50 protein-coding genes, 2 tRNA genes, 1 rRNA gene and 3 pseudogenes are annotated in these 43,582 nt (G+C 53.3%); 34 read left to right on the top strand and 22 right to left on the bottom strand.

From position 1 onward, the window contains the following. A pseudogene (locus APY94_RS12985) lies at positions 1–727 on the top strand (putative PEP-binding protein); the annotation flags it as partial. Between the two features lie 42 nt (positions 728–769). On the opposite strand, the gene APY94_RS09650 reads toward APY94_RS12985, so the two are convergent. Then, positions 770–2,818 (bottom strand): AAA family ATPase, encoded by a 2,049-nt coding sequence (locus APY94_RS09650; protein ID WP_058939430.1) that lies wholly within the window; start codon positions 2,816–2,818, stop codon positions 770–772. A 123-nt stretch (positions 2,819–2,941) separates the two neighbouring features. Here APY94_RS09650 and APY94_RS09645 point away from each other — a divergent pair, with 123 nt between their 5' ends. The 3 genes and pseudogenes from APY94_RS09645 (at position 2,942) to APY94_RS09635 (ending at position 7,069) form a co-directional block, all read left to right on the top strand. Then, positions 2,942–4,345, top strand: a complete 1,404-nt coding sequence (locus tag APY94_RS09645; protein WP_058939429.1) for an MATE family efflux transporter — start codon at positions 2,942–2,944, stop codon at positions 4,343–4,345. A 415-nt stretch (positions 4,346–4,760) separates the two neighbouring features. Further along, the gene (locus tag APY94_RS09640) at positions 4,761–5,552 is read left to right on the top strand and encodes a DUF2334 domain-containing protein (protein ID WP_245610454.1); all 792 of its coding nucleotides are present in this window, start codon (positions 4,761–4,763) and stop codon (positions 5,550–5,552) included. Positions 5,553–5,591: 39 nt separating this feature from the next. After that, a pseudogene (locus APY94_RS09635) lies at positions 5,592–7,069 on the top strand (MATE family efflux transporter). A 24-nt stretch (positions 7,070–7,093) separates the two neighbouring features. Here APY94_RS09635 and APY94_RS09630 read toward each other — a convergent pair. Further along, the gene (locus tag APY94_RS09630) at positions 7,094–8,407 is read right to left on the bottom strand and encodes an RNA-guided endonuclease InsQ/TnpB family protein (RefSeq protein ID WP_281176033.1); all 1,314 of its coding nucleotides are present in this window, start codon (positions 8,405–8,407) and stop codon (positions 7,094–7,096) included. 95 nt (positions 8,408–8,502) lie between these two features. On the opposite strand from APY94_RS09630, the gene upp reads away from it, so the two are divergent. Next, positions 8,503–9,171: a uracil phosphoribosyltransferase gene (gene upp, locus APY94_RS09625; RefSeq protein WP_058939426.1), complete on the top strand. Its 669-nt coding sequence runs from the start codon at positions 8,503–8,505 to the stop codon at positions 9,169–9,171. A 118-nt stretch (positions 9,172–9,289) separates the two neighbouring features. Here the strand turns inward: upp and APY94_RS09620 are convergent. The 3 genes from APY94_RS09620 to rrf form a co-directional block, all read right to left on the bottom strand. Then, positions 9,290–9,367, bottom strand: a tRNA-Lys gene (locus tag APY94_RS09620). Between the two features lie 355 nt (positions 9,368–9,722). Then, positions 9,723–9,800: transfer RNA gene (locus tag APY94_RS09615), tRNA-Asp, on the bottom strand. 8 nt (positions 9,801–9,808) lie between these two features. Then, a 5S ribosomal RNA gene (gene rrf / locus APY94_RS09610) occupies positions 9,809–9,930 on the bottom strand. 239 nt (positions 9,931–10,169) lie between these two features. Here rrf and scpB point away from each other — a divergent pair. From scpB to APY94_RS09590, 4 genes are all read left to right on the top strand, one after another. Beyond that, a complete protein-coding gene (gene scpB, locus APY94_RS09605; protein ID WP_058939425.1) occupies positions 10,170–10,817 on the top strand; it encodes an SMC-Scp complex subunit ScpB in 648 nt (215 codons plus the stop codon). A gap of 134 nt (positions 10,818–10,951) precedes the next feature. Beyond that, entirely contained in the window at positions 10,952–12,025 is a 1,074-nt protein-coding gene (locus tag APY94_RS09600) for an OB-fold nucleic acid binding domain-containing protein (RefSeq protein WP_058939424.1), read from the top strand. 1 nt (position 12,026) lies between these two features. After that, positions 12,027–12,404: a replication factor A complex, RPA14 subunit gene (locus tag APY94_RS09595; protein WP_014012656.1), complete on the top strand. Its 378-nt coding sequence runs from the start codon at positions 12,027–12,029 to the stop codon at positions 12,402–12,404. After that, positions 12,401–13,210: an OB-fold nucleic acid binding domain-containing protein gene (locus APY94_RS09590; protein WP_058939423.1), complete on the top strand. Its 810-nt coding sequence runs from the start codon at positions 12,401–12,403 to the stop codon at positions 13,208–13,210. Before APY94_RS09595 ends, APY94_RS09590 begins: the two co-directional genes overlap by 4 nt. Before the next feature lie 112 nt (positions 13,211–13,322). Here APY94_RS09590 and APY94_RS13955 read toward each other — a convergent pair whose 3' ends face one another. The 7 genes from APY94_RS13955 to APY94_RS09570 all read right to left on the bottom strand — a co-directional run bounded on the left by APY94_RS13955 (position 13,323) and on the right by APY94_RS09570 (position 17,230). Beyond that, positions 13,323–13,490: a hypothetical protein gene (locus APY94_RS13955; protein ID WP_342667089.1), complete on the bottom strand. Its 168-nt coding sequence runs from the start codon at positions 13,488–13,490 to the stop codon at positions 13,323–13,325. Beyond that, positions 13,490–13,654 (bottom strand): zinc ribbon domain-containing protein, encoded by a 165-nt coding sequence (locus APY94_RS13950; RefSeq protein ID WP_342667088.1) that lies wholly within the window; start codon positions 13,652–13,654, stop codon positions 13,490–13,492. Before APY94_RS13950 ends, APY94_RS13955 begins: the two co-directional genes overlap by 1 nt. After that, a complete protein-coding gene (locus tag APY94_RS09585; RefSeq protein WP_342667087.1) occupies positions 13,633–14,583 on the bottom strand; it encodes an RNA-guided endonuclease InsQ/TnpB family protein in 951 nt (316 codons plus the stop codon). Before APY94_RS09585 ends, APY94_RS13950 begins: the two co-directional genes overlap by 22 nt. Next, on the bottom strand, positions 14,580–14,735 hold the full coding sequence (locus APY94_RS13405) for a hypothetical protein (protein ID WP_169791812.1): 156 nt from the start codon (positions 14,733–14,735) through the stop codon (positions 14,580–14,582). The genes APY94_RS09585 and APY94_RS13405 overlap by 4 nt, the downstream gene beginning before the upstream one ends. A gap of 139 nt (positions 14,736–14,874) precedes the next feature. Then, entirely contained in the window at positions 14,875–15,255 is a 381-nt protein-coding gene (locus APY94_RS09580; RefSeq protein ID WP_058939422.1) for a hypothetical protein, read from the bottom strand. Positions 15,256–15,287: 32 nt separating this feature from the next. Beyond that, complete coding sequence (locus APY94_RS09575) at positions 15,288–16,118, bottom strand: geranylgeranylglycerol-phosphate geranylgeranyltransferase (protein ID WP_058939421.1); 831 nt, start codon at positions 16,116–16,118, stop codon at positions 15,288–15,290. A gap of 44 nt (positions 16,119–16,162) precedes the next feature. Further along, complete coding sequence (locus tag APY94_RS09570; RefSeq protein WP_058939420.1) at positions 16,163–17,230, bottom strand: Clp1/GlmU family protein; 1,068 nt, start codon at positions 17,228–17,230, stop codon at positions 16,163–16,165. 255 nt (positions 17,231–17,485) lie between these two features. On the opposite strand from APY94_RS09570, the gene APY94_RS09565 reads away from it, so the two are divergent. Beyond that, positions 17,486–17,950 carry an Lrp/AsnC family transcriptional regulator gene (locus APY94_RS09565; protein WP_058939419.1) on the top strand — a complete coding sequence of 155 codons (465 nt, stop codon included), beginning with the start codon at positions 17,486–17,488 and terminating at the stop codon, positions 17,948–17,950. Here APY94_RS09565 and engB read toward each other — a convergent pair. Next, entirely contained in the window at positions 17,897–18,526 is a 630-nt protein-coding gene (gene engB, locus APY94_RS09560; RefSeq protein ID WP_058939418.1) for a GTP-binding protein EngB, read from the bottom strand. The two genes, APY94_RS09565 and engB, sit on opposite strands and share 54 nt — an antisense overlap. A 92-nt stretch (positions 18,527–18,618) precedes the next feature. Between engB and APY94_RS09555 the strand changes: the two genes are divergently transcribed. Beyond that, positions 18,619–19,275 (top strand): hypothetical protein, encoded by a 657-nt coding sequence (locus APY94_RS09555; RefSeq protein ID WP_058939417.1) that lies wholly within the window; start codon positions 18,619–18,621, stop codon positions 19,273–19,275. Here the strand turns inward: APY94_RS09555 and APY94_RS09550 are convergent. Next, positions 19,272–19,442 (bottom strand): preprotein translocase subunit Sec61beta, encoded by a 171-nt coding sequence (locus APY94_RS09550; RefSeq protein ID WP_058939416.1) that lies wholly within the window; start codon positions 19,440–19,442, stop codon positions 19,272–19,274. The genes APY94_RS09555 and APY94_RS09550 overlap by 4 nt on opposite strands. Positions 19,443–19,718: 276 nt before the next feature. Here APY94_RS09550 and APY94_RS09545 point away from each other — a divergent pair, with 276 nt between their 5' ends. The 14 genes from APY94_RS09545 to APY94_RS09475 all read left to right on the top strand — a co-directional run bounded on the left by APY94_RS09545 (position 19,719) and on the right by APY94_RS09475 (position 29,776). Beyond that, the gene (locus tag APY94_RS09545) at positions 19,719–20,033 is read left to right on the top strand and encodes a hypothetical protein (RefSeq protein ID WP_058939415.1); all 315 of its coding nucleotides are present in this window, start codon (positions 19,719–19,721) and stop codon (positions 20,031–20,033) included. A 107-nt stretch (positions 20,034–20,140) separates the two neighbouring features. Continuing rightward, on the top strand, positions 20,141–20,518 hold the full coding sequence (locus APY94_RS09540) for a 30S ribosomal protein S6e (RefSeq protein WP_058939414.1): 378 nt from the start codon (positions 20,141–20,143) through the stop codon (positions 20,516–20,518). Between the two features lie 231 nt (positions 20,519–20,749). Then, complete coding sequence (locus tag APY94_RS09535) at positions 20,750–21,043, top strand: hypothetical protein (protein WP_058939413.1); 294 nt, start codon at positions 20,750–20,752, stop codon at positions 21,041–21,043. Then, positions 21,015–21,740, top strand: coding sequence for a hypothetical protein (locus APY94_RS09530; RefSeq protein WP_157065521.1), 726 nt, complete (start codon positions 21,015–21,017; stop codon positions 21,738–21,740). The genes APY94_RS09535 and APY94_RS09530 overlap by 29 nt, the downstream gene beginning before the upstream one ends. A 17-nt stretch (positions 21,741–21,757) precedes the next feature. Further along, entirely contained in the window at positions 21,758–22,210 is a 453-nt protein-coding gene (locus tag APY94_RS09525) for a hypothetical protein (RefSeq protein WP_157065520.1), read from the top strand. Between the two features lie 149 nt (positions 22,211–22,359). After that, entirely contained in the window at positions 22,360–23,592 is a 1,233-nt protein-coding gene (eif2g, locus tag APY94_RS09520) for a translation initiation factor IF-2 subunit gamma (RefSeq protein WP_058939410.1), read from the top strand. A gap of 35 nt (positions 23,593–23,627) precedes the next feature. After that, on the top strand, positions 23,628–24,044 hold the full coding sequence (locus APY94_RS09515; protein WP_058939409.1) for a PIN domain-containing protein: 417 nt from the start codon (positions 23,628–23,630) through the stop codon (positions 24,042–24,044). A 43-nt stretch (positions 24,045–24,087) separates the two neighbouring features. After that, positions 24,088–24,858 carry a hypothetical protein gene (locus APY94_RS09510; RefSeq protein ID WP_058939408.1) on the top strand — a complete coding sequence of 257 codons (771 nt, stop codon included), beginning with the start codon at positions 24,088–24,090 and terminating at the stop codon, positions 24,856–24,858. Positions 24,859–24,879: 21 nt separating this feature from the next. Next, positions 24,880–25,527, top strand: coding sequence for a DUF434 domain-containing protein (locus APY94_RS09505; protein WP_058939407.1), 648 nt, complete (start codon positions 24,880–24,882; stop codon positions 25,525–25,527). Between the two features lie 148 nt (positions 25,528–25,675). After that, on the top strand, positions 25,676–26,359 hold the full coding sequence (locus APY94_RS13705; protein ID WP_245610453.1) for a hypothetical protein: 684 nt from the start codon (positions 25,676–25,678) through the stop codon (positions 26,357–26,359). 164 nt (positions 26,360–26,523) lie between these two features. Continuing rightward, positions 26,524–26,793: a hypothetical protein gene (locus APY94_RS13700; protein WP_058939404.1), complete on the top strand. Its 270-nt coding sequence runs from the start codon at positions 26,524–26,526 to the stop codon at positions 26,791–26,793. A gap of 62 nt (positions 26,794–26,855) precedes the next feature. Further along, positions 26,856–27,971: a hypothetical protein gene (locus tag APY94_RS09485; RefSeq protein WP_058939403.1), complete on the top strand. Its 1,116-nt coding sequence runs from the start codon at positions 26,856–26,858 to the stop codon at positions 27,969–27,971. Between the two features lie 60 nt (positions 27,972–28,031). Further along, the gene (locus APY94_RS09480; protein WP_058939402.1) at positions 28,032–28,673 is read left to right on the top strand and encodes a DUF432 domain-containing protein; all 642 of its coding nucleotides are present in this window, start codon (positions 28,032–28,034) and stop codon (positions 28,671–28,673) included. After that, positions 28,673–29,776, top strand: a complete 1,104-nt coding sequence (locus APY94_RS09475) for a mechanosensitive ion channel family protein (RefSeq protein WP_058939401.1) — start codon at positions 28,673–28,675, stop codon at positions 29,774–29,776. Before APY94_RS09480 ends, APY94_RS09475 begins: the two co-directional genes overlap by 1 nt. On the opposite strand, the gene APY94_RS09470 is transcribed toward APY94_RS09475, so the two are convergent. The 6 genes and pseudogenes from APY94_RS09470 to APY94_RS13690 all read right to left on the bottom strand — a co-directional run bounded on the left by APY94_RS09470 (position 29,773) and on the right by APY94_RS13690 (position 36,013). Continuing rightward, a complete protein-coding gene (locus tag APY94_RS09470) occupies positions 29,773–31,101 on the bottom strand; it encodes an RsmB/NOP family class I SAM-dependent RNA methyltransferase (RefSeq protein ID WP_058939400.1) in 1,329 nt (442 codons plus the stop codon). The genes APY94_RS09475 and APY94_RS09470 overlap by 4 nt on opposite strands. Positions 31,102–31,125: 24 nt before the next feature. Beyond that, positions 31,126–32,064, bottom strand: coding sequence for a hypothetical protein (locus tag APY94_RS09465; RefSeq protein ID WP_058939399.1), 939 nt, complete (start codon positions 32,062–32,064; stop codon positions 31,126–31,128). Between the two features lie 61 nt (positions 32,065–32,125). Then, positions 32,126–32,736: pseudogene (locus APY94_RS09460) on the bottom strand (METTL5 family protein). A gap of 52 nt (positions 32,737–32,788) precedes the next feature. Then, complete coding sequence (locus tag APY94_RS09455) at positions 32,789–34,108, bottom strand: RNA-guided endonuclease InsQ/TnpB family protein (protein WP_058939398.1); 1,320 nt, start codon at positions 34,106–34,108, stop codon at positions 32,789–32,791. Between the two features lie 121 nt (positions 34,109–34,229). Then, complete coding sequence (locus tag APY94_RS13695) at positions 34,230–35,078, bottom strand: hypothetical protein (RefSeq protein WP_245610452.1); 849 nt, start codon at positions 35,076–35,078, stop codon at positions 34,230–34,232. 26 nt (positions 35,079–35,104) lie between these two features. Next, the gene (locus tag APY94_RS13690) at positions 35,105–36,013 is read right to left on the bottom strand and encodes a hypothetical protein (protein ID WP_245610451.1); all 909 of its coding nucleotides are present in this window, start codon (positions 36,011–36,013) and stop codon (positions 35,105–35,107) included. Between the two features lie 291 nt (positions 36,014–36,304). Between APY94_RS13690 and APY94_RS09445 the strand changes: the two genes are divergently transcribed. Genes APY94_RS09445 through APY94_RS09435 form a run of 3 tightly spaced genes read left to right on the top strand, consistent with a single transcriptional unit; the run spans position 36,305 to position 38,203 of the window. After that, complete coding sequence (locus tag APY94_RS09445) at positions 36,305–37,654, top strand: ATPase domain-containing protein (protein WP_058939397.1); 1,350 nt, start codon at positions 36,305–36,307, stop codon at positions 37,652–37,654. Then, entirely contained in the window at positions 37,647–37,961 is a 315-nt protein-coding gene (locus APY94_RS09440) for a NitrOD5 domain-containing protein (RefSeq protein ID WP_083500645.1), read from the top strand. Before APY94_RS09445 ends, APY94_RS09440 begins: the two co-directional genes overlap by 8 nt. Then, complete coding sequence (locus APY94_RS09435) at positions 37,946–38,203, top strand: hypothetical protein (RefSeq protein WP_058939395.1); 258 nt, start codon at positions 37,946–37,948, stop codon at positions 38,201–38,203. The genes APY94_RS09440 and APY94_RS09435 overlap by 16 nt, the downstream gene beginning before the upstream one ends. Before the next feature lie 4 nt (positions 38,204–38,207). On the opposite strand, the gene dph2 is transcribed toward APY94_RS09435, so the two are convergent. Beyond that, a complete protein-coding gene (dph2, locus tag APY94_RS09430) occupies positions 38,208–39,230 on the bottom strand; it encodes a diphthamide biosynthesis enzyme Dph2 (protein WP_058939394.1) in 1,023 nt (340 codons plus the stop codon). Positions 39,231–39,328: 98 nt separating this feature from the next. Here dph2 and APY94_RS09425 point away from each other — a divergent pair, with 98 nt between their 5' ends. The 6 genes from APY94_RS09425 to APY94_RS09400 all read left to right on the top strand — a co-directional run bounded on the left by APY94_RS09425 (position 39,329) and on the right by APY94_RS09400 (position 43,343). Next, complete coding sequence (locus APY94_RS09425; protein WP_157065519.1) at positions 39,329–40,162, top strand: hypothetical protein; 834 nt, start codon at positions 39,329–39,331, stop codon at positions 40,160–40,162. A 5-nt stretch (positions 40,163–40,167) separates the two neighbouring features. Beyond that, positions 40,168–40,506, top strand: coding sequence for a heavy metal-binding domain-containing protein (locus tag APY94_RS09420; protein WP_058939392.1), 339 nt, complete (start codon positions 40,168–40,170; stop codon positions 40,504–40,506). A gap of 2 nt (positions 40,507–40,508) precedes the next feature. After that, positions 40,509–41,213, top strand: a complete 705-nt coding sequence (locus APY94_RS09415) for a YhfC family intramembrane metalloprotease (RefSeq protein WP_058939391.1) — start codon at positions 40,509–40,511, stop codon at positions 41,211–41,213. 5 nt (positions 41,214–41,218) lie between these two features. After that, entirely contained in the window at positions 41,219–41,581 is a 363-nt protein-coding gene (locus APY94_RS09410; protein WP_058939390.1) for a PadR family transcriptional regulator, read from the top strand. Positions 41,582–41,732: 151 nt separating this feature from the next. Further along, entirely contained in the window at positions 41,733–42,473 is a 741-nt protein-coding gene (locus APY94_RS09405; RefSeq protein WP_058939389.1) for an SdpI family protein, read from the top strand. Positions 42,474–42,548: 75 nt separating this feature from the next. Continuing rightward, positions 42,549–43,343, top strand: a complete 795-nt coding sequence (locus tag APY94_RS09400; protein WP_058939388.1) for a methyltransferase domain-containing protein — start codon at positions 42,549–42,551, stop codon at positions 43,341–43,343. On the opposite strand, the gene APY94_RS13400 is transcribed toward APY94_RS09400, so the two are convergent. Continuing rightward, positions 43,327–43,582 (bottom strand): hypothetical protein (locus tag APY94_RS13400; RefSeq protein WP_058939387.1); only part of this gene is annotated, 256 nt, incomplete at its 5' end. The genes APY94_RS09400 and APY94_RS13400 overlap by 17 nt on opposite strands.

The following is a 43,582-nucleotide window of genomic DNA, read 5'->3' as shown; positions in this document are numbered from 1 at the left end:
TCGTCGAGGGCATAAGGACCGTCGTTGAGGCCTTCTACCCGAGGCGCGTCTGGTACAGGACCCTCGACGCCCCGACCAACGAGTTCCGCGAGCTTCCGGGCGGAGAGGAGGAGCCGGACGAGAGGAACCCGATGCTCGGATGGCGCGGAATCAGGCGCGGTCTCGACCAGCCGGAGCTCCTCAGGGCCGAGTTCAAGGCCATCAAGAGGCTCGTCGACGAGGGCTACGACAACATCGGCGTCATGCTCCCGCTCGTCAGCCACCCGGAGCAGGTCAGGAAGGCCAAGGAGATCGCCCTTGAGGTCGGCCTCGTTCCGCACAAGGACGTCGAGTGGGGCGTCATGATCGAGACCCCTGCCAGCGCCTCATCATCGAGGACCTCATCAAGGAGGGCCTTGACTTCGTCAGCTTCGGTACCAACGACCTCACCCAGTACACCCTCGCCATCGACAGGGACAACGAGCGCGTCTTCAAGCTCTACGACGAGAAGCACCCGGCCGTTCTCAAGCTCATCGAGAACGTCATCAAGACCTGCAAGAAGTACGGCGTCGAGACCAGCATCTGCGGCCAGGCCGGCAGCGACCCGAGGATGGTCAAGCTCCTCGTCAGGCTCGGCATCGACAGCGTCAGCGCCAACCCAGATGCAGTCGAGCTTGTCAGGAAGACCGTCGCCAGGGAAGAGGCCAGGCTCAGGCTCGAGGCCGCCAGGAAGGCCCTCCGCGAGTGAAGCCTTCTTCCCTTTTCTCTTCGTTTCTACCATAAAGAGATACTAAAGAGAAGCAATAAACCTCCTAATGAATTCCTGAAGATCATCAAGTTTCTCTTGTGCCTCTTCTGGGGAAATTGTCTTGGCAATTTTCCACGCACGTTCTGCTTTTCCACCAGAGACCTTAATAGGGAACAATGCACCTAAATAATCGGTCCAGTCACGGTAACCCTTTGAATAGAACACCACCCCTGGATGGGCCGTGTAAAATTCTTTTAAAGTCGTGATAACAGTATCTTCATCACATACAATGCGGTAGGGTATTTTCAAGTTTCCAAACAAGCTAACGAACTGTAAGATCTCTGTTTTTCCATTACAAAGTACTAACTCAAGATTGTAGTCCTCCAATGGATACCCAAGTTTAGGAATAATTTCCAAAAGACTCAAATACTCTGAAACCCCTTCTGTTAAAATGACTCCACTTGCAAATAGGGTTCTGGTATGTTGATCTCCACGTAGAATCTTCGTTTCTTTCATATCAAGATGTTGCTTAACATCCACACCCCTTGTATGCCTATCAGTTCTATAAAAACGATAAACTTTTCCTGGTGCATCTGGTCTAAGTGCATCTCCCACAAGATAGGGGGAATGAGTTATCATTAGAACCTGATTACCTGTCGAAACTGCCTTAAGCCTTTGAGCAAGATTTCTCTGATAGACAGGATGCAAATGTAACGCGGGCTCATCAAGTAGAATGACCTTTTCTCGATTTCCGTGGATCACTGTGAGAAGATTTAAGATTTCAAAAATTCCTGATGCTGCCCTCAGGATACTATATTGTCTCATGTTTTCCACGATTATAATCTCTGGTGCACTATCTGGCGTCTTCACAACATCAAAGGATATCTTCGAATCCGATTGAAACACTTGTTCAAACTGCTCTTTTATGCTTTGATATTTTTGTCGTACTCCAAGATCAGGAGAGTTTTTAAGATAGAAGAGATAGCTAGCTAACTCAGATCCATTTCCATTATACTTCTCAACGAACTCCACAGAGTTTGGTTGGGGGTAGCTCCTAACTTCCGAGAATTTGATTATGGCATTATAGAAAAGCCTTAGTATTAGCCAGTGAAATCTCAGCATTTGACGAGAAAAATCTAAATCTGCCTGTTTAAATACCTTAGCAGCCAATGCTTTTTTGGGTTCTCTGATATCTTCTTTTTGGAATGTGGGCATTATAAGACCCTCTGACTTAGCAAGAAACAAGAGGAATATTTCAAAGGGTACTACACATGAGGTATCAAAAAGGCATTTAAGTATATACGGAACCCCTGTGTTTCGGACAAAGTCAGTATACTGAGTTTCAATAGCCTTTTCAATACTGGGAACTCCCCGAGACTCAATGTGAAGAGATTTGTCACAGGACACCCTCAGATCATCAGGATGTACTGCAAACAGAACCTCCACTGGTCCCTGTAAGAGATAATCTTTAAGGATCTTATGATGTTTACTAGCCTCCTTAGTTATGTTTACCCTGGAGAGAAAAACATTAACAGAATCAGGATTAATGGTATATGATGTAAAAAAGCTTATTTCGGGGAGGGCATCATATTCCCCAGAATATTGCCAAACAAAGACGCCAGAACTCAAAAATTCGGGGAGAGTGTTGATAAAGTGCTTAATACTCTTAACGAATAGCTCATTAACTCTCTGATTTAAAATTAGCTTATCATAGTGTCTTTCTGGACCATTATATTCTGGCAGAACATCATTGAGTTTAAAGGTGCTCTGAGCTATCCCCCTGTCCAACTCACTAAGGTACCTGTCAAAATAGCACTCAAAAAATTCCCGTATAGCCTTTTTCTCACCATCATCAAATTCCACCCAAATCTTAATTTCTGCCTGCTCATTGGTTGGATCATGTAGATACTCCCGAATATCTTTAGCTTTTAACTTGTTGTCAATGATATCCATCAGAAATTGAATTACTCGAAAAAGGTTAGTTTTCCCTGCATTATTTGGGCCGACTATGACATTGAAATTCTTATCAAGTTCAAGTTCAAACTCATCATATGAGAACAGATTTTTAATGTAAATCCCGGTAATCCTCATTTACGAGACCACCCAAAGTACTACTTAGCCTAGGAATTTAAGCCTTTTGGTTTTGAGAAGCAAAATAGCTGGCTCTTTTATCCACCATAAGCCTTTTATACACACGTTTCGATAGCCATCTCAATGAGGCGTGAAGTGGAGGCAATGCGAGAGCAGATTATCAGCGGACCCATAGCCAAGACTCTCATCGTGCTAGCCTATCCTCTAATCGTAAACCAGCTCGTTCAGGTTCTGTACAACCTCACCGACACATACTGGCTGGGCAAGCTTGGAAGGGAGGAGCTTGCCGCCCCGGGAACGGCGTGGCCGCTGGTATGGTTTTTCATGGCCATAGGAATGGGGTTTGCAACCGCCGGCTTCGCCTTCGTCAGCCAGTACGTCGGGGCCAGAGAGTACGACAAGGCCAACCGCGCGGCGGGAGCACTCTACTCCCTCATGATGCTCTTCGCGATTGGAGTTGGGATATTCGGCGTCATCTCCGCCCCGTATCTCCTCGAGTTCATGAACGTGAGCGATACCGTCTATCCCTACGCACTCAACTACACCCGCGTCATCTTCGCTGGAATACCCTTCGCCTTCACACTCTTCGCCTTCAACTTCCTCCTGAGGGCTATAGGCGACACCAAAACACCGGTCAAGATAAACATAGCCACCGTGCTTCTTAACTTGGTCCTAGACCCCTTCCTAATATTCGGCTGGGGGCCGTTTCCGGAGCTTGGAGTCGTCGGTGCTGCCGTAGCCACGATGTTCTCCAACAGCCTCGGCTCGCTCGTTGGCGGATACCTGCTCTTCAAGGGAAAGGTGGGAATACACCTAACAATAGAGGGCCTGAAGCCGGATTGGGAGTTCTACAAGCGCATCTTCCGCGTAGGCATACCCTCGAGCATAGGCTCGTCCACCACCGCCCTCGGCTTCGTCATCCTCACCAGGATAATCTTCACCCTGGGCGGCCAGTTCGGAGACGCCGACGTGGCCTTTGCGACCTACTCCATAACCAACAGGCTCACCAACTTCATGTTCGCCTTCTCGGACGGAATAAGCATGGCCATGGGTACGATGGTCGGCCAGACCGTTGGGGCAAAGCTCTACGAGAGGGCCAAAACCATAGCTGAGAAGACAATGGCGATAAACTTTGCCATCCTGAGCGTTGGGACGCTCCTCTTCGCCATCTTCCGCGTCGAGATATTCAGCTTCTTCATCAAGGACCCGGCGATAATAGCGGAGAGCGCGAAGGTCGTCAAGTACTTCTCCGCATCGCTACCCTTCTTTGGCATATTCTCGGCGGTAAACAACGTCTTCCAGAGCTCCGGCCACACCAAGAAGAGCATGGTGCTAAGCATGCTCCGCCTCTGGGGGCTGAGGCTTCCCCTCAGCTACGGCCTTGGAATCCTCGTGAAGGACACCGCCGGAATGTGGCTGGGAATGGGCCTGAGCAACGTTCTCGGCGCGGTTGTTGCTCTCGCCTGGTTCCTGACCGGGAGCTGGATGAGCCGCATCATAGAGGAGGGGCACTCCCAGAGACGCTGACCTCCTCTCCGCCTGGCCGAGGTTCGGCTTAACCCCTCGCCAGTGACGGGGAGGTTTTCGGGCTCTCATCCACCTACTCCCGTCGCCGGTTTCGGTTCAGCCCGAGGGCTCGGCCTTGAACCCGTTACCCCTACCGCCAGACCGGATTGGGGTTATCGCTTAAGGCCACTCATCAGGTTTCAAACCGCTCGAAAGCGGTTTTTGAAAGGACGCTTTACGGCGTCTTCCTCCCGAGGACGGGAGGACACGCTGAAACCCTCTTTGAGTGGCCCCTCCGAGACCTTACTACACCTTGAAGTTTAAAGGGGTTTCGACTGTTGGAAGGCTGGATTACCGATTACGGCACCCCCCTAAAGGGCAAGGCTTTCAAAGAAAAAAGTAAACCTTTTATCATTCAGATGCAGAGCATTATCAGGTGAACCCCTTGGGAACCAGGCGCCTCACCCTCATGCTCATAATCCTGGCCGTTCTGACGGTCGTAGCCGGGAGCGTCACTCATCACGCCCCGTACACTCCCCCACCGGACGAAGAGGGACAGAAAACCCTCAACGAGCGGCCATTAATCCTCGTCCACGACGTTACCCCGTATTACTTCGATGACCTCAGGCAGATTATAGCGGTTCTCGATGAGTACAACTACTCCAACAGGACCGTTCTTTTCGTGATTCCGGTCTTTGACACCACCCACTACGGGGACGAGTGGAGCCTCCGGAACCACCCCGATTTTGTGAACTATCTCCACGAACTCCAGCGGAGGGGCTACCGGGTGGAGCTCCACGGCTACGAGCACACCTACCACGAGTTCAACTGCTCCTACGAGACGGCAAACGAGAAGCTTGACAATGCCACCGCCCTAATGAATTCCCTCGGGTTCGGCAACCTCACCCTTTTCCTCCCGCCCGCGTGGGCGCTCAACAACGAATCCCTCCGGGCCATTCTGGAGCACAACCTCACCGTTGTCATGCCCAACTGGCTCATACTTCCCAACGGAACCCGGCAGAGGATATGGAACCGTGAGTACACGTGGTACATAGGCGAGAACCAGGTGGATGACAGACTGTCCGTCGCTCTCCATGACTACAGGAAAGCATCTGAGGATGGGATTCCCTTCTATCTCTCGGTTCATCCGGGAGTGGTCAACCGGGGGGGCGGGCTTGACTTCCTGAGGGCGTTTTTGAGGACAATCTGCGGCCAGAAAAAATCATAAACCTTTTATAGCAGCGTTTCGATTGCGGTCTGAGTGAAGATGAAGGGTGAGAAAATCCAGAGAATGAGGGACCAGATACTGAACGGCCCGATAGAGAAAACCCTCCTCATCCTCGCGGGACCGCTCATAGTAAACAACCTGGTTCAGGTGGTGTACAACATAACGGACACCTTCTGGCTGGGTAAACTCGGGAGGGAGGCGCTCTCAGCCCCGGGAACGGTCTGGCCGATAATAGGAACGCTGATGGCCCTTGGGTTGGGCTTCACAACGGCGGGCTTCGCCTTCGTGGGGCAGTACATAGGCGCTGAGGAGTACGAAAAGGCAAACCGCTCCGCGGGGGCGCTCTACTCACTCATGACGTTCTTCTCGGTCGCGACGGCCGTGACAGCTCTCCTGATCCTCCCATACGCCCTCCACTTTATGCGCGTGAGCGAGAACGTGTACCCCTACTCCCTGACCTACGCCACCATAGTTTTCCTTGGACTGCCGTTCTCCTTCGCGTTCATGGCCTTTGGTGCCTCATGAGGGCCGCGGGCGACACAAAGACGCCCGTCAAGATAACGCTCCTCACCGTGCTGATAAACATAATCCTGGACCCCCTATTCATCTTCGGCTGGCTGGGCTTTCCGGAGCTCGGCGTGGCGGGGGCGGCGCTGGCGACCGTTATAGCCAACGTCGTGGGAGCGGCTATTGGACTCTACCTCCTCTTCACAGACCGCGTTGGGATAAGCCTGAGGGTTGAGAGCCTCAAGCCAGACTTTGAATTTTACGGAAAGCTCTTTCGGATCGGCCTCCCATCGAGTATAGGCCAGTCCGCAAACAGCTTTGGATTCGTGATACTCACGAGAATCATCTTCGGCTTCGGCGACGTTACCTACGCGGCCTACACCATAACCACCCGCCTCGTGAACTTCCTGACGGGCATATCTAGGGGTATAAGCATGGCGATGGGAACCATGATAGCCCAGAACGTCGGGGCGGAGAACTACGGGAGGGCAAAGAAGATAGCGGAGAGGACGATGGTCATAAACTTCGCGATAGCCAGCCTTGCCATAGCCGTCATCGGACTCTTCCGCGTCGAGGTGTTCCGCTTCTTCCTGAACGATCCGGCGGTCATCAGGGAGAGCGAGGTGGTTCTCAAGTACTTCCTGATTTCCGTGCCCTTCTTCAACGGCATCTTCATAGTCGTGAACAGAACCTTCAGCTCCGCAGGCCATACCAAGAAGAGCATGGCCCTTGGAATATTCCGTCTCTGGGGACTGAGGATTCCCCTCAGCTACGCCTTCGGCTACGTTCCAGCCCTGGCTTTCTCCGTAATGGTACCGATTGTCCACTGGATCATCTCCGTTAGAATTCCCCTCGCGGAGCTCTTCGACTTCACGAGCAAGGGTGTGTTCTTCGGCATGGGAATGAGCAACTTCATAGCGGCGATAGTGGCCCTTGCCTGGTTCCTGAGGGGGAGCTGGATGAGGCGGATAATCGGGGAAGAGTCAAAAACAGATGCATCGATGGACTGATTTGTCATGCGGAAGGCTAGTGAACTACCCCGCCCTTACGGACGGGGTTTCGTGAGGAGTGAGACCACCCCAAGGTAGCCCCACCCTCACAGGCCGGTTCACACGGCCACTACCGGCTATCGCCCGAACGGGCGAATCGCCGGCTACCTTCCTCAAAATATTCAACGCCCCATTCACGTCGGCGTTAATTAAAGTCCCAGTCGAGGACTGAAACAAACCCCTCCTAACCCGCCTCCCGAGGTATTCCTCCTTTTTCTCAATCGGCTCCAAAGCGAGGGCGTCAGCCTTACTCGTGTAGGCCTCATCAACCTCAACGTAGTTAATCCCGTAACGCTCGCACTTGGCCCTCAACTTTCGCTTAAAAAGGCCGAACGGAATGTACTGGAAATTCTGGTTGTTCTTCCTCCCAAGGTTAGCGTTCTGTTTTATCCCCTTCAATTCGCCAATGACAATGTTGCCAATTCCGTTTTCGAGGCAGTAGTTCACGATGTGGCTTACAGCCTTGTTTATAAAGTCGTTAATCACGTTCCTCCCCTTCCTCAAAAGGTAAGCCATCTTCTTTCCGAACTTTACGCCCTGCTTGTCATATTGACTCTGGAGGCGGGCTCTCTCCTTGTTCCACCACCGGTTGAAGCTCTTCAACCCCCGGCCTTCAATAATGAAGGCCGTCCCGGTGGTGGAAACGCAGGTGGCGAAGTTGTTAACCCCCAAATCGATGGCGAGGTATTTTGAGTAGTCCAGCTCCCTCTTCTCGGGTTCGACCTCGTAAACGTACTCGATTTCGAACCATAACGCGTTGTATCTCGGCAGGATGCGGACTTCCTTTATCCTGTGGCTCCTGACGTTCTTCGGGAGGATGAATTCGAGGTGCTGAACCCCGTATTTTCTGGCGAAGTTCCTGCCGAGGGACAGGATTATCCTGTCGCCCTTGACTCTGAAGGATTGGTAGGGGAAGATGAGGACGAACTGACCGTCCTTGGGAAGGTATTTCGGTGGCCTTACCGGGCGGTTGTAGTTTCCTTTTTTCCGCTCGTTGAGGACGTGGAAGAAGGAGCGGAAGTTCCTCTCCACGATTTTCATCGTTTGCTGTGCCGCTTGACTCGGCAGGAGTTTGTAAGGCTCACTGTCCTTCACGAGGTGATAAGCTTTGGCATAGGGCAGAAAAGTGCCGTTCAGCTCGTAGTGTTGTTTGACCGTGTAAAGGGTCAGGTTGTAGAGGCTTTTGGATAGGTGGGTTAGTATTCTGAGGATTTTGTAGGTTTTCTTGTCAACCCTGAGGTGGTTCTTTTGGGTGAGGTACGTTGAAGAGCACCTATTATTTTTTAATAGGTTTCGTATTTAAGGCTCTCGGGCTTTCATCCCCTCCCTTTCGGAAGGGGTCTTCCACCCAAAAACAGATAAACCTTCCGCCCCAAGTGGCGAATGGTGGGAACATGAAGAGGGACGAACGCTGGGAAGGTGTTTACTCCTTCGAGGACAGCCCCTTCATCATGGAAATACTGACGGAGCTCAGGGACGAGAGAACCGGACCGATAGCCTTCAGAAAGGGCCTCGTTAAGCTCGGCCGCTACATGGCCTACGAGCTGACGAAGACCATGGAAATCGAGAAGATCCCCATAAAGACCCCGCTCGAAGAAACTGAGGGAACGCTGATAAAGGACAGGCGCAACGTCATCATAATCACGGTCCTCCGCGCGGCGATACCCCTCATGGAGGGCCTCATCAAGGTTCTCGACCACTCCAGGGTCGGCATCGTATCCGCCTCCCGCAGCAAGGCCCCCAAGTTTGAGATAGAGATGAAGTACGTTAAGGTGCCCCAGGTAAAGCCGGACGACACGGTTATCCTAGCCGACCCCATGATAGCGACGGGCTCAACCCTCATCAAGGTTCTCGACGAGGTCAAGAAGTACGGGAATGCCAAGCGCTATGTCATAGTTGGCGTTCTGGCAGCACCGGAGGGGATAAGCAGAATAAAGGAGGCCCACCCGGACGTTGAGATATTCGTAGCGGCGATAGACAGGGAGCTGAACGAGAAGGGCTACATACTCCCAGGCCTCGGCGATGCCGGAGACAGGGCCTTTGGTGCGCCGATCAAGATTTGAATCGCTCTTAATCCTTTTCTTGATTTGGATAACAGCACTCTTTTAGGTATAAATCAAATGAACACAGAAGAACCCTGTAAATGAAGTGATGGCAGAAATGTATTTAATGAATTTGTGCTGGCGGGCCGGACGGGATTCGAACCCGCGGCCACGGGGTTAAAAGCCCCGCGCTCTAACCAGGCTGAGCTACCGGCCCACATCCGATGGGATAACTGCAGAGAGGTTTTATAAGCTTTGCCCTGAAACTTTGCCTGCGCAAAGTTTCATCAAAGTTTGTGATTCCTCTGTAGGATTCACCAGTCAATAAGGATTTTCGTTAAAATCTGCAATTTTGGCTGGATTCACTCTAAGAAGGCAAGCTATCGACAGGTTCGGCTTTTTTAGCGCTCCGAAGGAGCGTGGGTTGAAGTTGAACCCGTCAAAAAGCGCCCTTTTGGCGATAAATCCAAATATACAATCCACCATTAAAACAGAAAAATCCACACGATTGGCCAACCAGAAGGAATCACCAACTTTTGATCAAACTTTTGCAGGGCAAAAGTTTGTTAGAATGGCGCCCGGGTCGGGATTTGAACCCGAGTCACGGGAGTGACAGTCCCGTATGATGGGCCTGGCTACACCACCCGGGCGTGTGAGTGGCCGGCGGCGTCCCCGGTTTCCCGCCCCCTCTCGGAGGGCAGTACCGCCGGGATCGCTGGCGGGCTTAACTTCCGGGGTCGAAACGAGACCGGGTGTGACCCCGCCGCTATGACCGCCGTACCGCTATTGACCTCCAGACTTGGGTTTATAAATTTTACGGTTTAGTCACGGGGCCACCGCAGGATGTTTTTCAACACCACGTACCAGTGATGTTCAGTGAAGGCCCTGCAGATTCCCCCGAACAAATCCCCTTCACAACGGAGGGGCAGATTCAGCCGACACCCATCGTTAAAGGAAGAGTTCAGAAGGTAAACCCTATATACCTCCACACCTAAGATAATGGAACAGGGGTGATAATAATGGGACTGCTCGAAGACAAGGCACTCGTGGAAGCGGCCCTCTTCGTTTCTGGAAGGCCCCTGAGCGTCAAGGAGCTCTCAAGGGCGCTCGGTATAAGGTCACTCGACTACCTAGAAAAGCTCATCGAACTTATAGCCGCGGAGTACGCCGAGAGAAAGAGCGCCATAGAGGTTGTCAAGGTTCTGGGGGACAAGTACGTCATGCAGGTGAAGCAGGAGTACAGCCAGCGTGTCGTCCATCTAATGCCCAGGCCGGACCTCAGGACGGGCGAGCTGAAAACCCTCGCGCTCATAGCCTACCTCCAGCCTATAGAGCAGAGCAAGGTGGTAAAGCTCCGCGGGAGCCAGGCGTACGAGCACATAAGGAAGCTCCTCGAGATGGGTCTCATCTATGCCGAGCCGTACGAGCGGACGAAGCTCCTCGGAACGACGCCAAAGTTCGCCGAGCTCTACGGGTTCCCTGAGAACGACCCCAACATAATCAAGGAAGCCTTCAGGAAGGTGGTTCACGCCGAGTACAGCGACCTCATAGCGAAGCTCGACGGAAGGGGCAATGAAGAGTCCGGGGACTCCGAAGAAAACCCCGGTGAAGCCGCCGAAGTCGGAGAATCCGGCAGTGTCGAAAAGGTTCCTGAGGCCGGGGAGTGATTCCTTGGCCCCCAAGTCCCCCTATTTCTGCCCACGGGAGAAAAACAGGGCCTGTTTCTTGAAAAATCCCTTCAGGAGGGGTTTGGAGAAAGGTTTAAATACCCGAACCCACAATTACCATCAAGGTGAGTGTTATGGGAGTACTGACCAAAGAGCAGATTATCGAGATGATCGAGGGGCAGAAGGGCCTTTCGAGGGATGAAATCGAGGAAAAGATAGCCCAGATAGCAGTCCGTGAGGGCATCTCTGAGCACGCCGCGGCCGTTATGCTGGCCGAGGAGCTCGGGGTCAACCTTGAGGGAAGGGAGGAGCTCCTCCACATAGCCGACCTCGTGCCCGGAATGACCGGCGTTAACGTCGTTGCGAGGATAATGAGGAAGTACCCGCCGAGGGAGTACAAGAAGAGGGACGGCTCAACCGGCCACGTGGCCAACCTCATAATCTACGACTCAACAGGCAAGACGCGGCTCGTTCTCTGGGACAGCCTCGTCGCCAAGTACTACAACGAGCTCAACCCCGGAGATGTCATCAAAATAATCGACCCCAGCGTGAGGGACGGCAGGAACGGTATAGAGCTCCACGCCAACTTCAGGACGAGGATAATCCCGAACCCGGAGGATCCAAGGGCCGAGGAGATACCCCCGCTCGAGGAGGTCAGGAGCTACAACTATCAGAGGAGGAAGATAGGGGACCTCATGGGAGGGGAGAGGTTCGTAGAGGTTCGCGGAACCGTGGCGAAGCTCTACCGCGTGACGGTCTACGACGCCTGCCCGCAGTGCAGGAGGAAGGTGGACTACGACCCGACCACGGAGTCATGGATATGCCCGGAGCACGGCGAGGTGAAGCCCACGAAGATAACCATAGTGGACTTCGGCCTCGACGACTCGACTGGATACATAAGGACAACCCTATTCGGAGACGATGCCGCGGAGCTGATCGGCAGGGACCCTGAAGAGATAGCCGAGAAGCTCAGGGAGCTTGTTGAGAGCGGTTTGACACTCAGGGAAGCTGGAAGAAAGCTCGCGGAGGACGAGTATTACTACCTGCTGGGCAGGGAGATAGTCGTCAGGGGCAACGTCGTGGACGACAAGTTCCTGGGACTCATGCTGAAGGCCTTCGGCTGGGACGAGGTCGATCCGAGGCGCGAGATAGCCCGGGTGAGGGCCGAACTGAAAAAGGCCCTAACGGAGCTTGAGGGTGGTGAGTGAAATGGAGGAAGTCAGGTTCAGGCGTAGAAAGCCCGCCGTCGAGAGGCGGATAAGCGAGATACGCGACGACGATACGAGGATTTCACTCATCGGCAAAGCATTTAAGGTCGATAAGATGGACTACACCTTCTGGCTCGACGACGGAACCGGCGTAATACTCATAGAAAGCGAGGAGAACGTCCTCCCCTCGGAGGGTCAGGTGGTCAGGGTCATAGGGCGCGTGATAAGGAACGAGGAGGAAACCCACATCTACGGCGAGGTCGTGCAGGACTTCAGCGGCGCCGACCTGGACGCCCTTGAGGAGATAAGGGAGCTCGAAAGGAAGGTTCTGCCCAGGGTGGAGGGCATCGTGGAGTTCTTTGGGGGTGAGGAGATATGAAGAAGCGCCTGCCAGCGAGCAGGGTCTACATCAGGGACATCATCGACGGCTACTACGTCAGGAGTGAGGGCGACTTCGAGCCGAACTACCTGATAACCAAGGACGCCAGAAAGGTTTACCGCGTCAAGGTTGTCGCCACGGTTGTCCGCGAGCCGGTGATAAGCGAAGACGAGACCTACGGCAAGCTCCAGATCGACGACGGGACCGGAACGATATGGGTTCTCGGCTTCCGCGACGACACGCGCTTTGTGAGGCTCGTGAAGAAGGGTGACCTCGTGCAGATAATCGGAAAGGTCGGGGAGTGGCGTGAGGATAAGCAGATACTCGTTGAAGGAATAACCAAGGTCGAGCCCAACATGTGGATACTCCACCGCTTCGAGGCCCTCAAAGAGAAGGTTGAGCACGCAAAGAAGGCCCGGATCGCCTTTGAGATATACGACAAGTACGGCATCACCGCGAAGGCAAAGGTCATCGCCAAGAACCGGGGCGTGAGCGAGGAGATGCTGATAACGATAGACGAGCTCTACACCATGATGCTTGAGCAGAGGAGCACGGAGGAAGCTCTGTTTGAAGAGGAGGAAATCATCGAAGCCGAAGAGGCCAAAGAGGAGAACCCTGAGCTCGAGAAAGCTAAGAAAGAAGTCCTCAATCTGCTCCAGGAGAAGGGCAAAGCGCTCTCCCACAAGTTCATCGTCAAGAAGCTCTCCTCCGACTTCGATGAGGAGCTCATCGAGGACGCAATCACCCAGCTCCTCGCGGATGGGGATATATACGAGCCGGAAATAGGCTACTACGAACCCCTCTGACCATTCTCTTTTTAACTCAGAGCACTGGAAATAGGAGTCTGACCTCCTTCCCGCCGTGAGGGGCGAGGGTTCGGCTTAACCCCTCGTTAAAGGCGGAGAGGTTTGAGGGGTCTCATTCAAACCCACTAAAAAGCGGGTCTTCGACCCCTCCGGGACGGTCTTCCCCCCAATTACCCCTCCTCTGAGCGTAAAGCCCGCTCAGACTCGGGGTTATCGTTCCCACAGCCCTCTTCAAAATATTGAAAGCTCCAACCAAGTCTGAATTGAAGACAAGCCCCATCACGGGACACTTAAATAACCCACGAAGGAAGCGAGCCCCTCGTGAGGCTTCCCGCAGACGGGACAACGCTTAGACGTGAAAGCCTCATCAACGACAATAACACTAATACCATACTCTTCGGCGACTTCCTTGAGCCGTTTTATTACCGTGTTGAACCGCCACACGTGGGAGAGAATGAAATTCTGCTTCCTGCCCTTATCAGAGTTCCTGCTAATGCCCTTCGGATAACGACCACAATCCTGCTAACACCCAACTGGTAGAGCTTTTCAACTGTTTGCCTTACCACCGTGTTAATGTAGTGCCTCGCTTGGAGTTTAGCCTTCTCGTGCATTCCTGAGAGTTTCTTACTCTTCTTTGCCCCGCTTTTGTTGATTTTGGACTGGTAATCCGCTATTCTCTTCCGCCAGTAAAAATCAATGCTCTTAAGCGGTCTCCCATTCACTAAGAAACTCTCCCCGTTTTCGAGGTAGACAGCCATTAAATTGTTTACTCCTAAGTCTATTCCAGCCGAAAGGCTGCCCAAAGGTTGTCTTGGGAGTTCAACCCATTCTTCACCCCGAAGTTTCTCCTTTACCGTGTAGCTGATGTGAGCATGCCACTTCCGCCTTATTGGGTCATAAGTTATCTCCAAGCGGCCCTGTTTGCCCTTGAGGTGGATTCTCCCTTTAAACTGGACTTCCAGTCTTTTGAACTTTCCGAGACCCTTAAGGATTAACTTATTTCCCTCAATCCTGTATTGGTCGTTTCTGAGGACTATTAAGCCTCCTTCTTTGATGTAGTTTGGGGGTTTGGGTTTGAGCCAGTTGGGGAGTTCCCCGTTTCTCTTGTTCCTAATGAGTGAGAAGAATGAGCGCCAGGCCTCAGCGTTCTTTCTTGCTATCTGCTGAACCGTTGCCGAGCCTACCTCGGCCTTAAACTCTTCATAAACTATTTCCTCGGTTTTTAGGAAATCAACAGGCTTTTCCTCGGAGAACTCCTGCCTGCGAAGATAGTTTACTTTGTTCCAAACTTTCGAGCTAATTTGGGCTAACTCTTTGAGGGTTTTCTCTTGAGCCTTTGAAGGCTGGAGTTTTATCGTTACGCTCCTCTTCATTCCTCTTCGCTCTCGACTTTTTTAATCCAGAGCTTCATGGCTTCAGTTACGGCTACTCCCAAGGCTCCTCGGATTTTCCCATATTTTTTCCTCACGAGTTCTCTGAATTTTTTCTCAACCTCATCATCAACGGAGACATTAATAACCCCCATTAATCAACACCAATCTACATTAGTATGGTTTGATTTAAAAGCTTTTTGATGGTGTGCTTTCCTGCCTTCAGGCTGGTCTTTCGATTACTGCATCCCCGCCCTAAAGGGCGAGGCTTTCAAAAGAAAAAAGTAATGGAGCTCAGTACTGCTCCCTCATCGTCCTTATGACCGGGTCATGGATGAGCGTCGAGGTTATGCTGTCCACCATCCGGAAGAACTCGTCGCGGCCCTTCTCGAGGGGCATGTTCTCCAGCCGTATCAGCTCGCAGCCGCTTCCGAGAATCCACTTGCCGAGGAGTATCTTCTCCCTGCCCCCCTTTCTGAGGTCCAGCCTGGCGAGACCGTAGGGTATGTCGGCGGTCCACCAGTTGGCCCTGAACGTAACGCTCCAGCCCGCATTCTCCACGGCCTCAACGAGTTTCTCAATGGTCATGCCGGGCCCATAGGGCGTTTTGAACGTAACGACGGTCCAGAGACCGTCCCCATCAAGCGCACGTGCAAGTTCATCCTTAAACTCCATGAACTTCACCTCCAGTTCTCGTTTCTCATGGTTCAGACCAGCGCCGCAACCAGGAAAGCCATCACGGCGAGGAATATGCTCACCTTCAGCAGCTTCTGGGAGCTGTGGGCCGCTTCCCTCTCCTGGGAGCGGAGTATGAGGTATGCCGCGTAGAGGATTATAAGGTCAACCGGCACCATCGCGTAGTAGCCGAGACCGACCCCCGCCGTTATCGGGAGGAAAGACGCCACCACCGTCAGCACCGCAAAGGCCGCACCGAGGTAGGCCGCGTTCCTCTTCCCCCACACTATGGGCAGGGTTCTGGCGCCCTTCGCAAGGTCACCTTCAATGTCCTCTATGTCCTTTATAACCTCGCGCGCCACGTTGACTAGGAAGGCACATACCGCCAGGTAGCCGGCCAGGCCGAGGTGCTCAACGGAGACCGCACCGTAAAGCGGCGTCGCACCGGTCAGGGACGCAACGACAAGGTTGCCGACGAAGGGCAGAGGCTTGAGCTTCCAGGCGTAGAGGAACATGGCGGCGTACGCCACAAGGGCCAGCAGGAAGGCGTAGACGTTTATCATGTAAGCGAATACCAGCCCCACCGCGAAGAGCAGCAGGGAGTAGTAGATCGCCGTTCTCCTGCCCATGGCGCCCCTGGGGAGCGGTCTGTCAGGACGGTTTATTTTATCTATCTCGTAGTCAAAGTAGTCGTTTATGGTGTTGCCTCCAGCGCACCCTAGGGTGACCACTAGGAAGACGAGAGCCGTCGTTAGGGCGTCGGGGAGGTGGCCCACCGCCACGATCGACCCGAGGACACCCACCACTCCGGCCAGGGCGCAGTTGTGGGGCCTGGTTATCTCGATGAAGGCCTTGAATTCCATTAGGCTCACCTAATTCGATTAGGTTATTGACTTAAAAATCTTTGCTACAGCTCCTCCCGCCTGAGGAGACCAAGTTCCTCGCCATTTTCAAACACCTGTATACGGCCAAAGCGCAGTTCTGCCGCATTCTCAACCTCTTCCTCAGAGAGGGGGGTGAGGACCTGAGCCTTCATTCCGCTGAAGTTTATCCACTTCAGTATGCCAACACCCATGCAGAACCCCTCCCCGTCTATGAAACCCACGAGGAGGTTGCTCAGCCTCTCAAAATCAACGGTGTGGAGGGCCGGGCGGACGTACTGCCTCGAAAAGCCCTCAGCATCGACCTTGACGACGGTGTAGTGCTCCCCCTTCCACCCAGCCACCACGAGCCACTTGAAGAGCGTGGAGAGCAGTTCGCGCTCCTCCTCTGTCAGGGGCCTGCCGCGGAAGAGCTCCGTACCCCCAGGAATCACCTTCGTCAGATCCACCTCAACAGTCCTGGAGTTCGAAAAGTATGCCCTCCACTTTTCCCGCCGGACTTCCCTGCGTTCCCGGCGCGAGTGTTCCCTCGCGGCGGGGCTGACCGAGAGCATGACGACCTCACCGTACGGGGCGAGGACCTTACGCAGGTATTCCATCTCCCCTGCCCGCTCAAGCAGAACGATGAGATCCGGCCTAACGAGTTCGGCTTTGAGGCGCTTCAGCTCAACTCCTGCCCCCGTGACGAAGCCGGTGGTGTCTATCAGGACGACGTCCGCCTTTTCGGCGGCGATGTCCGTGAGCCTCTTAACCCCCACTGCCATCTCACCGACGTACTGGCCCGGGGTGGTTGTTCCTATGAAGTAGTGGGCGTGTCCCCTGAGTTCGCTTGGACTGGAGAACGGCCCGTCCACAAAGGCAAGGCTGACCGTTGCGGGCGGTAGGATTCCCTTCTGACCAACGTCGCTGTCCACAATCGCGACCCTAAGACCCCTCTCAATGAGGCCGTTGGCCAGGAACGTGAGGAGCGTCGTCTTGCCGCTGTCGGTTCCCCCAACGAGCATAACCCGAAGGGGCCGGTCTCTGGAGGACAGTTCATCGAGAAGGACGAAACGGTCCTCCGGGACATCCGTGGTGTATCCCGCCTTGTTCATGGGGGCACATTGGAAAGAGAAATTAAAAAGATAACTGCGGGCACATCCGGGAACAACCCAGCATCTCGAAGGGAACCTATATCCTTCGGCCGGGATACGAAGCCCGAGAAGGAAAGGCAGAACATATACAATGAAAAGACTTATAAGACGTGCTATATGCCACAGAATATAGGCCAACAAAAATTTGACATTGGCCCGGAAAATCGTTGGTTTAATAAACGTGTAAATAGGAATCATGCAAAAGGAGGTTTAAAAATGGAGGAAAAGGCAACCCTTACCCCGAGGCAGATCAAACTGCTCAGGAAGTTCCACGAGGAGGGCAAGACCATAGAGGTTCACACCGTTGAGAAGACCCAGGATGAGCTTGCGGACGAGCTCGGGATAACCAGGCAGGCTCTCAGCAACCACCTCAAGGTTCTCAAGGAGCTGGGCTACATAAGAACCGGAAGAGGCTTCATAGACCTAACCGACAGGGCCCTTGACCTTCTCGGCGAGAAGAAGGGCGATGTGTTTGTGTTCGTGAGAATAGAGCCCACGAAGAGGAGGCAGGTTTACGAGGCGATAAAGAGGCTCAAAATAAAGAAGATATACCGCGTCACCGGTGACATAGACCTCATCATTGAGGCAGACAAGACCCGCCTCGACGAGATACTCGAGGAGATATCCTCACTCGACGGCGTCAAGGAGACCATCACCCACATCGTTCTCGAGGTTCTCTGACTCCGTTTCCGCGGAGGGCCGCTTCCTGCCCCCCTCAAGCTTTTTCTCCATGAGCTTCCTCAGCTCAAGAAGGTTCTTCCCGAACTTGGCGGATATCGGTATGAAGGTCTCGGGTACCTCGCTGTAGGGAACGCCGAACTTCTCCGCCAGGAAGTTTATGGTCCTCTGGAGGTTCCTTATCTTGTCCATCTTGTTGACCGCGACTATCACCGGAATCCCCAGTTCCCTGAGGAAGACATAGAACTCCACGTCGATAGGTATCTCCCCGCGCTTCTCCCAGCGCTCTATTATCTCCGGGGCGGCTTTGCCGTCAACCACCAGAACCGCCAGCTCTATCTCCTCGGCGTTGTCCTCGATGAAGTGAACTATCTCGTCCTTGATCCTCTCCTGCTTCGCCTTTGGAACGCCGCTCATGAAGCCGAAGCCGGGCATGTCCACTACCAGCTTCCCGCGCCAGTTTATCTCCACGGGCTTTCTGGTAACCCCTGGCCTCTTGCCCCTCTTGACCCACTTGCCGGTCAGGCGGAAGATGAGCGTGCTCTTGCCAACGTTAGAACGCCCCACGAATATTATCATCCATCTCACCATAAGCGATGGGACTTTTTGCTTTATAAGGCTTGGCGGAAAAGTTAAGTAGGCGAAGGAATAAGTCCCACCGGTGGTGTTTTATGGTAGAGGGTAGTGAAGCTAAAGCCAACCAGCTCATCAACAAATTTGTCATATCTCTGATCGACGGGAAAATACTGGGCTTTGTGACGGACATAAACGTCGAGGTTGAAGGCGATCAGTTCTACTTCATCCTCAAGATGAAGGAAGTCGAGAACCTAGGTAAGGGTCAGAGTATGTTCTCCAGCGAGAGGAAGCTCAAGATAAGACCGAGCGATATAGTCAACGTTGGTCCTGACGTCATAATCCTCGGAAACGGTAAAGTCCCACCCCTTCGGGAGATCGAGAGGCTCAACCAGATAGCCGAGGAGTACAACGCCCTGGTGAGGGAGCTCGAAACCAAGGAAAAAGCCATTGAAAAGCTCAAGGAGGAGAACTACGGCCAGACCAAGCAGCTGGATGAGCTCCAGCGCGAACTCAGGAAGCTGCAGATCATGAAGGAGGACTTCGAGCACCTCAAGGAGCAGCTGGTAAGGCAGGAGGGCCAGCTCGAGATGGCCAAGGAATACATACGGCTCCTGGAGGGCCTCAGGCACGACATAGACAAAATAAAAGAGGACGTTGACAGGCTTCTGCAGACCCGGCTGGAGGAAGTTGTTAGGGGAATAATCAACGAAGAGCTTAACGCAAGGGGATTAAAGAAGACGAGCTTCATTTAGCTGAAGAGCTGCGGACCAAAGGCGTGCAGGAGTATCTCCAGGGCCACGAGTATGAGCGTCACCGCAATGACGCCCCTCGGGCTTATCTTTATCGCCCTGGTGTCCTCGTCGAAGAACCTCATGAGACCGGCACCGGTCGGGGGAAGTGTGGTCTTCTCCTTTGCCATTTTCTCTCACCTCTTAAAGGAGGTAGGGTTCTCCAATATATAAAAAAGTTGTGATTGACACCCTCCAGAGCCCCGCCCCGTGCCGAAGCATGATTTACAAACATCAAGATTTTTGATGACAATGTTTATAATAATATAAGGACGAGCATCCAAACAGCAGGTTCTGTCTGGGTGAATCCCAACCGGAGCGCCCGGAAGCCAGCGACCCTTCTCACCCAGCGGCGCTCCCTCTGGCAAGAACGTATGAAATTTGATTGATACCTGGGAGGTGTCCGTATGCCGATGTACCTCGTCACCCACCACTATTCAAGGGAAGAGAGCATCAAAGCAACTAAGGAAGCGGCCGATTTCTTTAGGCGATTGCCCCCCACGGGTGATATTGAGTTCATGGCCTCGTACAACTTCAACGGCGGGAGCTACACGATATGGCGGGCCCAGAACAGAGAAGCCCTCGAAGAATACATGAAAACAATAAACGCCCCAACCTTCCATAAGAACATGGAGATCACCGAAATAGTCCAGAGTTATCCTCCAACGGTTGAGTACACCATCAGGCTTTGGGAGATGTTATACCACCTCAGCGGTGGCTGATCATCCAGTTTATTTTAGAGGAAACTTTTTAAAGGCCAAGCCACACCGCTCACTGGATAAGGGGTTTACCCAATGAATCCCGCTAATGACATAGGAGGTGGGAGGAAATGGCGACCTTTAAGCTCGTTATATCCAACCCGAAGAACGGCATAGCCAGGCAGGTCGAGATAAGCGGCGAAGAGGCCGAGAGACTCATAGGAAAGAGGATTGGAGAGGAGATACCGGCGAGCGAGCTCGGACTCAACCTCACCGAGATATTCGGCGAGGAGATTCCGGGCGATGTCAAGCTCAGGATAACCGGCGGAACTGACAAGGACGGCTTCGCCATGAGGCCCGACGTCCACGGCCCGAGGAGGGTCAAGATCCTCGTCTCCAGGGGCCCCGGCTTCAGGCCCAAGGAGAGGGGTGAGAGGAGGAAGAAGACCGTCAGGGGCAACACCATCAGCCCCGAGATCGTCCAAATTAACATGAAGCTCGTCTTCTGAGCTTCAAACCTTTTCTTTGCCCCCATTCTACGGGCGTTTGAATTCTCCGAGTGCATCACCATGCAACTCTTTTACTTGAGCTTCTTTTGATTCATTCTAAGAGGAAAACACAACTCAGAATAAATTTATACTCGAAAAAAAAAGAAAGAATTTTTACGTTAAGTAAAAGGAAAAGTTTATAAGGATAAGTTGATTAGAGCATAATGCAAAAACCTCAAAGAGGTGAACCTCGTGAAGTGGAAGCCTTTGCTAGCAGTCCTGCTCGGACTGCTGATGGTTGGAGTGACGGCTGGGAATACTGCCACATCAGCCATGCCTACATCAGGACACACTATAATTTCATACGTAACCTTAGATGGGATGACATTCAAAGTTTATAACAATAGCAAAGTTGCACTAGATGACAAAGGGCCCTCGAGGTACTACACGGATATTGAGAAGTTGCCCATCCACATAGCTGGCATGAGATTGTCAGAAAAAATACACAAACAATATCATGAAGTACGGATATGTCTCACAAAATGATTTGGATGCCCTAATAGAGCTCGCAGAAAAAGCCACGAGAAAACTTTCACCCAGTGAAAAACAAATCCTGGAAGAGCTAATACTAAGGGATTTATATAAGAGCCGAGAATTCAAAAAGATCGAAGAACAACTAATCCTCGAAAACAGGGATTATACAGCGAGAGTTGCGACTACAAGCTCACAGGTACCACCAGAAGTTCAAGAGACTCTTCCTAAAATTTATCAGCCTTGGATTGACATACTACCGCAGGGTGACAAGACTAACCCCTCGAAGGGTCTCAACCCCCTAATAGCTGTTTACTGGTACGTGCACGAAACGCAGTCGGGGAAAGTCATTGAGTACACATTAGTATTTGCCGATGAGGATCATCCACTAATTGACCAAACATATGATGTTATACGTCTCTGGAGATTTGGGAGGATTGAGGATACAGAGTACTATCTCGTGTACATGAAAACAAATAATGCAAAGTTCCCCGGAAGTTATAGCGGTGATCAAACATTTTTCACAATCCGGCCAGCTCATCTAACCGGAAGTGAACCATACTCAGGGAAAATATATATCAATACTTGGAACCATATGATGAGTAGTCAGAAGGACACTAATCCCCTGCTTATTAAGAAAACATGGCAGTCTTATCCCTTGAAGCACGGAGACCGGAATAAGGCCCATTGCGACTACTCCATCAAATGTTGAAGCAGAAGGTGGCCGGAATGAGAGGCCAGAGAATACTGATGATAGTCTTCCTCTCCTTAATTATTTCCACCTCAGCCCTTGGCTGGACAACGGTCTCCATAGCATTGGGGGAAATGGAAAAAGAAGGAACTTCCGGGTTAGCCAGCATCTTGATAAATCTCTACCTAGACCTCCTCATTCCTGCTGCGGTGTTCCTGTACTTTGGGCACTTCCTCGGGAAATCCCTGGGAAAAGGAAACCTTGAGAGTATCGGAATACCCTCCCTCATCGGATCATTCGTATCGTTCTTACTACTCATCACGCCACTGAACAGCATTTTAACACCCTGGGAGGTCTCCCCCGAAGGGGTATGTCAGAAGGCACCTTATATGCCTGAGGAATATCTTCTGACAATGGCGTTTATGGTGAGTGTATCCTCGCTTTTTATAGTGGGCTGGGCCCTAACGAGTGACAGGCGCAAGAGCGAGTAAACTTCATGAGACCCAACATACTAGACTCATCCCCCTCAGCGGAGGAGCTTAAAAGCCGGTTCCACCCAACGTGCAGGAACACCCGCATTGGGACAGTGAAGAAACCTTAATAAGCGCCCATCGTTTCTACTTCTTAGGGGTGTGAGAAGATGGCAAAGAAGAAGGAGTTTAGACAGGCTGAAGTTAACATCGGAATGGTTGGTCACGTTGATCACGGTAAAACGACCCTCACCAGGGCCCTGACCGGTATCTGGACCGACACCCACAGCGAAGAGATGAGAAGGGGCATCACAATCAAGATAGGCTTCGCCGACGCTGAGATGAGGAAGTGCCCGAGCTGCGGCAGGTACTCCAGCTCCCCGGTGTGCCCGTACTGCGGCCACGAGACCGAGTTCGAGAGGCGCGTTTCCTTCATAGACGCCCCGGGCCACGAGGCTCTGATGACCACCATGCTCGCGGGAGCATCCCTCATGGACGGCGCGGTTCTCGTCATAGCCGCCAACGAGGGAATAATGCCCCAGACCAGGGAGCACCTCATGGCCCTTCAGATAGTCGGGAACCAGAACATAGTGATAGCGCTCAACAAGATCGAGCTGGTTGACAGGGAGAAGGTCATCGAGAGGTATCACGAGATAAAGGAGTTCGTCAAGGGTACGGTTGCCGAGAACGCCCCGATAATCCCGATTTCTGCCCTTCACGGCGCGAACGTTGACGTTCTCCTCGCGGCGATAGAGGAGTTCATACCAACCCCGAAGCACGACCTCAAGAAGCCGCCCAAGATGCTCATCCTCAGGAGCTTCGACGTCAACAAGCCGGGAACCAAGCCCGAGAAGCTCGTCGGCGGCGTCATCGGCGGTTCGATAATCCAGGGCAAGCTCAAGGTCGGTGACGAGATAGAGATTCGCCCCGGCGTCCCCTACGAGGACCATGGCAGGATAAAGTACGAGCCGATAACCACCGAGATAGTCTCCCTCCAGGCGGGAGGAATGTTCGTCGAAGAGGCCTATCCTGGCGGTTTGGTCGGCGTTGGAACCAAGCTCGACCCGTACCTCACCAAGGGCGACCTGATGGCAGGAAACGTTGTCGGAAAGCCCGGCCAGCTTCCGCCGGTCTGGGATGACCTCAGGCTTGAGGTTCACCTCCTCGAGAGGGTCGTGGGAACCGAGGAGGAGCTCAAGGTCGAGCCCATAAAGAGGCGCGAGGTTCTCCTCCTCAACGTCGGAACCGCGAGAACCATGGGTCTGGTCACCGGCCTGGGGAAGAACGAGGTCGAGCTCAAGCTCCAGATACCCATCTGCGCCGAGGTCGGCGACAGGGTCGCCATCAGCAGGCAGGTCGGCTCAAGGTGGCGCCTCATAGGCTACGGCTTCATAAGGGAGTGAGCCCTCTTCTTTTCTATTAACTTTCGGTGAGGCAGATGCCAGAGAGGCGGGAATGGCTGGTGATTCCGGACACGAACTTTCTCCTGGTTCCGGGGCAGTTCGGCGTCGACATAATCGGCGAGCTGAACAGGGTTCTCGACGTGAGGTTCAGAATAGCCGTTCCGAACGTCGTCCTCCAGGAGCTGGAGGTTATAGAGAGGAAGTCCCGCGGAAAGGACCTGATGGCCATCAGGATGGCCAAAAAGCTCGCGGAGAGGTTCGAGGTCGTCGAGATGGGCCGCTTTGGTGAGAGGCCTATAGACGACCAGATTTTCGACTTCGCCGTAAAGAACGAGCGAGTAATAGTCTGCACCAACGACAAGGGGCTGAAGAGACGCCTCCGTGAGATGGGAATCCCCGTCGTCTACCTCCGCTCGAAGAAGATACTCGAGCTCGAGGGCATGCTGGAGTGAAAACCTTAAAACACCCTCTTCTCCACGCCCTTGGGTGGAAAAGATGTACACGGAGGAAGAACTGCTGGGCGAGATTAGAGAACTCCTCGGCGACGAGGAGCTCTACGGGCTCTACGAGAGGGCATTCAGGGAGTACCACTACTACTTCGAGACGACCAACTACATCGTTCTGAACGTCTACGGCTTCAACGACCACGGACCGATTCACGTTCTGCTCACGACCAGGCGCGCGCTGGAGCTTCTGAACATCATCAGGAAGTTCGGAATCCAGACGACGGCCGAGAAACTCGGCAAGCCCTTCCGCTGGAGCAAGTTCATAGTGGCCTTTGGAGCGCTGTTCCACGACACCGGGAACATGATACACAGGATAAACCACTACCAGTTCAGCGTTCTCCTGGCGGAACCGATAATAGAGAAGCTCGTGAGGGAGTTCGGGACGGATGACCCGCTCCTCCTCAAGGCGCTCACCCTGAACGCCATCCACACCCACGACGAGGCGGTTCCATGCACCACCATCGAGGGCTCGCTCGTTACAATAGCGGACGGTTGCGACATGGAGGCCGGAAGGAGCAGGCTCGTCCACAAGAGGGACAAGGTCGACATCCACGCCGTCTCGGCCCTGGCCATCGAGAGGGTGGAGATAAGGGAAGGAAACGAGGAGCAACCGATACTCATCGAGATATGGATGAAGCACCCGGCGGGAATCTTCCAGGTGGACGAGATACTGACGAAGAAGGTCAAAAGCTCCCTTCTGGGTGGGAAGGTCAGGCTCAGGATACACACCGGCACCGAGGTAATGGAGAAGGTTATTTAACCTTCCACCGTTTCTTTATCCATGCTCCTCGATGCGTACCGCGACCTGAAGTACCTCCTCAACAGGGGCTACCGGAAGAAGTATGCCCTTGAATTCGTGGCCAACCACTACAGGCTGACCAAGGGCGAACGATACCTCCTGGCCAGGTGCGTGTTCTCGGACGAATGGGTAGACGAAGTAATGAGAAAGCTCCTAAGACCGGAAGAGCTCAGGGGCAGGGTTCTCGGGATAGACGGCTTCAACGTCCTGATAACCCTCGAGTCGCTTCTCGAAGGGCGGGCCATACTCTGCGAGGACGGGCTCGTGAGGGATTTGAAGTACCAGGGGAGATACAGGCTCAACGAATGTACGGAGAGGCTCCTCGGCGACATTGTCCGCGCCCTTGGAGAGCTGGGCGTTGAAAAGGTGGTGTTCTTCTACGGCTCGGCGGTTCCAAGGAGCGGGGAGGTGAAGAGGCTGACCGAGGAAGCCCTCATCCGTGAGGAGGTCAACTCCGAGGTGAGACTTGTCAAAAGTCCCGATTTTGAGCTCAAGGCCTTCGAAACCGTCGCAACGGCAGACATCGGGATCATCTCAAAGGTTTCCCACGTCTTCGACCTGGCCGCGTACGTGGGAAGGCTCGCCGGGCAGGAGGCGGGCGGTTTCTTTGAAATCCTGGGAAAAACGTAATCAGAGAGCTATTGACATTCAGACGACCTTTTTAGAGCTACAAAGCCGTTTGAAGCCTTGGAAAATTTTTAATACATTCGTGTACAAGGTAGGTGTATATTTCACAGTACCCGCTTTTCTTTCTTGGAGGGTGATGGAGGAGGTTTGCATGAAAGGAACTAAAGCGATCCTGCTGGCACTTCTAATAGCCAGCATGGCCCTCGCCAGCGGCTGCACGGAGGGAAGAGGAGCCACTACGGGCTCTCCCTCCCCCACGACGTCAAGCCAGCCGTCAGCGAGTCAGCCCGAAACCACTACAACGCAGGAGCCCTCAATCTGGAAGATGAAAATAGTCTGGAGCGCTGACACCACAGGAATACCATTCATGGACCTGAGTCAGGACGGAAGCCTCTCAGCGGCCATAGACTGGAACCGCGGTCTCCTGTATCTGGTTAAGCCAGACGGGAGCAACACAACCCTGAACCTCAGGAGGAATGAGGGCGAAATACGGCCGGTAGTTTCGGGCGTCGCAGTGGTCGGAGACCGGGCTTGGGTTCTGGCGTCGTACGGGGGGTTCGCAGGGATAGGAATCTTTTCCTCGGACGGTCTTGCCGGCGAGGAGAGACGATGGGGAGCCGGCGCGGTTGCGGATTACATGCTCCGCTCGCCGAGCGGACACCACGTCTGCTACCTGGTGACAGTCTCCCCCACGGAGCAGGAACTCCACTGCGACGGGGCAAAAATCCGCTCACACCCGACGACTACGACCTCAAATCCGTCTCGGACTCCGGGCTTGTCGTTCTGTCGGAAAAGGACAGGGCGTTCGTCTTCAAGGAGGGGGAAAGAATCCTAACGTTCAACACAAGCAGGGTAATCGCCTACCGCGATAAACTTCTGGTCAGCAAGGACGGGAAGCTGAAGGTTTTCTCTGAGGACGGGAAGTTACTGACCGAGGGGAACTACCCATTCGACCAGACGATACTGCTCAGATAGACCTTGATTCCAACTGAGAGATACTTGTTCTGGTACTGTGAAGACACTCATGTCCTCACGTGGAACCTCACGGACGTCGGAACCCTGCCGGGCTTCACATACTTCGCAAACGAGAACTTCGCCGTCACGTCGAAGGACGGCGTAATCCATTGCTACTCGCTGGAGGACCTCCATGAGGTCTTCAGCGTGAAGGTTCCAGGCGATTCACTCGGCTACATAAAGCTGAGCGACGACGGGAAACTCATGCTGGTTTCGGGGGAGACGGGAGGTTTTTGGCTCTATGCCAAAAGTTAACACCCAAAATTTAAATAGTCCAAGCTTATATTTAATATAAGAAAGAAAGGAGTTGAACAAATATGAAGAAATTTAGAACTGTTCTTGTAGTTTTTCTAGTATTTTTGGTTTTTGTCAGCGTTAGTGGATGCCTCGGAGGCGGGGAGGAGAGCCCCACAACATCCGAGTCCCCCACCGACGCGGGAAGCCACACCACCAGCGCGGGAACCGGCGGAACCACGGGCGGAGGAGGATACAGCACGACGGAGAGCCCGAGCGGAACCACCACCCCGGAAACCACAACTGAAACTGGCACATCGGAGTACGCATCATGGGCGAACCCGTGGGACGCATACAACCCGATCCAGATAGACGGTGAGCAGTACCTCATAACCTCCATAAAGTACAAGCTCAGGATACGGACCGAGGAAGGCGGCCCGATTTACGAGTACGAGATCGAGAAGAGCAGGAGACCGACGAAGATACACGTTTACGGCAACAAGATAGACATGGAGACCGGGGAGCAGGAGAAGGCAGACCTGGGGGAGTTCGCGGTTTACGAGTACTACGGAAAGATCACCCCGATAAACGCCGAGGATATGAACAGCACCTTTGAGTACCGCCTCTGGGTAACCGAAAGAACTTCCGACACGGACACCTTCTTCCTGTTCCCGTCGCTGGACTTCCTGACCCTCTACGCTTCCCTGTACTCCGGCGCGGGCAACACCGTCGGGGTATGGATGAAGTACGGGGACCAGGTTTTTGAGTTCTACAACCCTGCGGCGGTCGGCGAGATGAGTGTGGCCCCCTACCAGGAAGGGGACATAAACATGCTCTCGAACATCGCCGACATAGAGTCCATATACATGAGCTGGTACGGGTTCTACAACTTCGGCTTCTGGACCGCCCTTGAGGATGAGAACATCTACCAGGAAACCACTGGCAGCTGGGGGGTAATGGGCTACCAGTACAACTACGAGGTGAAGCCGGACGGGACAATGACCATTGGAGGCAAAGACTTCAAGGTATCGAAGGTCTCGTGGACGTACACCTTCGGAGGCATTACCGGCCAGGGTGAAGCGGTCCTCGCGGCCAACCTTCCGGTGCCGATAGAGGCCAAGGGAGTCTTCATCGAGCAGGGAGGGGCCAACGTCTTCACCCACGTCAAGATCGAGGACATCGTATTCGAGAAGGTCTGAGCCCTCCAACCTTTCAATTTTCAGGCAAACTTTAAATCTTTCAAGGGGTATCTTTCTACCATGTTCGGTGAGCACGAGCTCAAGACCCAGTTCATCAAAATCATGGACAAAAAAATTCATCTCGTTGAGGGGTCAGGAGACAAGATCCTCTACCGTCGGGATGGGACGAGGATTCTGATAAAGAGGGGAAGGGGGAAGTTTCTCATCCTTCCGGCCCCGGCCGAGGGCTACGGTGTGAAGTTCCTGTTCATAAGGCTCTCCGAGAGGATCGCCATCCCCCCCAAGGAACGGCTGGTGGGATACCTCTCCGCCCCGATTGATATCTCGGTGAGGAGCGGCGACCTCGAGATAGACCGTTTTACCGTGGGGCGGGAAAAATACACCCTCTACGGCGAGAAGACGGTGGGTGTCATAGCGAGGTACCACGAGAGCGACTTCCACGAAAAGCCCCCCGATTCCCCGGGGATAGTGAAGCTCGTCATCCACAACCCCACAGAAAGCTGGAAGCTGGTGGAGAGGATAGTGTTCCCGATAAGGGACAGCGTGATGTTCTACGAGGAGAACAGAGCGTACTATCCTCTCATAATCCTGCTGACGAAGGAAATATACGAGGCCAACAACACAGGGAATCCGCCGGACGGGACGCTGAAGCCCACCCATGAGGCGGAACCGCTCCCTAACTTCAGGATGAGGTGGTCGTGATGGCGGCCAACAACACCACAACGGCCCCATCGGCTTCGCCGGCACCGATTCAGATAGACCTCAGCCTGCTGACCATCGTGGAAGCGGCCCTGATAGTATTCGGCATGATAGTCCTCGGAAGGGTAGTCAGGAAGATAATCATCAGAAAATCAAAGGAAACGAGCCTGACATGGATAATCAACGAGGACACCGCCGATATAGTCTTCAGGATGTTCGTGCTCGGGGGCATCATATGGGCCCTGTACCTGCTCGGCATAATGAGCTACGGGCTGGGACCGACCACCGTGGGCAACATAGCCTTCGCGATGGGCTTCTTTTACTTCTCGTACCTGATAGCAAAGAAGTCCAAGGACTACATGATAATGAGCTCGGGGAAGAAGGCCCAGCCCGACACTATAGTCAAGGCGAAGGTCTTCTACTACGTCTTCATAACCATCACCTTCTTCATGGCGCTGAGCTTCGCGGGAGTGAGCACGGAGCTGAGCGCCCTGCTGGCCGCGGCTGGAATAACGGGTATCGTCCTTGGTTTTTCGGCCCAAACTGTCGTTTCGAACTTCATCTCAGGCGTTTTCATGTACTTCGACAAGCCTCTGCTGATAGGTGACCATGTCAAGATAGGCGAGCTGGAGGGCGTCGTGGAGGACATAAAGATACTCTCCACCAGGATACGCGCGTGGGACGGTACGCTCATAAGGATACCGAACGAGAAGCTCTTCAACAGCAACATAGTGAACTTCATGCGCTATCCGGTCAGGCGCGTGGACGTGAACATCGGCATCGCGTACGCCGCCGATGCGGAGAGGGCCGTTGAGATAATAAAAAAAGTTCTCGACGACATCCCCCTCGTTCTCGTTGAGCCAGAACCGCTCGTATACGTCACCAACCTCGGCGAGAGCTCGGTGAACATAGCCATAAAGGCCTGGGCGCCCAGCGAGAGATGGTTCGACGTCAGGACGAGGATAATCCACGACGTCAAGAGGGCCCTCGACGAGGCGGGAATAGAGATACCGTTCCCGCAGAGGGTGAACTGGTTCGCCAACGAGCTGAAGGTCAGAATCGAGGAGCCACGCAAGAAATCGGGGGAAAGTGGGGAGGGAGCTTAATCCCCCTTCTTTTCCATCAGGGCGTAGAAGAAGCCTATCGTCCCGTGCCTGTGGGACCACGCCCGCATGGTCCCGGGCAAAAAGCCTTCATCGTAGGGACCGTTCAGGGGCACCAGCTCCGCATCATCATGCCTTCCCAGGAACCACTTGACCACGCCCTCGTTCTCCTCGGGAAGCATGGAGCAGGTGGAGTACAGCATTCTTCCTCCGGGCCTCAGAAGCCTCCAGGCACTTTCTATGAGCTCCCTCTGAAGGGCCACCACCTTCTGAATGTTCTTCTCACGAAGGCGCCACCGGAGCTCGGGGTTCTTCGCTATCGTCCCGTCGCTGGTGCAGGGCGCATCGAGCATCACCCTGTCAGCGATTCCCTCCCCCAGCATATCCGGGGCCTTTCTGCCGTCTGCCCGGATGGTCTCGGCAATCTCAACGTCCGTACGCTTGAGAACCTCGCGCATGCGTTTTATTCTGGCCCCATCCACATCGAAGGCGTAGATTTTGCCCTCGTTTTTCATCAGTTCCGCCATATGGGCCGTTTTTCCACCGGGGGCGGCGGCAAGGTCCACGACCGTTTCTCCAGGCTCCGGGGCCAGAAGTAGAGATGCAACCGCTGCCGCCTCCTCCTGGGCAATCGCCCAGCCCTTGTTGAAGAGCCATTCCGGGTTGAACGGGTCGAGGATACGGATGACCGTAGCCACCCTCTCGCTTCTCTCGAACCTAACGTTCTTTCTCCCGAGGTAACCCTCAACGTCCTCGACGGTGGTCTTCAGCAGGTTGACGCGGATGCTCGTCGGCAGGGTCTCGTTGAGTGCCTTAAGGAGCCCTTCCGCCTCGTCGCCGAGGAGCCCCTTCATGCGCCGTATGAACCATTCAGGAAACAGGTAGTCCCACTTCAGACGCTTCTCCTCACTGTCGATGACGGGCATGTACTCGAGGATCCTCGGCAGGATGTCGTAGTAGTAATAGCCAGCGTAGGGATGGGTTCTCTTCGACAGAAACTGGGCGAGGCCCTTCAGATGCTGCCGCGTCTTTTCGCTGGGGTCCCTAAAAACGGCCACCTCAACGGCCACCCTCATGGTTGCCCTCAGCCAGGGATCGAGGATAAGGGGCGAAACGCCGACGAGTTCCTCAATTATCTCGTCTATCAGACCGAGCCTGCGCTGGATGGAGTAGAATATGCCCGTCAGCTTCGAGTTCTCCCAGCCATCGATCCTGTACTTTGCGAAGGCCTTTCTCTTGGCGCTCTGGCTGGGCTTGATTTCCTCCCCGAGCTTAACCGCCTCTATGAGTGCATACAGCTGTCTGTCGCTAAGCTTGAGTTTCGGCATGGTTCACACTACGATGAGGCCTATTTAAAGTTCCCTGAGGAACCGGGGCAGTCTGCCTGTCCTTTCCTCAAGTAATGAAACCGTGGATGCGTTCCAGTAGTACGCCGGCAGTATCTGCTCAAGGAGGATGGCCTCCTCGGTGAACCCCTCCTCCCTCAGCCGTTTAGCAAGTTCGATTGCATCGTCCGGTCTTTTGCCGTAGTAGTTCATGATGGCGCTCCTCATAAGCTTAAGTATCTCCCTGACCCTTGAGCGCACGAGTATGTCCTCGTGGGAAGTGGCCAGAACGGAAAGTCTGAAGTAAGACGATCTGAGGAGGACCTCGATGATTTCCTGGGAAGGGGTTGTAAGCATCTGAACCATCGAATCAAAAGCAACTTCCAGGAGGAGGACATCGTTGAGGTCAAGTATCTCCGAGAAAACCCTGCCGACGTGCTTCAGGTTTCCATCCAGGGCGTATCCAGTGGAAGCGGCGAGCTTCAGTCCTATCGAGGATACCCAGATGTCATCCGAGCTTAAAAACCTGGCCACATGCCCGTCGATGGATGAGTAGTACCCCGGAGAGAGCGATGATATGAGATCAAGGATTCCTATCCACGTTGTCTTTCCGCGCGGTGCCAGATCGTACACCGCATTGAGGAGACGCGTGAGCTGTGACTCCGTAAGGGAGGTGTTCTCTATGAGTTTCCTGAGCACCAGGAGCGTTCTCATGACGATTCTGTCATCCCTGGCCAGCAACAGATCAGTCAACTGATCAAAGCCCCTGACGAGAACCTTTCTATGGAAAGAGCCCGAGGAGTCCCCCAACAGATCATCCAGCACGGACAGTGCCCTGAGCCGTAGTACATCGTCCTCCTCCCCCAGCAGGTCAATCACCACATCGAGTACACTCTCATCGCTCTTCACGAGACGGGAGACCTCTTTCATCTGCCAGGAGAGAACGAGTTCTTTAATTTGATCCATGGACTCCACCCCTCATTATACCCACGAGATATTGAACTTCATCCAATATATTGTTTTCGCTTCACGAACGCTGAAGTCTGTATACGTCAATGGAAATTCTCTCCAGCCGCTTCCTGTGGAAGAAAAATTGGGCTGGAATCTCAAAGGGAAGGGTTACTCTATGCGTTATCGAAAAACCGAAGTCTCTCACAAAGGCTTCGATGAAGCGTCTTACCTCAGGCTTGGCAAGGTGGATGGAGTAAACAACATCGCTCACTTCAAAGGCCTTCATCAAAAACGGCCTGTCCGCATGGGGATTCTGGCTCCCGAAGGGGGGTTCATCACAACGGTGTCAACCCTCTCCGAAAAATCCGAGACATCCGTGTGAACAACATCAACGCAGTCCGCCAGTCCTAGGCCGTCCAAGTTTTCATGGAGGACCTCAACGGCATCGCCATCAACCTCAACGGCGTAGACTTTTCCGGCCCCGAGCAGACATGCGCCGACCGAGAGAACCCCCGTCCCAGCACCCAGATCCGCGACAACCCTGCCCTCGAGGTCACCCATAGAGTGTGCCAGCCAGAGCAGCTCCGCCGCAACATTTCCAGGGGTTCTGTACTGTTCAAGCTCCGGTTTGGGGTTTTTGAAGCCATCCAGTCGCGAGAGGGTCATTGCAAGGTGTTTCTTCCTCATCGAACTCACCATCGGTCCGCCAGTCTGACCTCCTCCCGCCCTTAGCGAGGGGTTAACTCTTTGGAACCCTCGCCGATGACAGGGAAGTTCGAGGGGTTTCATTAAAACCCACTAAAAAGTGGGTTTTCGACCCCTCGGGGAGGGCCTTCCCCCCGTTACCCCTGCCCGCCGTCAAACCCGGCAGGCTCGGGGTTATCTTTTCCACAACCTTCCTCAAAATGTTGAAAGCTCCCACAAGATCAGCGTTCATTACAACGCCCTCTCCACGGCACTTAAACAAACCCCTAAAAATCCTCCCATCAGCGTGGCGTTGGCCGCAGAGAGGGCAAAGCTGGGAAGTAAAAGCCTCATCAACAACCACAACCAGAATACCATACTCTTCCGCAACTTCCTTGAGCCTTTGAATCCCCGTGTTAAACCGCCAAACGTGAGAGAGAAGGAAATTCTGCCTTCTACCCCTCTCGGAGTTCCTCGCTATACCCTTCGGGTAGCCAACTACAATCCTTGAAACCCCGAGGCGGTAAAGCTTTTCTACCGTCTGCCTCACGGCAGTGTTGATGTAGTGCCTCGCTTGGAGCTTAGCCTTCTCGTGTATCCGCTGAAGTTTTCGGCTCTTCCCACAGCCAAACTTGTTGAGTTTGGACTGGTAATCTGCTATTCTTCTTTGCCAGTAAAAAGAGATGCTCTTCAAGGGTCTGCCGTTCACGAGGAAGCTTTCGCCGTTCTCAACGTAAACGGCCATCAGGTTGTTCACTCCGAGGTCTATTCCTGCCGAGAGGCTTCCCAATGGTTGCCTTGGAACTCCAACCCAACCGTTTTTAGTGAGTTTTTGGCTGACTGTAAAGCTTACTCTCGCATACCACTTCCGCTTTACGGTATCGTAAGTTATTTCCAACCGTCCCTGCTTGCCCTTGAGATGAATCCTGCCCCCGAACTGAATTTTCAGCCTTCCGAACTTTCCCAATCGTCTAACTTCGATGGTGTTTCCATTAATCCTATACTGGTCGTTTCTAATTGGGATGATGAATAGTTTCTTACCGTTCTTCTCCCCGATGAAGCCGGGTGGTTTTGGTTTGAACCATTCGGGCAGTTCTCCATTTTTCTTCTTTTTGTTGAGGGCGAAGAAACTTCTCCAAGATTCTGCGTTCTTTCTCGCTAACGTTTGGACTGTAGATCCCCCAATCCAGTTTTTGAAGTTGTAATATGCCTCTTGTTGCGTTCCCAGGAAGTCTATTTTGCCGAATTCCTTGAACTGGTTTAGTCGTTGGTAGTTAAGCTTGTTCCAGATTACTACTGTTGCATTGGCTAACTCGAAGAGTGCTTTCTCCTGCTCTTTCGAGGGCTGAAGTTTTACTGTTATTGTTCGCTTCATCTCAAAGTATGGTACCCTTCTTGGGTTTTAAAAGAGTGTTGCTTTCCCGCTTAAGAATCTGTTGGGCGGTTGTCTGTCCCCGCCCTAAAGAGCGAGACTTTCAAAAGAAAAAAGTAATGGGCTACCCATGGACGAGTCCCTTCTCCCTATCAGCCATGGCCTCGAGAATTCTAATCGCAAGCTTCTGATCCTCGTATGGCGCCGATTTCTTAATCCTCTTAAGCTCCTCAACAAAGGGCCTGAAGAGCGCTACCCTGTTCGAAGGGGAAGATCTAACAAGCGCCTCAAGAACGAGCAACGCATCAAAGCGCGTCTCATCCTTATCGAGGTACTCCGCGAGAACCGGGAGAACCGCCATTGCACTTTTATCGTCCCACTTTCTGTCGAAATAGTAGCCAAAGAACTCAAGGGCAGGGATGGCCTTTGACACATCCCGGGAGAGATAAAACTCCAGAAATTGCCCCACTATCTCGCCACCATAGGGGGCCCGTGACGCCAGCACAGCGAGGGTTTTTACAGCCCTCATGCGCATCCACCTGTTCCTGGACAGCGCCAAGTTTATCAGCGGTCTCACGCAGGTTTTGAGCACTGACATCCATCTGGAATCGAGCCCCTCCGCGAGCTTGGAAAGGGCCCAGAGGGCGTCCATCTTCTCAAATTTATCACCCTCATCCAGCATACGGACGAGCTCGAAAACCAACTCGGGATTTATTCTGGACAGTTCAAGGAGCATCTCTTCGTCACCTGACGCAAGGGCGCGACTGAGCTCTTCCCTCCGTCTCTTCGGAGATTTACCATGCCCAGATGCACCGGTATGGAGCGAGGATGACGCGGCCTTTCTGCCCTTTCCCCTAAACCTAGAGAGGGTGGGAGGTTGGAGATACCTCTGGGCCTTTTTCTCGGGAGGTACCTCCGGATATTTCGGCCCCGGAAGAACCCTTTCGTTGATTTCCAGTGTCTCATTTCCCATCTCTTCCAGAATCCCCGCAAGCCACTTCAGGATGTACGTGTCTCCGACGGCAAGGCTAAATCCACTGCCTCGTAGAAGCGCTCGTGCACCAGAAGCTCGTGAAGTTTTTCCATAGCTTTCTGAGGATTTCTTGCGTAGTACTTCTTTATGGCCGCCCCAAGTTTTTCGGCCGCAAGCTTCGCTTTTTCCCTTAGCTCAGGACTCTTTCCAAGGGCAAGATTCTTAACTATCGTAAGCGTTTTTACGACATCGTCAATAAATTCCTCCCTCAGCGGAAAGTTCGAGATCTCCAGAAGAATGTCTAGGGCGAAATCTGCCAGTGCAACATCCTTTTCAGACAGCATGTCCTGAACTTCAAAAAACACCGTCTTTAAGAGGGGCGTAGCCCCGGTGTATGCGCTGGTGTTCAGGAGAAGCCGAAGGCCCATTGCCTTTAAGCGTAGATTTTTCGAGCTTAGAAGCCTCGAAAGCACATCCATTAGGCGGGGAGTGTACGAAACAGCCTTCATATTCATAATAACGGGGGGTATCTCGAGCAGAACAGCCTCGTTTCTGCGGCTTTTAACGAGATTCTTAAGAGCATTGGCAAGTCTAATGAACGTGTCTGGATAGAGGGGGACTCCATGTACGAGCTTGGCTAGGACCTTCAGCGAGTGGATGGAGACTTCATCGTTGCCGCGCTCCATCACCAGGAGTATCTCATCCAGGAATCTCCGGATTAGAGCCAGCTTTCTGACGTCGGGCATGGAGTCCAGCAGTTCTTCAAGCACCATAAGGGCCCTGAGTTTGATCTCGTTGTCTCCAGTCCGAAGGAGTTCAAACAGTGCCGTGAGTGCGGAGTCATCAGACAGCGTCATTTCAACTGCCTTTTTGATGTTCCATGATGCTAAGCATTCCTCCAGTGTTCTTGTGATAGTATTATCCTTCCGCGACATTACATGTGTTATTTGAATCTCCAGCTTATACGTTTTTTGATCAATGGGTTTACCTTTATGGATGCATCGAACTTCAAGGGTAGCTTCTCGACGGATTCCACATGCGCCCGCACAGCGAGACACCTGCTGAAGACACCCCGACGAATCCAAACCTGCCCTTAGAGTGGCACAAATCTGCAAATCAACGCCCTCCACGAGAAGAGATTAGTAGGTTCCTCCAGTGAGTTCGTCCCCGAGAATTCTAACGAAATGTATTTATATTTTTGCATCCACAAATAGAAGAGGGGGAACATGGAGCTCATATCAACAGGCATTCCGGGTCTTGATAAAGCCCTATCTGGAGGATTCTCTCGGGGTACCAGCATATTAATAGCAGGAAATCCCGGAACCGGAAAGACTCACCTAGCCATACACGTCCTCCATAACAACATGAAGAAGGGACTTAAGGGAGCGTATATCTCCTTCGCAGAAACCAAGAAACAGTTCTATCAGAACGCCATGGAGAGCGGGGCCAATTTTGAAAAAATGGAAAAACAGGGGCTCTTTAGATTCTACGACATGCTAACAATGCCAAAGGATGAAATGAAGGAATTCATTGACTTTCTCATCAAGGATCTCCTAGAGTGGCGGCCAGATATTGTTGTTTTTGATTCTGTAACGGTTATGGGACAGATTTTTGGGCAGGTTATGCTAAGATCGTTTCTCCATTCCATTATAGGACGAATAGTAAATGCGCTCAACACCTTGGCAATACTGATAGATGAGATACCATATGGGGAGAAAAAGGTCGGCTTTGGGGTCGAAGAGTTTGTGGTGGACGGTGTGATAATCCTGGAGATGGAACGGAAGGGAGAGGTGATAAAACGATACCTTACGATACCAAAAATGCGCGGGAGGAAGATAACCAAAAGCGCCTACGAATACGTGATAATCAGGGAGGGAATTGATGTCATTGCCGTCCCAGAACTGAAGTTCACCGGAAAAACCATAAACACCAGTGAACGGCTCAAAACGGGAATCCCAGCCCTTGATGACCTTCTGGGCGGAGGGCTGTACCAAGGAAGTATCAACATGATAGCGGGGCCCACTGGGAGCGGTAAGACTATACTCGCCCTCACAATTGCATCAAACATGTCCAAGCAGGGACGAAAGGTCCTCTACATAACCTTTGAGGAATCCCCCGGGGCAATACTTGAAACCATGCGCAAGCTCGGTTTGGACGATGACTTCAGTATAATCTCCCTTGTCCCGGAGGCAAAAACCCCCGTGCAGTACTACGCCCTTATAAAGAAACTCCTGGAGGAAACATCTTCAGAAATCCTTGTTATAGACTCTCTTTCAGCCATGAAAAGCCATATGGATGAGAGAGACTTCATAAAGGCCCTTAGATACCTGCAGTTGCTGGCCAAAGAGAACAACATAACCCTTATCCTAACACATGTTCCCAAGAACTCTCAGGGGCTGGCCTCAACGGACTTCAGCACACTAATGGACAGCATAATAATTCTTGGATACGAACTGCCCCGTAAGATTGGCGAGTCCATGAAACGCCATATATTCGTTCTAAAATCCCGGCACTCTGACCACAAGCCTGTGCTCATGGAATTCAGAATAACCCGCGGAGGGATAGCTATTGGCTAAGCTACGTGTTGGGCCAGCTTTGGTTAGCGCCACGACCAAGGAAATCCTACAGAAACTCGGAAAGCCTTTTGAGGCCACGATAACCGCTTACCTAAATTCAAAATACGGCCGGGGGATTGAAATAATCGAAGATAACCCCCGCACATTTTACAATGCCCTCAAAGAGCTGTTTGGGGAGTTTGCAGCCAGGGTTTTCATATACGACCTCGTGAAGGAACTCAACCTCCCAATTGAATCAAAGGATATTGAAGAGATGATAAAAGCTCTGGAGGAGTACCTCGGTGAACAAACATGGCCGAGGAAATAATCAAAATCCTTCGGAGAAAACACAGCTTTCTAAGTGCTATGATTGAGGGAGTTGAATATGCCATGAAAGAGCTGGAAGAAGAGAGCAAACCAGAAAAGATCTACAGTACACTGACCGTTTTTCTTGGCGAATTCCCAACCAAAAAGCTGATTCAAGATCTGGCGGACGAGAATGGCATTGAGGTGAGGGTAAGAACCAAAGAAGACGCACTAACCGTTCTCAGAAGCCTCAGGGAGAGATGACGGATCACTTCACACTCAATCCAAACGGTTCATCAGCTTTCCTTTCAGCCCCGAGTATTTCGTCGAATTCGTAATCCTCGCGCAGGCCCAGGAGTATCTCGACCTCCGGCGGCGTCAGCACAGGCCTCCTCCAGTTCTCGTAGTCGTCTATCGGAACGCGCGGGCAGGCGACGATGACGTACGCATCGAAGTCGAAACCCTCGAGGGCGGGATAACTGATGTGGTTCATGGCTATGAGCCTTGCGTATTTCCCGTGCTCGCGGAGGAGCCTAACCACGCGCTTCGCCTCCGCCAGGCGAAGCTGGCCTTTCTTGGTGCTCGTTATCACCCCGAAACGCTCCGCATCCATGGCCTTTGCTATCTGTGCCCAGCGCCTCCTGATGAGTCTCTCAGCCTCGTTATCCATCCAGATGGCATCGCCGGAGTAGGGGTTGACCGCGAGGGTTGGCTTCCGAGTTGCCAGAGCAACGCCGATGGGGTGGAAGTAGCCGGCACCTATGAATAGAACCCCCTCAGCATCCACCTTCGCCGCGGCAAAGTTGCAACCGAGAACCTGGCCCGGCCAGCTGACGCGGGAGTCCCCATGACCCACAAGGACATCGAAGCCGTTTTTCTCCAGAAACTTCCTCGCCCGGTCAAGCTGGTGGATGTGCTGGGCGGTTGTGACGAGGGCGATCCTTCTCCCAAGCCGCCTTATCTCACCCAGGTTCCTCTCGAGTGAAGGAACCACATCAACGGCCGCAAAGGCCGGAACGAATATCGTTGGAACCTCCAAGTGGAGGCGCATGTAGCTGTGGCCAAGGTGTATCAGCGCGTCACAGCCGAGTAGCTTTGCTTCCCTATCGGCTGGGTCGCAGGCACCGTAGTTTATATCCCCGCTTATTATCGCCTCGACTCCGTTCTCCTCAAGGAAATCCGCGAGAGCTTGAGCCTCCCCTTTTAGCCCCTCAGGAGTCTGAATGAGCACTCTCTCCGCGCCGAGCTCTCGTAGGATTTTCAGTATCTCGCCACTCGAAACTTCATGCATTGAGTCCACCCGGAGTCCATAGCAGAGAAACCTTTAAATGCCCATCGGCATCAGTACTATCAGAAAAAGTTAAAAATAAAAAATCCGGACCCGAAATGGTGAACAACGTGGTAGAGTTTCTTGGACTCCTCGGTGAGGCATGGGGAAAGTTCGAAGAGACCAAATGGCTCCTGCCGGTACCGCTCGTGATGAGCCTGATGGACTACGACAAAGTCATCAGAACCCTACACTTGGAAGGTTTTCATTTTGGAATTCGGTTTCCACTTCCAGAACCCTCACCGACCCTCTGGAGCTTTGTATCCCTGCCCGCGGGAGCATCTGGTACAACGTTTTCACCTGAGGGCCTCATGTTCACGGCGCTCCTCGTTCTCTTCGGGAGCTATCTCCAAGCGGGCTACATCGGAAGCATAAGGGACGAGGTTCTTATGCGGGATAGCAGCTTCCTCAAGAACGCGGAGAGGGACTTTCTCGAGTTCCTCCAGTTCAACCTGGTGCTGTATGCCGTCATGATGCTCCTAATCCTCTTCCTCATGGCCTTGCCATCCATGTTCTTCTCTGCTTTTCTGGGACTCATGATCTTTCTCTACGCCATCTACGGAACACCGTTTCTAATCTCAATCCGCGGGCTCAAATTCCGTGATGCACTGATCGAGAGCCTGAACCTGGCGAAGAAGGGTGGTGAATACCTGGACTATGCCCTTAAGTACCTCGCCATCGGGGCGTTGATTTCGGTACTCCTAACATTCATTGCAACGAACACCGGGGTGTTTGGCTTCACAGTTGGCCTGTTTCTGGCGGCCCCAATATCTCTAACACTGAGCACAGCCACGGTCATATTTTTCATTGACCTTACTCCGAAGTTTTCAGACAAGGAGAAAGCCTTAAATACTCCGGACGTCAATTATACCTCGAAGTTCGATGTATCAGGGTGATAAGTATGGACGACATCATCATAACGACCACTGAAAGCCTGCCCGGGTACAGGGTGGTCGAGGTGAAGGGCCTCGCGAGGGGCGGCATAGTCAGGGCCACCCACGTCGGCAGGGACATAATGGCCTTCTTCAAGAACCTTAAGGGCGGCGAGGTTCAGGAGTACACGCAGATGCTTGCGGAGGCCAGGGAGGAGGCTCTGAGGAGGATGAAGCTCCACGCCGAGGACATGGGCGCCAATGCGGTCGTGGGTGTTCGCTTCATGACCTCAGCGGTGGCATCGGGCATGGCGGAGATATACGCATACGGCACGGCGGTGGTCGTTGAGAGGATCGAGGAGGAGTGAGCATGTATCTCCTTCCGTTCCCCATACTCGGCGGGCTGCTGGCGTGGGCAACGATTTATTTCCTGGGCTTCGAAAAGCAGAGGTGGGGGGAGTTCGCCCTCGGTTTAGCAGCGTTTTTCATAGCGATGATTATCCAGAACCCCGTCCAGCAGCTCCCGCTCCTCGGAATTGGGATAAAGTCCAACGCCGACGTTATAGCGAGGGGAACCGCGTTCACCATAGGTGTTTCGATATGGCTCGGTCTCATTGCTGGAATAGTCCAGGAGGGGGCAAAGTACCTCCTGGTGAAAGGAAAGAGCCTGAACACTGGCCTGTTCATGGGGCTGGGCTTCGGAATAACGGAGGTCTTCGTTATAGCCGGGGCCGCTCTGGCGGGGGCCCTGGCCATGGGGGGACCCCTCGACGTCCCCACGAGCGCGGCGCTGCTCTCGATGGTGGAGCGCTACTTCGTCGTCCTCTTCCACGTCGGAACAGGGATATACCTCGCGTATGCCTACCGGGAAGGATTCGGAAAGAGCGGCCTTCTAGCGGTGATAGGCATCCACACAGTTATGGACTCAATGGCGGCCTATTACCAGCTCACGAAAAGCGAGCCGGTCATGTACGCGGTAGAATTTATAACCGCCCTCGTCGCACTGGGACTGCTGTACTACACGATTCCAAAGGCAAAGGTCGAGCTACCGAAGGAAGAGGAAGCCCTGTGGTGAGCGACGTGCTGGCGGACAGAAAGGAAAAGGCCCTCAAGAAGCTGAGAAAGGACCTCCGCTCCGGGCTCTACTCGTACCTGGTGCTCCTACTCCTGGAGAGGGAAGAAGAACTCCACGGCTACGCAATACGAAAAAGACTAGAAGAGCTCAGCGACGGCAGAATCGTGCCGAGTGAGGGGGCACTCTACGACATCCTCAAGAGCCTGAAGAAGAGCGGCCTGGTGGGAGACACCTGGGCGGAGGTCGGGGGGAGGCCGAGGAAGTACTACTCCCTGACGAAGCTGGGCAGGGAGGTCCTGAGCGAGCTGAGGACAGAGATAGGGGCGATAACAGAGACTCTGGAGAGGATGGAGGGTGATGGGGACTGAAAAGGGGTCCGCTCTCAGTTCCAATGGGACAAAAGATGCGGTGTGGTTTTACCTACTGCTGCAACTTCCGGAAAGGCCGTCAGCTACGCGGGGGTTCTCCTTATAGCCGCCGTTCTCATAGGGATTTATCGCCTGATTACGGGTGGTGTGGATGGACGGGTATGAGCTCCTCAGAATCCTCTGGGCGGTCTTCCTCGGCCTCGGTATAATTGCCGCGGGAGTTATTACCCTCACCTCAAAGGGTGAGCCTGGAATAGGGTTCAGGATAGGCTACACCTATATCTCGGAGAGGGCAAGGAGAAAAGCCAACCGCGTTTCCGGAATCGGGACGATCCTCACCGGAGTGTTTCTTATAATCCTCTCGCCGTTTCTGACGTTTGCATGGCTGGCGGTTGTCCTGCTCCTGGGCCTTGGAACAACCATGCTCTTTGCCTATCGGACTGCAAAGCGCGAGTACGAGCTTGAGGAGCTCTCGAAGGAAGCCCCCAAAGGGCCGGGGAGAAAGATAGAGCCTCCCGATCTAAAGGCATACATTGGTCTCCAGGCGGCGTTTCTCGGGATTTTTGCGCTTTTCTCCACAATGGGAAGCGTTTCAAAGGAAACCACACTGATCCTCGGTGGGGCGCTCCCTCTGCTCCTTGCACTGACGGTTCTCGCATCCCGTCCGCTGGTTTTCCAGCTGGCGCCCGGTTTCGCCGGAATCATGGCACGGAAGTTCGCAAGGGCGCTGACCCTTGTCTCAGGCCTAATAACGGCGGAGGTTGCCTTAGCGGCACTCGGTTACGAACCGGGTCCGCTTGGCATCGTGTTCATTCTCATAATCTCGCTCGGTGTTATCTTCTACGCAGCATTCACGGCCCTAACAGGAGCATATGAGGAAGGCTACTACTAACACCCAAAGATTTTATCGACATCCATATTCCGATGGATTTAAATAATTTCACACATTCTTTACCGTGGTGATGCCATGTCCCTTGAAGGGCTCTACCGTTACGCTAGGGCATATATGGAGCCGGACAATGAGGGGGCGAGAAAAAGGTTCAGGGAACTGGCGGAGTTCTTTGAAAAGCTGGAGCTCCCCAGAGGGGGAAGGATCCTTGACCTGTGCGCCGGCACTGGCATAGCCGGAGCGGCCGCCGCCAAGGCCACTGGAGCGAGCAGGTTAACTGTCCTAGATGCCCGGGCCGAGGACCTCGAAAGGGTTCACGAGTGGCTCGAGTCGGCAGGTCTGAGCACAATACCCACCAAAGTCCAAGGAGATGTGAGGAAAATTCCCGGTCTTGTGGAGGAACACGATGTGGCGGTGCTCTTTGGCAACACCATGATACACTTCGATCCCTTCGACGCGGTCAGGATATTCGCCGGCGTCGCCCTAACACTGAGCGGGGACGGGATCTTCATGGTAGAGGACACCGACAGGGTTTACAGGATATTATACAGCATCGGCTACAAGGAATTCTTCGTCGAGAGCAAGGGAGAAAACCACACCCTCGCCTCCGTCCACGAGGGATACGACGTCAGAAGGGGGACATTCAAAAGAGCCTACTACCTCCTGCCAGGATTTGAGAAAGTGGGGGAGTTCGACTTCCATCACTGGGACCTGGCGACCCAGTTGGCGATCGGGCGGATATTCTTCGGGGAGGCCAGACTGATACGGCCGGGGGAGCACGGATTCACGCGCGTGGGAGACGTCCTCTACTTCAAACGCCCAAGAAAGGACATCGCCGCCCTCGTCCTCGATGACTTCAGCGGTCCGCGCTGAACGCTATCTCTATCTCCTGTCCCGTGTTCCCATTCTTTACGACGAGGTACTGAGCCCCCTCAGACGTTATGAGGTCCACGTTAACCTCCGTCACGTTCTCCCAGCGGAGGATGACGCTGTCAGCAGTGACGTTCTCAAAGTAGCCGGATTCAGAGGTGACGATGTAGACGGAGAACGGGTGCTCCGCCCTCACGTGTCCCGTCACGTGGGAGCCCGCGGGAAGCCGCTCGGCCTGAAGG

The organism is Thermococcus celericrescens, from assembly GCF_001484195.1.
Lineage (GTDB): Archaea > Methanobacteriota_B > Thermococci > Thermococcales > Thermococcaceae > Thermococcus > Thermococcus celericrescens.
The sequence above is the reverse complement of the archived record's forward strand: the minus strand, read 5'-3'. Positions and strand labels throughout refer to the sequence as shown.

Coding starts and splice junctions, on each gene's coding strand:
- APY94_RS09485 (WP_058939403.1), top strand. CDS start 26,856: ATGAAGAAATTTAGAACTGTTCTTGTAGTTTTTCTAGTATTTTTGGTT.
- APY94_RS09590 (WP_058939423.1), top strand. CDS start 12,401: ATGAAGAAGCGCCTGCCAGCGAGCAGGGTCTACATCAGGGACATCATC.
- APY94_RS09465 (WP_058939399.1), bottom strand. CDS start 32,064: ATGGATCAAATTAAAGAACTCGTTCTCTCCTGGCAGATGAAAGAGGTC.
- APY94_RS09555 (WP_058939417.1), top strand. CDS start 18,619: ATGGTAGAGGGTAGTGAAGCTAAAGCCAACCAGCTCATCAACAAATTT.
- APY94_RS09595 (WP_014012656.1), top strand. CDS start 12,027: ATGGAGGAAGTCAGGTTCAGGCGTAGAAAGCCCGCCGTCGAGAGGCGG.
- APY94_RS09475 (WP_058939401.1), top strand. CDS start 28,673: ATGGCGGCCAACAACACCACAACGGCCCCATCGGCTTCGCCGGCACCG.
- APY94_RS09515 (WP_058939409.1), top strand. CDS start 23,628: ATGCCAGAGAGGCGGGAATGGCTGGTGATTCCGGACACGAACTTTCTC.
- APY94_RS09600 (WP_058939424.1), top strand. CDS start 10,952: ATGGGAGTACTGACCAAAGAGCAGATTATCGAGATGATCGAGGGGCAG.
- APY94_RS09445 (WP_058939397.1), top strand. CDS start 36,305: ATGGAGCTCATATCAACAGGCATTCCGGGTCTTGATAAAGCCCTATCT.
- APY94_RS09455 (WP_058939398.1), bottom strand. CDS start 34,108: ATGAAGCGAACAATAACAGTAAAACTTCAGCCCTCGAAAGAGCAGGAG.
- APY94_RS13955 (WP_342667089.1), bottom strand. CDS start 13,490: ATGGGGCTTGTCTTCAATTCAGACTTGGTTGGAGCTTTCAATATTTTG.
- upp (WP_058939426.1), top strand. CDS start 8,503: ATGAAGAGGGACGAACGCTGGGAAGGTGTTTACTCCTTCGAGGACAGC.
- scpB (WP_058939425.1), top strand. CDS start 10,170: ATGGGACTGCTCGAAGACAAGGCACTCGTGGAAGCGGCCCTCTTCGTT.
- APY94_RS09405 (WP_058939389.1), top strand. CDS start 41,733: ATGGACGGGTATGAGCTCCTCAGAATCCTCTGGGCGGTCTTCCTCGGC.
- APY94_RS09470 (WP_058939400.1), bottom strand. CDS start 31,101: ATGCCGAAACTCAAGCTTAGCGACAGACAGCTGTATGCACTCATAGAG.
- engB (WP_058939418.1), bottom strand. CDS start 18,526: ATGATAATATTCGTGGGGCGTTCTAACGTTGGCAAGAGCACGCTCATC.
- APY94_RS09540 (WP_058939414.1), top strand. CDS start 20,141: ATGGCGACCTTTAAGCTCGTTATATCCAACCCGAAGAACGGCATAGCC.
- APY94_RS09575 (WP_058939421.1), bottom strand. CDS start 16,118: ATGGAATTCAAGGCCTTCATCGAGATAACCAGGCCCCACAACTGCGCC.
- APY94_RS09435 (WP_058939395.1), top strand. CDS start 37,946: ATGGCCGAGGAAATAATCAAAATCCTTCGGAGAAAACACAGCTTTCTA.
- APY94_RS13695 (WP_245610452.1), bottom strand. CDS start 35,078: ATGGGAAATGAGACACTGGAAATCAACGAAAGGGTTCTTCCGGGGCCG.
- APY94_RS09420 (WP_058939392.1), top strand. CDS start 40,168: ATGGACGACATCATCATAACGACCACTGAAAGCCTGCCCGGGTACAGG.
- APY94_RS09400 (WP_058939388.1), top strand. CDS start 42,549: ATGTCCCTTGAAGGGCTCTACCGTTACGCTAGGGCATATATGGAGCCG.
- APY94_RS09565 (WP_058939419.1), top strand. CDS start 17,486: ATGGAGGAAAAGGCAACCCTTACCCCGAGGCAGATCAAACTGCTCAGG.
- APY94_RS09585 (WP_342667087.1), bottom strand. CDS start 14,583: ATGAAGAGGAGCGTAACGATAAAACTCCAGCCTTCAAAGGCTCAAGAG.
- APY94_RS09505 (WP_058939407.1), top strand. CDS start 24,880: ATGCTCCTCGATGCGTACCGCGACCTGAAGTACCTCCTCAACAGGGGC.
- APY94_RS09550 (WP_058939416.1), bottom strand. CDS start 19,442: ATGGCAAAGGAGAAGACCACACTTCCCCCGACCGGTGCCGGTCTCATG.
- eif2g (WP_058939410.1), top strand. CDS start 22,360: ATGGCAAAGAAGAAGGAGTTTAGACAGGCTGAAGTTAACATCGGAATG.
- APY94_RS09570 (WP_058939420.1), bottom strand. CDS start 17,230: ATGAACAAGGCGGGATACACCACGGATGTCCCGGAGGACCGTTTCGTC.
- APY94_RS09645 (WP_058939429.1), top strand. CDS start 2,942: ATGAGGCGTGAAGTGGAGGCAATGCGAGAGCAGATTATCAGCGGACCC.
- APY94_RS13705 (WP_245610453.1), top strand. CDS start 25,676: ATGAAAGGAACTAAAGCGATCCTGCTGGCACTTCTAATAGCCAGCATG.
- APY94_RS09530 (WP_157065521.1), top strand. CDS start 21,015: ATGAAGTACGGATATGTCTCACAAAATGATTTGGATGCCCTAATAGAG.
- APY94_RS09580 (WP_058939422.1), bottom strand. CDS start 15,255: ATGGAGTTTAAGGATGAACTTGCACGTGCGCTTGATGGGGACGGTCTC.
- APY94_RS09525 (WP_157065520.1), top strand. CDS start 21,758: ATGAGAGGCCAGAGAATACTGATGATAGTCTTCCTCTCCTTAATTATT.
- APY94_RS09510 (WP_058939408.1), top strand. CDS start 24,088: ATGTACACGGAGGAAGAACTGCTGGGCGAGATTAGAGAACTCCTCGGC.
- APY94_RS09480 (WP_058939402.1), top strand. CDS start 28,032: ATGTTCGGTGAGCACGAGCTCAAGACCCAGTTCATCAAAATCATGGAC.
- APY94_RS09650 (WP_058939430.1), bottom strand. CDS start 2,818: ATGAGGATTACCGGGATTTACATTAAAAATCTGTTCTCATATGATGAG.
- APY94_RS13405 (WP_169791812.1), bottom strand. CDS start 14,735: ATGGGGGTTATTAATGTCTCCGTTGATGATGAGGTTGAGAAAAAATTC.
- APY94_RS09415 (WP_058939391.1), top strand. CDS start 40,509: ATGTATCTCCTTCCGTTCCCCATACTCGGCGGGCTGCTGGCGTGGGCA.
- APY94_RS13690 (WP_245610451.1), bottom strand. CDS start 36,013: ATGTCGCGGAAGGATAATACTATCACAAGAACACTGGAGGAATGCTTA.
- dph2 (WP_058939394.1), bottom strand. CDS start 39,230: ATGCATGAAGTTTCGAGTGGCGAGATACTGAAAATCCTACGAGAGCTC.
- APY94_RS09545 (WP_058939415.1), top strand. CDS start 19,719: ATGCCGATGTACCTCGTCACCCACCACTATTCAAGGGAAGAGAGCATC.